Source organism: Rugamonas violacea, from assembly GCF_016461825.1.
Classification (GTDB): domain Bacteria; phylum Pseudomonadota; class Gammaproteobacteria; order Burkholderiales; family Burkholderiaceae_D; genus Rugamonas.
Genome location: NZ_JAEMNU010000113.1, coordinates 160,336 through 218,006, shown reverse-complemented (window position 1 = coordinate 218,006; position 57,671 = coordinate 160,336). Strand labels below are relative to the sequence as shown.

General features: G+C 67.7%; 20 protein-coding genes and 2 pseudogenes (1 of these 22 running past the window's edge). 19 read left to right on the top strand and 3 right to left on the bottom strand.

Features of this window, described 5'->3' with window-relative positions; genetic code table 11:
• Both H7U20_RS20485 and H7U20_RS20480 read left to right on the top strand, forming a co-directional pair.
• Window positions 1-2,164: the 3' portion of a M28 family peptidase gene (locus H7U20_RS20485; RefSeq protein WP_233410953.1), read on the top strand. Its footprint begins 44 nt before the window's first position; the window shows 2,164 of its 2,208 coding nt (coding positions 45-2,208); its start codon lies off the left edge, out of view; it ends in the stop codon at window positions 2,162-2,164.
• Window positions 2,165-2,280: 116 nt separating this feature from the next.
• Window positions 2,281-2,496 (top strand): MbtH family protein, encoded by a 216-nt coding sequence (locus H7U20_RS20480; protein WP_199760981.1) that lies wholly within the window; start codon window positions 2,281-2,283, stop codon window positions 2,494-2,496.
• A gap of 66 nt (window positions 2,497-2,562) precedes the next feature.
• Here H7U20_RS20480 and H7U20_RS20475 read toward each other — a convergent pair whose 3' ends face one another.
• Both H7U20_RS20475 and H7U20_RS20470 read right to left on the bottom strand, forming a co-directional pair.
• Window positions 2,563-4,668, bottom strand: coding sequence for a TonB-dependent receptor plug domain-containing protein (locus H7U20_RS20475; protein WP_199760980.1), 2,106 nt, complete (start codon window positions 4,666-4,668; stop codon window positions 2,563-2,565).
• Between the two features lie 240 nt (window positions 4,669-4,908).
• Window positions 4,909-5,049 carry a hypothetical protein gene (locus tag H7U20_RS20470; RefSeq protein ID WP_199760979.1) on the bottom strand — a complete coding sequence of 47 codons (141 nt, stop codon included), beginning with the start codon at window positions 5,047-5,049 and terminating at the stop codon, window positions 4,909-4,911.
• Between H7U20_RS20470 and H7U20_RS20465 the strand changes: the two genes are divergently transcribed.
• The 9 genes and pseudogenes from H7U20_RS20465 to H7U20_RS20435 all read left to right on the top strand — a co-directional run bounded on the left by H7U20_RS20465 (window position 5,048) and on the right by H7U20_RS20435 (window position 46,464).
• On the top strand, window positions 5,048-6,661 hold the full coding sequence (locus H7U20_RS20465; protein WP_199760978.1) for a cyclic peptide export ABC transporter: 1,614 nt from the start codon (window positions 5,048-5,050) through the stop codon (window positions 6,659-6,661). The genes H7U20_RS20470 and H7U20_RS20465 overlap by 2 nt on opposite strands.
• An 11-nt stretch (window positions 6,662-6,672) precedes the next feature.
• On the top strand, window positions 6,673-7,401 hold the full coding sequence (locus H7U20_RS20460) for a thiol:disulfide interchange protein DsbA/DsbL (RefSeq protein ID WP_199760977.1): 729 nt from the start codon (window positions 6,673-6,675) through the stop codon (window positions 7,399-7,401).
• 13 nt (window positions 7,402-7,414) lie between these two features.
• Window positions 7,415-8,179 (top strand): thioesterase II family protein, encoded by a 765-nt coding sequence (locus H7U20_RS20455; RefSeq protein ID WP_233410940.1) that lies wholly within the window; start codon window positions 7,415-7,417, stop codon window positions 8,177-8,179.
• A gap of 102 nt (window positions 8,180-8,281) precedes the next feature.
• Window positions 8,282-27,484, top strand: coding sequence for a non-ribosomal peptide synthase/polyketide synthase (locus H7U20_RS20450; protein ID WP_233410939.1), 19,203 nt, complete (start codon window positions 8,282-8,284; stop codon window positions 27,482-27,484).
• Window positions 27,481-36,549 (top strand): annotated as a pseudogene (locus tag H7U20_RS20445) (amino acid adenylation domain-containing protein); the annotation flags it as partial. The gene H7U20_RS20450 and the pseudogene H7U20_RS20445, both read left to right, overlap by 4 nt.
• Window positions 36,535-38,100 (top strand): annotated as a pseudogene (locus H7U20_RS31120) (non-ribosomal peptide synthetase); the annotation flags it as partial. The pseudogenes H7U20_RS20445 and H7U20_RS31120, both read left to right, overlap by 15 nt.
• Window positions 38,077-38,499 (top strand): phosphopantetheine-binding protein, encoded by a 423-nt coding sequence (locus H7U20_RS31115; RefSeq protein ID WP_458351875.1) that lies wholly within the window; start codon window positions 38,077-38,079, stop codon window positions 38,497-38,499. The pseudogene H7U20_RS31120 and the gene H7U20_RS31115, both read left to right, overlap by 24 nt.
• Window positions 38,492-45,259 (top strand): non-ribosomal peptide synthetase, encoded by a 6,768-nt coding sequence (locus tag H7U20_RS20440; protein ID WP_199760974.1) that lies wholly within the window; start codon window positions 38,492-38,494, stop codon window positions 45,257-45,259. The genes H7U20_RS31115 and H7U20_RS20440 overlap by 8 nt, the downstream gene beginning before the upstream one ends.
• 50 nt (window positions 45,260-45,309) lie before the next feature.
• Complete coding sequence (locus tag H7U20_RS20435) at window positions 45,310-46,464, top strand: class I SAM-dependent methyltransferase (protein WP_199760973.1); 1,155 nt, start codon at window positions 45,310-45,312, stop codon at window positions 46,462-46,464.
• A 10-nt stretch (window positions 46,465-46,474) separates the two neighbouring features.
• Here H7U20_RS20435 and H7U20_RS20430 read toward each other — a convergent pair whose 3' ends face one another.
• Window positions 46,475-47,692, bottom strand: coding sequence for an MFS transporter (locus tag H7U20_RS20430; protein WP_233410938.1), 1,218 nt, complete (start codon window positions 47,690-47,692; stop codon window positions 46,475-46,477).
• Window positions 47,693-47,816: 124 nt separating this feature from the next.
• Here H7U20_RS20430 and H7U20_RS20425 point away from each other — a divergent pair, with 124 nt between their 5' ends.
• From H7U20_RS20425 to acnB, 8 genes are all read left to right on the top strand, one after another.
• Window positions 47,817-48,728, top strand: coding sequence for a LysR family transcriptional regulator (locus H7U20_RS20425; RefSeq protein ID WP_199760972.1), 912 nt, complete (start codon window positions 47,817-47,819; stop codon window positions 48,726-48,728).
• A gap of 185 nt (window positions 48,729-48,913) precedes the next feature.
• Window positions 48,914-49,114, top strand: a complete 201-nt coding sequence (locus H7U20_RS20420; protein ID WP_199760971.1) for a hypothetical protein — start codon at window positions 48,914-48,916, stop codon at window positions 49,112-49,114.
• Window positions 49,115-49,673: 559 nt separating this feature from the next.
• Window positions 49,674-50,738 (top strand): SGNH/GDSL hydrolase family protein, encoded by a 1,065-nt coding sequence (locus tag H7U20_RS20415; RefSeq protein ID WP_233410937.1) that lies wholly within the window; start codon window positions 49,674-49,676, stop codon window positions 50,736-50,738.
• 21 nt (window positions 50,739-50,759) lie between these two features.
• Complete coding sequence (locus H7U20_RS20410) at window positions 50,760-51,437, top strand: hypothetical protein (protein ID WP_199760969.1); 678 nt, start codon at window positions 50,760-50,762, stop codon at window positions 51,435-51,437.
• Window positions 51,438-51,442: 5 nt separating this feature from the next.
• On the top strand, window positions 51,443-53,902 hold the full coding sequence (lnt, locus tag H7U20_RS20405; RefSeq protein ID WP_233410936.1) for an apolipoprotein N-acyltransferase: 2,460 nt from the start codon (window positions 51,443-51,445) through the stop codon (window positions 53,900-53,902).
• A gap of 213 nt (window positions 53,903-54,115) precedes the next feature.
• The gene (locus H7U20_RS20400; RefSeq protein WP_199760968.1) at window positions 54,116-54,391 is read left to right on the top strand and encodes an antitoxin of toxin-antitoxin stability system; all 276 of its coding nucleotides are present in this window, start codon (window positions 54,116-54,118) and stop codon (window positions 54,389-54,391) included.
• On the top strand, window positions 54,391-54,675 hold the full coding sequence (locus tag H7U20_RS20395) for a type II toxin-antitoxin system RelE/ParE family toxin (RefSeq protein WP_199760967.1): 285 nt from the start codon (window positions 54,391-54,393) through the stop codon (window positions 54,673-54,675). The genes H7U20_RS20400 and H7U20_RS20395 overlap by 1 nt, the downstream gene beginning before the upstream one ends.
• 230 nt (window positions 54,676-54,905) lie before the next feature.
• Window positions 54,906-57,491, top strand: a complete 2,586-nt coding sequence (gene acnB / locus H7U20_RS20390) for a bifunctional aconitate hydratase 2/2-methylisocitrate dehydratase (RefSeq protein ID WP_199760966.1) — start codon at window positions 54,906-54,908, stop codon at window positions 57,489-57,491.
• The last annotated feature ends 180 nt before the right edge of the window (window positions 57,492-57,671 follow it).

Genomic DNA, 57,671 nt, shown 5'->3' with positions numbered 1-57,671 from the left:
GCGCGCGGCGCCGGCCGGCGTGGACGCGCCGCCGGGCGTGTTTTCGGCCCAACGCGCCATGCGCACGTTGGCCGGCATAGCCCGCGTGCCGCACCCGTCCGGCAGCGGCGCCCATGCCGAGGTGCGCGCGCAACTGGTGCGCGAGTTGGCGGCGCAGGGCTGGTCGCCCCAGGTGCAAAGCAGTTTCAGTATCGGCACCGATCATTACACGGCCGGGATGGTGCACAACATCGTGGCGCGTCTGCCCGGCAGCAGGCCCGGCAAGGCGCTGCTGCTGGTGGCGCACTACGACACGGTGCCCGTGTCGCCCGGCGCGGCCGACGATGGCGCCGCCGTCGCCGCCATCATCGAAGGCTTGCGCGCACTGCGCGCCGGCGCCAGCGTGCGCAATGACATCATCGTGCTGTTCAGCGACGGCGAGGAAGTCAATTCCCTGGGCGCCGAAGCATTCGTGCAAGCCCACCCGTGGGCGCGCGACGTCGGCCTGGCGCTGAACTTCGAATACCGCGGCAATGGCGGTCCCATGCTGCTGTTCGAAACCAGCCCCGGCAATGCACAGCTGATCGGCGGCTTGCGCACGCTACAACGGGTCCATGCCAATTCCCTGATGTATGAGGTTTACCGCTTCCTCGGCAATCCCACCGACATGGGCGCCTTCCGCCGGGCCGGCATGGCCGGCCTGAATTTCGCGGCGATCGAAGGCGCCCACCGTTACCACAGCGAACAGGATACGCCGTCCGCGCTGGACCAGGCGGCCTTGCAGCAGCACGGCGACAGTCTGCTGGCGCTGGCGCGGCATTTCGGCGATGCCGACCTGAGCGCGCTGGCCGGCGGCGACAGCGTCTACTTCGATCTGGCCGGGCGCTGGCTGATGGCCTATCCGGCGGCGTGGGCCACGGCCATCACGGTACTGGTGCTGTGCGCGCTGGCCGGGGTGCTGGTGCTCGCCGTGCGCAAGGGCGAGGCGCGGCCGTGGCGCACGCTGCTGGCGGCGTTGGCCTGGCTGCCGCTGCTGGCCTTGTTGGCCGGCCTGGTGCATTTGGCCTGGTTGGCCGGCGGCCAGCTGCAAGCGGAGCGCGAACTGGCGCGATTTCTGAAGGACTCGTACTGGTATCTGGGCAGCGCCTGCCTGCTGGCGTGCGGCGGCGCCATGCTGATGCTGCGCTGGTTGGGACGTTGGCTGCGGGTGTTGGAACTGACACTGGGCGCCGCGTTGGTTTGGGGCGCGTTGCTGCTGGCGGCCACCGTGGCGGCGCCCGGCGCCACCTTTGTGCTGGCCTGGCCGCTGGCCGCGTTGCTGCTGTCGGTCGCGTGGTTGCTGTGCGGCGCGGTGCGGCCGGCGGCGCGCCCGGCGCTGCAATTTTTCGGACTGCTGCCGGCGCTTCTGCTGATGACGCCATTGATCGCCACGCTTCACGCGGCACTGCCGCCGGCCATGCTGGCGGTCTGCGTGCTGCCCATCGTGCTGACCATGGGCCTGTGCAGCGCGGCGTTGGCGGCTTGGCCACGCTGGTGCGGCGCGGCGCTGCTGGCGGCCGGCGTTCTGCTGTTGGGTGTGGCGGGCAGGGCCGGCGGCTTCGACGCCGCCAATCCGCGACCAGTGCACCTCGATTATGTGCAGCAGGACGGCGAGCCTGGTCCGGTCTGGACCTCGGAAGACGCGGAAATGCATCCTTGGGCCGCCGCCATCCTCGGTGCCGGCGCGCGCCAGCATGTGCTGCCCGACCTGTACCCCGGCTACGATGTGAAACAGTGGGCCGGCAAGGGCGAAGATTTGCGGCTGCCGCAGCCAGTCATCGAAATCGACAGCGTGAGCGCCGCCGGCGAGGGCCGGCGCATCGTGCTTCGAGTCCATTCGCAGCGCAATGCGCCGCACCTGGCGGTGGAGCTGGAGGGCGACGGGGTGCTGCAGGCCAGTGTCAATGGGCGCGTGTACAGCAGCGATGCGCGCGACAACTGGCGTCTGGACGCCTACGGCATGGGCGCGCAGCCGCTGCGGGTGGAACTGCTGACGCGGCGCGCGCATCCGGTCAGCGTCCATGTCACCGATACCACCTACGGCTTGCCGCCCGGCGTGGCCGCCACGCGGCCCGTTGGCGTCATGAGCCGCCCCGGCGGCTGGAGCGACCGCATGATGGCGGTGCGGGTGCGCAGCATCGATTGATGCTTACCGCCCTAGCCGGGCGGGCAGGCAGGTACTTTTTTCCGCCGCCCGCGATAGGCGTGGCGCCTCAGGTTTTTTCGCGTCGCTGGCTAGCAGCCAGAAATACAGGAGCAGATATGTCGCAAATTGAACATCAAACCGAGGTCGAAGCATTGTACGAAGTGCTGATCAATGACGAAGAGCAGTACTCGTTGTGGCCGGCGGAAAAGGCGGTGCCGGCAGGCTGGCGCCTGGCCGGCAAGCGCGGCCCGAAAGAGGCGTGCATGGCGTATGTGGACGAAGTCTGGACCGACATGCGGCCACTGTCGCTGCGCCAAGCCATGGGCGCTTGAACCCGGCGGCCGGATGGTTGGCCGGAGCGGATCCCGGTCAGCTCCGGTGGCCGGGACGCGCTTGCATCACAATTGCAGCTCCAGCGTCAGCCGCAATATGGCGCTGAATGGGTAGACGGCGGTATTGCGCAAGCTGCCGCCGGAGTCCGTGTAGCGTGTCACTTCGGTGGCCGGCTCGGCCAGCAGGTTGACCGCCGTCACCCGCAACTGGGCGCGCGGCGCCAGCTTCCACAGGGCATACATGTCCAGCTCGCGCTTGACGGAGGAATAGCTGCTGGTGCTGGCGGAAAGGCGCTGCGGGCCGCCGCTGCGGTAAGTGAAGTTGGCGCCGCCGCTGACGCTTGCATTGAAGCGGTAATCGAGACCGGCATTGGCGGTCAGCGGGGTCTGGCTGGCCAGGCGGTTGTCCGGCCCCGGCACATTGCTGACGCTGGACCAGTTGCGCGTCAGATTGAAGCGCATATCGACCTTGTCCACCGTCGGCAGCAGGCTGCGCAGCGGGAATTTGGCGTCGAATTCGATTCCCCGCGACTGCGCACGACCATCGTTGACGGGCAGGGCAAGCCAGCGTCCCTGCACCTGCTTGGTGTCGTCGTGGATGTAATTGCTGATCCGGCGCGCGTACACGGCAACACTCATCTGGGCGCCGTCGCTGCCGTAGCGTTCCAGCGCGGCGTCGATGCCCCATGCCAGCTCCGGTTGCAGCGCCGGATTGCCGGTGCGGTCGGGCGCCACTTGGCTATTGTTGAGCGAGCGCGTCACACGCGGCATCAGGCGTTCCAGGTCTTCGCCACGGTATGTTCGGCTCAGCGCCAGGCGGAGCTGATCCTGCTTGCTGTCGGGCAGTTTCCACAAGCTCTGGATGATCGGACTCAGCACATTGGTGGCGTTGCCGATGGCGCCGAAGTCGCTGCCGGCGCTGCGGCTGCGCCGCGATTCCCAGCGCAGGCCCAGGTAAGTCGACCAGCGCGGCGTGATGCTCCATTCGTCTTGCGCGTAGACGGCCAGCCGGCGCAGCGTGGCGTCGTAACGGCGCTGCTCCGGCGTCGGCGCGGCGCCCGGGTCCAGCGTTTCCAGGCTATCGCGCGCCACCTCGCTGGACTGCTGCGCCACGTCCCAGCCGGCGCTGAACTGGTGCCCGCTCTCATAGGTCTCGCTGTATTTGCCGGTCGACGTGGCGCCGCGCCCGTCGTTGGCATTGCGCACGTCGCGGTCCAGCCTCGGCTGCCGCGCCTGGCCATAGCCGGCATCGTGCTCGCGGCTGCGTTGGCGGCCGGCGTCCAGGCCGAACTTGGCTTCCAGCTTTTGGCCTTGCTCCAACGTGCGGTTCCAGGTCAAGTCGGTGCGCAGCTGGCTGCGCTGATCTTCCGGCCGGCTGCGGTCGAAGGGATAGGCGGGCAGGGCCTCGGCCGGGGTGGCGCTCCACGTGCCCTCGGACTGGCTATGCGAACGCTGCGAGCGGACGAACGATTGCCAGCTCAGCGTGTCGCCGTTGCGCAGCGTCCAGTTGATGCGCGGCGTCAGCGACAGTGAGCGGAAGCTGCCATTGTTTTGGCGCGCGACCTTGCGCTGCAACACCTGGCGGCCGGCGCCATCCCAGCCATCCTCAAGCTGTTCGTAAGCCTGTTCGAAGCGGCCATTGCGCACTTCCGCACCGACGGTGTACGACATGCGCTCGGCCTTGTCGGACATTTGCAGCGTCGCGCCGGGCGAAAAGAATACGTTGGAATGCTCGGCGCGGAGTTTCAGCTCGCGTTGCGCACTCTGCACTTTGCGCTTGAGGATGATGTTGATGCTGCCGGCGATCGCTTGCGCACTCAAGTCGGCCGTGGCGGCGCGCTGGATTTCAATTTTTTCCACCAGTTCGGGCGCCAGCGAGTCGAGCGTGAAGTTGCCCGGCGCCGGCGTGCCGTTCAGCAGGATCTGGGTATAGCCGGCGCCCAGGCCGCGCATGCGGATTTCACCGCCACGGCCGGCCGCGCCACCGCTGATCGAGATGCCCGGCTGGCGCTTCAGCACGTCGGCCAGGGTGCCGTCGCCGTATTTGCGGATTTCCTCTTGGGTGACCACGATGCGGGTCGAGGTGTCCTCGCGCCGCGCGTCGTACTGCGTGGCGGAACCGCGCACTTCGATCTGGATCGGCGTCTCGCTCTCGGCGGCATGGACATGCAAGGCGGACTGTAGGCAGAGAGCCAGCCCGGTCAGGGTGAAGCTTGAAAACGGCGGGTAGCGGTAGCGGGGCATGTGGGTAATAAGGCGAAAGTAAGTCGGAGCATATCAGCAAATCTTGTGATATTTGCAAATAATCCTATTGAAAATGTTCTTTTTTACAACAAAGAAATTTTTTCAATTTGTATATTTACTTTCCTTATATAGCAACGTTAAACTTTCGGCAATGCAAGATATATCACATTAGTCACATTCAATTTGCAAGCGGTAAGAGGCATCGGTGGCATCCAGGGGGGAGCGGCGCAGGCATTTGTTGAGTGCCTTGCAAGCTGCCGACAGCGGATCAATTTTTGATGATTGCGGAAGGTGGACGATGAAGGGCATGGCGTATCTGTTCGGCGGCGTCTGGCCTCGGCTGGCGCTGGCCGTCGCCACGGCGATCCTGGGCGGCTTGTGCAGCGCCGGCCTGATCACCGTGATCGGCGAAGGCATCAGCGGCATCAGCAGCGGCGCCGAGCTGGCCTGGATGTTCATCGGCCTGTGCGTGGCGACACTGATATTTCGCTCCGGCGCCACCGTGATGCTGATCCGCATCACGCAGACGGCCAGCCTGCGCCTGCGCATGGAACTGAGCGCCAAGCTGCTGGCCACGCCGCTGGCGCGCCAGCAGCAGATCGGCCGGGCGGAATTGCAGACCATCCTGACCGGCGACATCATGACGGTGACCCAGGCGCTGCACACGCTGCCGCTGATGATCAGCGACATCGTGCTGGTCTGCGCCTGTCTGGCCTACCTGGCCTGGCTGTCGAGCGAGCTGTTTACCATGCTGGTGGTGGCGCTGCTGGCAGGGCTGGTTTGCTATCTGCTGGCGCAGCGCATTCCCGTGCGCCATGCCGATGCGCTGCGCCAGCAGCTCGACGTGGTCAACCGCAATGTCTTTAACATGATTGCGGGGAGCAAGGAGCTGCAGCTCAACGCGCGCCGGCGCGCTTTTTTCCTCGGCGAGTTGGCGCGGCCCGCCGCCCAGCGCTTCCGCCAGCTGTTCGTGGCGGCGATGACGGGCTTCACGCTGGTCACCAATTTCGGCACGCTGCTGTTTTTCCTCATCGTCGGCGGCCTGCTGCTGATGCGCCCCATGCTGGCGGCGCCGGACGAGGCCATGCTGGGCCAGTATGCGCTGATCCTGCTGTATTTGTTGGGGCCGATCGGCTCGATGATGGCGGCGGTGCCGTCCATGCGCCAGGGCGCCATCGCGCTGCGCAAGATCGAACAGCTGGACGGGCGCTTGGCGCCGCCGGCCGCCGCCGCCGCCGCCGCCGGCGCCCAGCCTTTCGGCGATGGCGGGCCGTGTCACCTGGCGCTGCGCGGCCTGTACCATGAATACCAGGAAAGCGACGGCCGCAGCTTCAGCATCGGCCCGCTGAACTTCGAGGTGCGCGAAGGCGAGACCGTCTTTATCGTGGGCGGCAACGGCAGTGGCAAGACCACGCTGGCCATGCTGCTGTTGGGATTCTATGAACCGGGCGCGGGCGCGATCGAACTCAACGGACGGCGCGTCGATGGCGCCAACCGCGAAGCCTACCACCAGCATTTTTCCGCCGTGTTCGCCGACTTCCACCTGTTCGAGCATGTGCTGGACGGCGGCGCCGGCGATTGGTCGGAACGGGCCAATGCCTATCTCGGCAAGTTGGGCCTGGCGCACAAGGTAAGGGTCGAGCAAGGCCGTTTCAGCACCATCGACTTGTCCGCCGGCCAGCGCAAGCGGCTGGCCTTGGTGGCGGCCTACCTGGAAGACCGCCCGATCTATCTGTTCGATGAGTGGGCGGCCGACCAGGACCCCGAATTCAAGCGCGTGTTCTATACCGAGTTGCTGCCGGAACTGAAGCGGCGCGGCAAGATCGTGCTGGCCATCACCCATGACGATGCATATTTCCACTGCGCCGATCGGATCGTCAAATTGGACGAAGGCCGGTTGCATGAACTGACTGTCCATTGAAGGAGCTTGCCATGCGCCATATCCATTCTGTCTTGAGCGCCGCGCTGTTGTGCGGCGTGCTCGGGGTCGCCGGCGCCAGCCCGGAGGCGCCGGTGAGCACGGTCGATTTTTCCATGGTGCGCGTGCCGCACCAGACCGATATGGGCAGCCGGGTCGAAGTGCTGGAATTCTTTTCCTACCCTTGCCCGCATTGCAATATCTTCGATCCGATGCTGAACGCCTGGGCGGCGCCGCGTGCGAACGAGGTGGCGATCAAACGTGTGCATGTGGCGTTCGGTAAAAAAGGCGACGTCCATCAGCGGCTGTATTACACGCTGGAGGCGCTGGGCAAGGGCGAGGCCTTGCGCGGCGCGGTGTTCAAGGCGATTCACGCCGACGGCAACAAGCTGCGCAAGGAGCAGCAGGTGTTCGATTTCGCGGCGGCCCAAGGTCTCGACCGGCAGAAATTCATCGCCGCCTACCGCTCGGCCGACGTCGATGCGCGCGTCGCCGCCGCCGTGGCGATGGAGGAGCGCTACCGCATCGGCCAGATCCCCACCGTGTTCGTTGGCGGAAAATATATGACGGCGCCGTTCTACTTCCACAAGACGCCGAGCCTGTACGAGCGCGTCAGCAATTTTGTGCGCGGCACCGAGAAGCGCGATGCTTTCGAGCAGAAAAGCACGATCCAGGTGATCAACGCGCTGGTGGACAAAGAATTGCAGGAAGGCCGGGCTGAGCGCAGCGCGCGCGCCAATTGATGGAGTGGACAGCATGACCGTGTTGAATACCGCGCCTTGGATGGTGCGCCGCGCCACCCAGCCGGGCCGCATGCGCCTGTATTGCTTTGCCTATGCCGGCGGCAGCGCGGCGGTGTATGCGGGCTGGCAAAACCTGCTTGGTCCCGACATCGAAGTATGCGCCATCCAATTACCCGGCCGTGGCGGGCGCATCGCCGAGGCGCCACGGCGCGCGCTGCAGCCGCTGGTCGATGAGTTGGCGCTGGCCGTCGCCAACCAGCCGGCGCGGCCGTTCGCGCTGTTCGGCCATAGCCTGGGCGCCTTGATGGCGTTCGAGGTGGCGCAAGCGCTGCGCCTGCGCCGCTTGCCGCTGCCGTCGCACCTGTTCGTCTCGGGTTGTCGTGCGCCGTCGCTCGGCCGCGAAGCCAAGGGGCTGCACTTGTTGCCCAACCGTGAATTCATCGAGGCGCTGCGCGGCTATAACGGCACGCCGGCAGAAGTGCTCGGCAACGCCGAGCTGATGGCGCTGGTGATGCCGATGCTGCGCGCCGATTTCGCGCTGGTGGACGACTTCCGCTACCAGCGTCGGCCGGCGCTGCCGGTCGCGCTGACGGTGTTGGCTGGCCGTGACGACCAAGCGGCTACGCTCGACGGCATCGAAAACTGGGCGCTGGAAGCGGACGATTTCCGCGGCGTGCAGTGGTTCGACGGCGGCCACTTCTTCCTGCACAACGCCGGCGCCGCCATCGCCATCGCCGACAGCATCGCTCGGGCGCTGGCCGTCCAGCGGGCGGCGTAACGGCAATATCGGCAATATCGCTAACTCTGGCAGCGCCGGACCTTACTCATTCAACATCATCGGGGATATATGGATCAGCGCGGCGCATTCGAGTGTTCGACCTTGTTGCAGTTGCTCGCCTTCCGGGCGTCCGATGCGTCGCCCAGCGCGGCGGCGCCGGCGTTCACTTTCCTCAGCGATGGCCGGTCAGGCGGCGAAACGCTGACCTTCCGGGCGCTCGATGCGCGCGCCCGCATGGTGGCGGCGCAATTGCAGCGGCATGGCAAGGCGGGCGACCGGGTCTTGTTGGCGCTGCCGCCCGGCATGGATTACATCGTCGGCTTCTGGGGCTGCGTGTATGCGGGCATGGTGGCCGTGCCGGCGATGCCGCCGTCGAGCGCGCGCACCTTGCCGCGCCTGCGACTGATCGCGCGGGACGCCGGCGCCGCCATCGTGCTCAGTTCCGGTGCCACGCTGGCGCGCCTTCAGCAGTTCGATGCGGCCGTCCAGGCCAGCATGGGCGACGCCGTCTGGCTGCCGCTGGATAGCTTGCCTTGCCCCGCGCCGGCCTGGCGGCCGCCGACGCTGAGCGGCGCCGACTTGGCGTTCCTGCAATACACCTCCGGCTCGGTCGACGCGCCCAAGGGGGTCATGGTCAGCCACGCCAACGTGCTGGCGAACGCGGAATTGATCCGCGCCCGCCTGGAAGTGCGCGAGGCCGACGTGGTGGTGTCCTGGTTGCCACCGCACCATGACATGGGCCTGATCGGCACCATCCTTGCCAGCGTCTATTGCGGCTGCCATAGCGTCCAGCTGGCCCCCGCCACGTTTCTGCGCCGGCCGCATTTGTGGCTGCAGGCGATCAGCGATTACCGCGCCCGGATTACCGCCGCGCCCAATTTCGCCTACGACCTATGCGCCGCCAAAGTCAGCGACGCGCAATTGCAAGGGGTGCGGCTCGATACGCTTGAGCATGCGTTGAACGGCGCCGAACCGGTGCGCGCCGCCACGCTGGCGGCCTTCAACGGGCGCTTTGCCGGTTGCGGCCTGCGGCCGGGAGCGGTGCGGCCGGTCTACGGGCTGGCCGAAGCGACCTTGCTGGTGACGGCCAACACCGCCGGCGCGCACGGTCTGGCGCAGAGCGCGCAATTCAGCCGGACGGCGCTGGCCCAAGGGCGCGCCGCCGAAGCGGCCGACGAGGCCGATGGCGTCGAGCTGGTCTCGGTCGGCATTGCCGGCGACGGCCATCATCAGGTGCGGCTGGTGGACCCGCAAACGCAGTGTCCGGCCGCAGCGGACTGTATCGGCGAAATCTGGGTGCGCGGACCGTCGGTGGCGTCCGGCTACTGGGGCCGGCCGGAACAGAGCGCGCGCACCTTCGGCGCGCGCCTGCAAGCCGGCGGCGGCAGCTATCTGCGCACCGGCGACCTTGGCGTGTGGCGAAACGGCGAACTGTACATTGCCGGCCGCAGCAAGGACATGATGATTTTCAACGGCCGCAACGTCTATCCGCAGGATATCGAAGCATCGGTCGAGTCGTTGCACGCCGGCTTCCGCCGCAATGGCTGCGCCGCCTTCGCCGTCGAGCAGGACGCGGCGGCGCAGCTGGTCCTGGTGCAGGAAATCGAATCGCGCAGCCGGCCCGAGTTCGAACTGGCGCTGGGCCTGGTGCGCGCCGAACTGGCCGAACAGTACGAACTGACCGACCTGGCCGGCGTGCTGTTCGTGCCGGCCGGCGCCTTGCCGCGTACCTCGAGCGGCAAAATTCAGCGCGGCCGCTGCCGCGAGATTTACCTGGACGGCCAATTCGACGCCCTGTGGTCGTGGCGTGGCGATGGCGCCGCCGACGAGCATGCCGCGCCGCGCGGCCCCACCGAGGCGCGCCTGGCGGCGCTCTGGGCCAGGCTGCTGGATTTGCCGCAGGTATCGGCCGACGCGGACTTCTTCGCGCTGGGGGGCCATTCGCTGCTGGCGGGCCAGGTGCTGGGCCAGGTCGCCGAGCAGTTTGGCGTGACCCTCAGTATGCGCGAGCTGTTCGGCGCCACCACGGTGCGTGCGCTGGCGGCGCTGATCGACCGGCAGGGCGCGCCCGCCGCGAACGCCGCGTCGGTGGCGCCGGTGGCGCCGCCCGGCATGCCCGCAACCGGCGCCGACGGCGCGGCCATGCCGCTGACGCTGGCGCAGCAACGCCTGTGGTTCGTCGAGCAGTTGACGCCGGCCGCCGCTGGCGCGCATTTGTTGACGCTGGGGCTGCGCCTGGGCGGCCTGCTGGATGTGCCGGCGCTGCAGGCGGCGCTCGATGCCGTGCTGGCGCGCCACCAGGCGCTGCGGCTGCGCATGGCGGCCGCCGATGGCGTGCCATACCAGCTGGTCGATAGCGCGGCATGCCGATTTCCACTACGCGTCGATGATCTGGGCACAGCGCCTGAGCGGGCGCTGGAGCAGGTTCTGGCGGCCGATCTGGCGCAGCCGCTCGACCTGACGCAAGCGCCGCTGGCGCGGGCGCGCCTGTTGCGCGAGGAGCCGCAGCGCCATTTGCTGCTGCTGACGCTGCACCATATCGTGGCGGATGCTTGGTCCGTGGGAGTGTTGCTGAACGATCTGGCGGCGGCCTATGGCGCGCTGTGCCGGGGGGAAGCGGCGGCGCTGGCGCCGCTGACGCTGCAATATGCCGATGTCGTGGGCTGGCAGCGGCAGGCCCTGACAGCGGCGCAGCTGGAGCAAGGTTTGACATACTGGCAACGCAGCCTGTCCGGCGCGCCGGAATTGCTTGCGTTGCCCAGCGACCGTCCGCGTGCCGCCGTCGCCACGTTTGCCGGCGGCCGCCTGGCGCTGGCGCTGCCGGCCGAACTGACGGCGGCCTTGCGCGCGCTGGCGCGGCGCCGTGGCGCCACGCTGTATATGACATTGCTGGCCGGCTGGTCCATCGTGCTGGCCCGCTGGAGCGGCCAGGACGACATCGTCATCGGCACGCCGCTGGCCAACCGCGACCGGGCGGAATGGCGCGGCCTGGTGGGGCTGTTTGCCAATACCGTCGCCTTGCGACTGAGGCCGCAGGCCGATGCCAGTGCGGCCGCCGTGCTGGAGCAGGCGCGTAGTGCCTTGCTGGACGCGTTCGATCACCAACATGTGCCATTCGAACGGGTGGTCGAGGCGCTGCGGCCGGCACGCAGCATGTCCTACGCGCCGCTGTTCCAGGTGATGTTCTCGCTGACCGCCATGGCCGCGCCCACGCTGGCCGGCCTGGACGTGGAGGAGTTGCCCTTGCCCGGCGCCGGCAGCCAGTTCGACCTGTTCTTGACCCTCAACGAGACTGGCGGGGAAGTCGCCGGCAGCCTGGCCTATGCGGCGGATCTGTTCGACGGCGCCACGATGGAACGGCTGACGCGGCATTACCTGTCGGTGTTGGCCGGGATGGCCGCCGACGAAAGCCAAAGCGTGGCGGCCTTGCCGCTGTTGTCGGCGGCGGAGCGCGCACTGCTGATCGACGGCTGGAACGACACCGCCCACCCCTATGAAGAAGCTAGGCTGATCCACCAGTTGTTCGAACGCCAGGCGCAGGCGCAGCCGGACGCGCCTGCGCTGGAGGGAACGCAGCAAGTGAGCTATGGCGAACTGAATCGGCGGGCCAACCGGATCGCCCATGCGCTGCTGGCGGCCGGGGTGCGGCCCGGCACGCGGGTGGCCATTTGCGCCGGGCGCGGGGCCGGCATGATCGCCGGCCTGCTGGGGATTTTAAAGGCCGGCGCCGCCTATGTGCCGCTCGATCCGGCTTATCCGGCCGACCGGCTGGCTTACATGTTGAGCGACAGCGCGCCGGTGGCGCTGCTGTGCGAGGCGGCGCTGGCAGCCATCGCGCCGCTGCCGTTGCCCTGCGTGCTGCTGGATGGCGCGGAAGCCGGCGCCACGCTGGCGGGCATGGCGGACACCAATCCGTGCTTGCCGGCGGTGCCCGGCCAGGCGGCCTATATGATTTTCACCTCCGGCTCGACCGGTAAGCCCAAGGGCGTGCTGGTGGCGCATGGCGGCGTGCTCAATCTGCTGTCGGCGATGGGCCGGGCGCTGGCGCTCGACAGGCGCGAGCGGGTGCTGTCGCTGACCACGATCGGTTTTGACATCGCCGCGCTGGAGCTGTACCTGCCGTTGACGACGGGCGGCAGCGTGGTGCTGATCGGGCGCGACACGGCGGCCGACGGGGCGGCGCTGGCGCAAGCCTTGGCCGCGCATAGGCCGACCCTGGTGCAAGCCACGCCCAGCGTCTGGCGCATGCTGCTCGACGCCGGCTGGCATGGTGCGCCCGGACTGAAAGCGATCAGCGGCGGCGAAGCGCTGCCGGCCGCGCTGGCGCGGCAGCTGCACCCGCTGGTGGGGGCGCTGTGGAATGCGTATGGCCCAACCGAGACCACGATCTGGTCGATGTTGGCGCGCTATACGGCGGAGCTGGGCGAACATGGCGGCGTGGTGCCGCTCGGGCGGCCGCTGGACAACACCCAGGTGTACCTGCTGGACGCGGGCGGGCAACTGGTGCCGCCGGGCGCGGTGGGGGAAATCTGCATCGGCGGCGCCGGGGTGGCGCACGGTTACTGGGGGCGCGCGCAGCTGAACGCGGAACGCTTCGTCGCCGACGCCTACGGCCGCCGCGCGGGGGGGCGCCTGTACCGCACGGGCGACCTGGGCCGCTGGCGCGCCGATGGCGTGCTCGATTACCTGGGCCGCAATGACTTCCAGGTCAAATTGCGCGGCCACCGCATCGAATTGGGCGAAATCGAGCAGACCTTGCAGCAGCACGCGGCGGTGGCGCAAGCGGCGGTGCTGGCTTGGCCGGACGCCGCGGGCGAGCCGCGCCTGGTCGCCTACCTGACGCCGGCCGCGACGGCGGCGGCGCCAGCACCGGCGCCCTCGTTCAGCCTGTTTTATTTCGGCGCCGAACCGGCCGACGACGGCGATCAATACCGCTTGTACCTGGAGGCCGCCCGTTATGCGGACGAGCAGGGCTTCGAGGCGATCTGGACGCCCGAGCGCCATTTCCATGAGGTGGGCCAGTTATATCCGAATCCATCGCTGCTGAGCGCCGCACTGGCGACGATGACGCGCCGCGTGCATCTGCGCGCGGGCAGTGTCGTGCTGCCGCTGCACAATCCGTTGCGCGTGGCCGAGGAGTGGGCCGTGGTCGACAATCTGTCACGCGGCCGGGCCGGCATCGCCGTGGCCTCGGGCTGGCACCCGCGCGATTTCGCGCTGATGCCGCAGAACTATCAGCAACGCAAACAAGTCATGGCCGACGGTATCGGCATGCTGCGCGCGCTCTGGTCCGGCGCCCAGCTGACGGTGGCCGGCGGCGATGGCCAGCCGGTGGCGCTGCGCGTCTACCCGCGGCCGGTGCAGGCGCAATTGCCGCTGTGGGTGACTGCGGCCGGCAATCCCGATACCTTCGCGCAGGCCGGCCGCGAAGGTGCAAACGTGTTGACCCATTTGCTGGGCCAATCGATCGAACAACTGGCGGCGCAGATCGCCGTGTACCGCGAGGCGCGTCGCGCCCATGGCCACGATGCGGCCCAAGGTCGGGTGACCTTGATGATCCATACCTATGTGGGCGAGGACCTTGGCGCCACCCTTGAGCGGGCCCGCGCGCCTTTCCTGCGCTACCTGCGCGCCCATCTGGGCTTGCTGGAAGCGCTGGTGCGCAGCCTGGGCCTGACGCCGGAAGACAGTTCGCCCGACACCCTGGAAAGCATCGTCGGCCACGCCTTCGAGCGTTACAGCAAAACCGCCGCGCTGATCGGCACACCGCAGAGCTGCCTGGCCGTGGTGCGGCAGTTGCATGCGGTCGGTGTCGATGAAGTGGCGTGCCTGATCGACTGGATGGATGCGGACGCGGCGTTGCAAGGCTTGCCGTGGCTGAAGCGATTGCAGGAATCGGGCGGCACGGTGTCGGCGACGGCGACGCCGCGTCAGTTGCGCAGTCATTTGCAGCAGACGCTGCCGGACTACATGCTGCCGGCCGCCTATGTGTGGCTGGATCGCTTCCCGCTCACGCCGAATGGCAAGCTGGCGCGCGCGGCGCTGCCGGCGCCGCAGCCGGACTGGCAGTCGCCGGCGGCCGACCATGTCGAGCCGGAAGGCGCCGCCGAGCAGGGCTTGGCGCGCATCTGGCGCGAATTGCTGCAAGTGGCGAGCGTCGGACGGCATGACGATTTCTTCGAGTTGGGCGGCCATTCGCTGCTGGCGGCGCAGATGGTGGCGCGGGTGCGCAGCGAGCTGGGCGCCGAGCTGGCGCTGCGCATGGTGTTCGCCACGCCGACGCTGGCGGCGCTGGCGGCGCCGCTGGCGACACAGGCGGCGCAGCCGGACCAGCCGATCGCCATCGTGGCGCGCGATGGCGTGCTGCCGCTGTCGTGGGCGCAGCAGCGCATGTGGTTCCTCGACCGCTATGACGCGCAGGCCGGCGCCGCCTATAACATGGCTGCCGGCTTGCTGCTGGAAGGGCCGCTGTCGCGCGCGGCGCTGCTGGCCGCGCTGGAACGGGTGGTGGCGCGGCATGAAGGCTTGCGCACCACCTTTGTCGATACAGGGACCGGGCCGGCGCAGCAGATCATGCCGCCCGGCGCGCCGTTTGCGCTGCTGGAAGCGGATTTGAGCGCACTGGCCGGGCATGAACAAGACAGCGCGGTGGAGCGCCAGGCGCTCGACGAAATCGGCGCGCGCTTCGACCTGGCGGCCGGACCGCTGGTGCGCGGCCGCCTGCTGCGCCTGGGCGCGGCGCGTCACGTGCTGCTGATTACCCGTCACCACATCGTCTCCGACGGTTGGTCGACCGGGGTGCTGGTACGCGAACTAAGCGCCTTGTATGGCGCTTTCAGCCAGGGCCTGCCCGATCCATTGCCGCCGCTGGCCGTGCAGTATGCCGATTTCGCCAACTGGCAGCGCGGCTGGCTGGACGCCGAGCGGATACGCCTTTACGCCGCGTTCTGGAAGGATTACCTGGCCGGCTCGCCAGAGCTACTGAGCTTGCCGGCCGACCGGCCGCGTCCAGCCTTGCAAAGCTATGCCGGCGCCAAGGTTCAAATCACGCTGGCGCCGGCGCTGCTGGCGCGTTTGCGCGCGCTGTCGCAGCGCCATGGCGTGACGTTGTTCATGACGCTGCTGGCCGGCTGGGGCGCCTTGCTGGGCCGTCTGGCCGGCCAGGACACGGTGGTGGTGGGCACGCCGGTGGCGAACCGGCCGCGGCGCGAACTGGAGCCGCTGATTGGTTACTTCGCCAATACGCTGGCATTGCCGGTGGAGTTGGGCGGCGATCCGACTGTGGCGCTGTTGCTGGCGCAGAGCAAGCAGCGCTGCGCGGCGGCCTTTGCGCACCAGGAGTTGCCCTTCCAGCAGGTGGTGGAAGCGCTGCAACCAGTCCGCAACCAGAGCCACCATCCGCTGTTTCAAACCATGCTGACGCTGGAGAACGCCTGGGACGCCGGCGAACTGGCGCTGCGCGGGCTGGCGCTGCGGCCGATCGACCTGCCGCAGATGAACAGCCATTTCGACCTGGCGTTGACGCTCACTGAAATCGATGGCGCCATGCACGGCCGGCTCGACTACGCCACGGCGCTGTTCGACGCCGCCAGCGTCGAGCGCTTCGGCGCCTATCTGCTGGCGCTGCTGGACGGCATGGCCGACGGCGACCAGTTGCGCATCGGCGCGCTACCGCTGTTGAGCGCGGCCCAGCAACGCCAGGTGCTGGTGGAGTTCAATGGCGGCGCGCAGCCGGCCGCCGACACGGCGCTGATCCATCTGCGCTTTGAGCGCCAGGCGGCGCGCCAGCCGGATGCGCCGGCCGTCAGCGACGGCACCGTCACGCTCAGCTACGGCGAGTTGAACCGCCGTGCCAACGGTCTGGCCCAACGTTTGCTGGCGCTGGGCGTGCGGCCAGACCAGCGCGTCGCGCTGCTGGCGCCGCGCGGCGTCGGCCTGCTGTGCGGCCTGCTGGGCATATTGAAAGCCGGTTGCGCCTATGTGCCGCTGGATCCCGCTTCGCCGCCCGAACGGCTGGCGCATATGCTGGTCGACAGCGCCGCGGTGGCGCTGCTGGCGCCGGCCGCGCTGCACGCCGCGCTGCCGCCGTTGCCGCTGCCGTTGCCACTGGTGGACCTGGACGATGCGCTGCTGGCCAGCGACGACAATCCCGATCCGGCGGCGCTTGGCTTGCGCAGCACTCACCTGGCCTATGTGATTTACACGTCCGGCTCGACCGGCCTGTCGAAGGGGGTCATGGTGCAGCATCAGTCGGCCGTCAATTTCGCCGATGTGCTGGCGGCGACCATCCACGCGCCCTTGCCGCCCCGTTCGCGGATCGGTTTGAATGCGGCGTTCACCTTCGATATGTCGCTCAAAGGCATATTGCAGCTGCTGGCCGGGCATTGTGTGGTCGTGATTCCGCAGCAGATCCGCGCCGATGGCGCGGCCTTGCTGGAATTCTTGCGGCGCCAGCGCATCGTTTCGTTCGACAGCACGCCGTCGCAGCTGAACGTGTTGCTGGCGGCGGGCCTGGCCGAGGACGCCGTGCCGGAGCTGGCCAGCGTGTTGCTGGGTGGTGAAGCGATCGGCGCGGCGCTGTGGCGCACCCTGGCCGGCGCGCCGGGCCTTGTGTATTGGAATATGTATGGACCGACCGAATGCACGGTCGATGCCACCATCTGCCGCATAGAAGGGCAGGCGCCGCATATCGGTGCGCCGATCGCCAATCTGCAGGCTTATGTGCTGGATGCCCGCATGCGGCCCGTGCCGCCGGGCGTGGCGGGTGAACTGTACATCGGCGGGGCCGGTGTGGCGCGCGGCTACTTGGGCCGTCCGGCGTTGACTGCGGAGCGCTTCGTGGCCGACCCGTTCGGCGCGCCTGGCGCGCGGCTGTACCGCACCGGCGACATGGCGCGCTGGCGCATGGCCGGGCAATTGGAATACCTGGGGCGCAACGACTTCCAGGTCAAGGTGCGCGGCTTCCGTGTCGAACTCGGTGAAATCGAAGCGCACCTGAGCGCTTGCGAGGGCGTGCGCGAAGCGGTGGTGCTGGCGCGCAGCGAGGACGGCGAGATGTGCCTTGCCGCCTATGTGGTGGCGATGCCGGGTAGCGCGCCGACGCCATTGGCGCTGCGCACCGCACTGGCGGCCAGCCTGCCCGAATACATGCTGCCGGTCGCCTATCAGCTACTGGCGGCGCTGCCGCTGACGCGCAACGGCAAGCTGGACCGTGCCGCCTTGCCCGCGCCCGACCAGTCGGCATACGCGGTGCGCGCCTATGAGGCGCCGCAAGGGGCGGCCGAAGCGGCGGTGGCGACCATCCTGTGCGATCTGCTGGGAATCGAGCGGGTCGGCCGCCACGACAGCTTCTTTGAGCTGGGCGGCCACTCCATGCTGGCGGTGCGCTTGCAAATGCGCTTGCGCGAGGCGCTGCGGGCGGAGGTCGAATTGCGCGATCTGTTCGCCAATCCCAGCGTGGCGGAACTGGCGCGGCTGGCTGAGCGCGCGGCGCCGGCGCGGCCGTCGGCGATCCCTGCCATTCCGCGCGAAGGCAGGCTGGCGCTGTCGTTCGCGCAGCAGCGGCTCTGGTTGCTGGATCAAATGGACGCCGATGCCGGCGCCGCCTACCACATGCCGGCCGCCCTGCGCCTGTCTGGCCCGCTGCGGCGCGACGCCTTGCAAGCGGCGCTGGATGCGCTGCTGGCGCGCCATGAGAGCTTGCGCACGCGCTTTGTCCGCGACGGATACGAGCCGGTGCTGCGCATCGATCCACCCGGCAGTTTGATGCTGGCCGAAACCGACCTGTCGGCGCTGCCGGCCGGCGCCCGCAGCGCTGCCGTGCAACAGGCGGCGCAGGCGGAATTTGCGCGCCGTTTCGACCTGTCGGCCGGGCCGCTGGTGCGCGCCGGTTTGTTGCTCCTGGCGGAAGACGAGCATGTGCTGCTGGTGACCCAGCACCATATCGTCTCCGATGGCTGGTCGATCGGCGTGTTGGTCAGTGAACTCGGTGCGCTGTATGAGGCGCACTGCCTCGGCCTGCCGCAACCGCTGGCGCCGCTGGAGATCCAGTACGCGGACTACGCCCATTGGCAGCGCCAGTGGCTGCAGGGCGAACGTCTGCAGCAACAGCTGGGCTATTGGAGCAGCCATTTGCAGGGCGCACCGGCGCTGCTGGCGCTGCCGACCGACCGGCCGCGTCCGCCGCAGCAAGACTATCGCGGCGCGCGACTTGGCCTGGCCTTGCCGGCCGCGCTGACGGCGCAATTGAAGTCGCTGGCGCAGCGCCACCGCGCCAGTCTGTTCATCGTGCTGCTGGCCGGCTGGTCGGCGCTGATGGCTCGCCTGAGCGGGCAGCCTGACGTGGTCACCGGGGTGGCCTTCGCCAATCGCCAGCAGCGCGAAACCGAGCGGCTGATCGGCTTCTTTGTCAATACGCTGCCGGTGCGGGTGCCGGCCGGCGGCGGCGACGTGGCCGCGCTGGTGGACCAGGTGCGCGAGGCGATGTTGGCGGCGGACCGCCATCAGCAGGCGCCGTTCGAACAGATCGTCGAAGCGGTCCGGCCGCCGCGCAGCAGCAGTTACAGCCCGCTGTTCCAGACCCTGCTCACGATGAACCACGCGGCCGGACAGGATGCGCTGCGGCTGGCCGGGCTGGAGCTGGCGCCGCTCGACTCCGGCCATGTCATGGCCAAGGTCGATTTGTCGTTGTCGCTGCGTGAATGCGACGGCGGCGTCGCCGGCGAACTGGTGTTTGCCAGTGCCCTGTTCGAGCCTGCCAGCGCCGAGCGTATCGCCCAATGCTACGCCACCTTGCTGGCGGCGATGGCGCAGGACGAGCGCCGCGCGCTGTGCCAGCTGCCGCTGCTCGATGCTGCCCAGCGCCGCCATGTGTTGGAGCATTTCAACCCTGCGGCCAGCACTTATCCGCATGACGTGCCGCTGCACGCGCTGTTCGAACGGCATGCGGCGGCGCGGCCGGGCGCGCCCGCCGTGCGCAGTGGGGAGCAGGTGCTCACCTATGGAGAACTGAATGAACGCGCCAACCGCCTGGCGCATATGTTGGCCGGCTTGGGCGCTGCGGCCGAACGGCGCGTCGCTGTTTGCGCGCGGCGCGGCGTGGCCTTGCTGGTCGGGGTGCTGGCGGTCCTGAAATCCGGCGCGGCCTATGTGCCGCTCGATCCGGACGCCCCGGCCGAACGCTTGCGCGCCATGCTCGACGATGGCGCGTTTGCGGCGATGCTGCTTGAGGACGAGGTGCCGCTGCCGTGCGCCAGCGTCATGCCGGTGCTCCTGCTCGATGCGCAGGCGTCGGTGGCATTCGGCCAGGCGACCCACAATCCGCTCTTGCCGGCATGGGACGGGCGCGCGCTGGCCTACCTGATCTACACGTCGGGTTCGACGGGTACGCCAAAAGGCGTGATGCTTGAACACCGCAGCGTGGTGCGTCTGGTGTCCGGCAATCCCTATATCGCCATCGGCCCGGACGACTGCGTGGCCTGGTGCGCCAATCCGGCCTTCGACGCCGCAGCGTGGGAAATCTGGATTGCGCTGGCCAATGGCGCCTGCCTGGCACCGGTGGGGCAAACGCAGTTGTTCGACGCGGAGGCGTTGGGCGCGCTGCTGCGTGCCGAGCAAGTGACGGTACTGCACCTGACGGCGGGCCTGTTCCGCCAGCATGCGGCAGGTATGGCCGAGGTATTCCCGTCGTTGCGCTGCCTGCTGTTCGGCGGCGACCAGTCCGACGTGGCGACCGTCGCCGGCGTGCTGGAACGCGGCGCGCCGGCCAGCCTGGTGCATTGCTATGGGCCGACTGAAACCACCACCTTTGCCGCCACCTGGCAAGCCGCCAAGCTGGTGCCCGGACAGCAGGTACTGCCGATCGGGAAACCGATCGCCAATACCGCCATCTATGTTCTGGACCAGCAGCTGGAACCGATGCCGGTCGGCGTGGCTGGCGAGATTCATATCGGCGGCCCGGGCGTGGCACGCGGCTATGCCGACCAGCCCGGCCTGACGGCGCAAGCCTTCATTGCCGATCCGTTCAGCGCCGAGCCACAAGGACGCATGTACCGTACTGGCGACCTGGGGCGCTGGCGTGCCGACGGCACGCTGGAATACCTCGGCCGCAATGACTTCCAGATAAAGATCCGCGGCTTCCGCGTCGAACTGGGCGAAATCGAAGCGTGCCTGGCGCGTTGCGCCGGGGTGCGCCAGGCGCTGGTGGTGGCGCGGCCGGACGGCGCGGGCGGTCAACGGCTGGTGGCCTACTTACAAGGTGGGGAAGGCGGGGAGGGCGCTGATCCGGCGGCACTGCGCGCCGCATTGGCCGGGCAACTGCCCGATTACATGCTGCCGTCGGCCTTCGTCATGCTGGAGCAATGGCCACTGACGCCGAACGGCAAGGTGGACCGGGCGGCGCTGCCGGAACCGGACCAGCAGGCGGTGGCCAGCCGGGAGTACGTGGCGCCGCTGGGACCGACCGAACAGGCGCTGGCATTGCTCTGGCAGGAGCTGCTGGGCCTGGAGCGGGTCGGCCGCGACGACCATTTCTTCGAGCTGGGCGGCCATTCGCTGCTGGTGGTGCGGATGATGGAGCGCTTGCGCGAGCAGGGCTGGCAGGCCGAGGTGCGCACGGTGTTTGCGCAGCCGACGTTGCGCGCGTTGGCGCAAGCGCTGGCTACGGCGCGCCAGGATGGCGTGGAAGCAGACGGAATCGGGCAGGGCGGCGCGCTGATCCCGCCCGGCTGCAGCGTCATCACGCCGGACATGGTGCCGCTGGCCGATGTGGACGTCGCCGGCCTGGCGCGCATCGCCGCGCTGGTGCCGGGCGGCGCGGCCAATATCGCCGACATTTATCCGCTTGGACCGCTACAGGAAGGAATCCTGTTCCATCACTTGCTGCAAACGACAGGCGACGCCTATTTGCAGCGCCTGGTGCTGGGCTTTGAAGGCCGTGCCGCGCTCGACGGCTTTGTCGAGGCGTTGCAGGGGGTATTGCAGCGGCATGAAGTGCTGCGCACCTGCGTGCAGTGGGAAGGACTGGCGCGCCCGGTGCAGGTAGTGCAGCGCAGCGTGGCGCTGGAACTGCAACTGCTGACGGTCGATGCCAACGCCAACGCCAACGCCAACGCCAACGCCAACGCCGATGCGCTGGCGCAGCTGCTTGAACACAGCGACCCGGCGCGCATCCGCATCGATGTGCGGCAGGCGCCGCTGCTGGCGCTGCAATGCATGGCGGAACCCGGCACGGGTCGCTGGCTGCTGGCGCTGCTGTACCACCATATGGTCTGCGACCATGTCACGCTGGAGCTGCTGATGGGGGAAATCGGCGAGCTGCTGGCCGGACGCGAACTGGCGCCGGCATTGGCGCGGCACAGCTACCGCGCCTTCATCGCCCGCACGCTGGCGGCACCGCAAGAGCAGCACGAAGCCTACTTCCGCGCCATGCTGGGCGATGTGGCCGAGCCGACAGCGCCGTTCGGCGTGCTGGATGTGCGCGGCGGCGGCCAGCAGGTGCGCGAGGCGCGGCTGAGGCTCGACGATGAGGTGCAGGCGGCATTGCGCCTGCAAGCGCGCCGGCTTGGCATGGCGCCGGCGGTGTTGTTCCACGTCGCGTTTGGCCAAGTGCTGGCGCAGTGTGCCGGCCGCGATGACGTGGTGTTCGGCACGGTGCTGTCGGGTCGCCTGCAGGGCGGTAGCGCCAGCGCCGCATTGGGCATGTACATCAATACGCTGCCATTGCGGCTGCGGCTGGGCGGCGCCGGAGTATTGCAAGCGGTGCGCACTTGCCAGCAAGCGCTGGCCGGCTTGCTGGCCCACGAACAGGCGTCGTTGGGACTGGCGCAGCGTTGCAGCGCCATGCCGGCGGGGATGCCGCTGTTTACCGCGCTGCTCAACTACCGCCACAGCAGCCCGGGCGGCAAGGAAGGCGCGCTGCTGTGGGATGGCGCGCAGGTGCTGCACGCGCAGGAGCGCAGCAATTATCCGCTGACCGTCTCGGTCGATGACCTTGGCGATGGCTTTACCTTGACGGCGCTGTGCGTGCCGGGCATCGACCCGGATCAGGTGACGCGCTACCTGGCGGCGGCGCTGGCGGCGCTGTGCGACGCGCTGGCGCAGGCGCCGGAGACGCTGGTGTGCGCCTTGCCGCTGTTGTCGGCGACGGAGCGCGCGCTGCTGACCGAGGGCTGGAACGACACCGCCCACCCATATGAAGAAGCGGCGCTGATCCACCAGTTGTTCGAACGTCAGGCGCAGGCGAAGCCGGACGCGCCCGCGTTGGAGGGCACGCAGCAAGTGAGCTATGGCGAATTGAATCGGCAGGCCAACCGGATCGCCCATGCGTTGCTGGCGGCCGGGGTGCGGCCCGGTGCGCGGGTGGCCATTTGCGCCGGACGCGGGGCCGGCATGATCGCCGGCCTGCTGGGGATTTTAAAGGCGGGTGGGGCCTATGTGCCGCTCGATCCGGCCTATCCGGCCGACCGTTTGGCTTACATGTTGAGCGACAGCGCGCCGGTGGCGCTGCTGTGCGATGTGGCGCAGCGGGTCCAGCTGGAGGCGCTGGCGCCGGTGCGGGCTGGCTTGCCGCTGCTGGCGCTGGAGCCAGACGACAGCGCCGCAGCGTACGCCAATCCCGACCCCGCCGCGCTGGGCCTGCATGCCGGCCACCTGGCATACATCATTTATACCTCGGGCTCGACCGGGCTGCCCAAGGGCGTGATGGTGCAGCACCGCCCCGTCATCAATTTGATCGAATGGGTCAACCGCACGTTCGCGGTGGGGCCGCAGGACCGCGTGCTGTTTACCACTTCGTTCTGCTTCGATTTGTCGGTGTACGACATCTTCGGCTTGTTGGCGGCGGGCGGGGTGGTGCGCATCGCCAGCCGCGAGGAAATCGCCGATCCGCGCCGCCTGGTGGCGGTGCTGCGGGACGAAGCGGTAACGTTCTGGGATTCCGCCCCCGCCGTGTGCCAGCAGTTGCTGCCTTACCTGGGTGAGCGTGCGGCCGAGGACGCGGGCGAGGGCGAAGGAGCGGGCGGCGGTGCGTTGCGGCTGGCGTTCTTCAGTGGCGACTGGATTCCGCTGGAGTTACCCGATGCGCTGCGCCGCGCCTTCCCGCGTTGCGAGGTAGTTGGTTTGGGCGGCGCCACGGAGGCGACGGTGTGGTCGAACTATTACCGGGTCGGCGCGGTCGATCCGGCCTGGCGCAGTATCCCGTACGGCAAGCCGATCCAGAATGCGCGCTATTACGTGCTCAACGAGGCGCTACAACCATGTCCTGTGGGTGTGGCGGGTGACCTGTACATTGGCGGCGCCTGCCTGAGCGCGGGCTATTACGGCCGCGATGAACTCAACGCCGAGCGCTACCTGCCCGATCCGTTCACGGACGGGCTGGCGGACCGGATGTACCGCACCGGCGACCGGGCCCGCTATTGGACCGACGGCAATCTGGAATTCCTGGGGCGGTTGGACGGCCAGGTCAAAATTCGCGGCTTCCGTGTCGAACTGGGCGAGATCGAGGCGCGCCTGGCGCGCTGCGCCGGGGTGGGTGAGGCGCTGGTGATGGCGCGGCCGGACGGCGCGGGCGGTCAACGGCTGGTGGCCTACCTACAAGGTGGGGAAGGTGGGGAAGGCGCTGATCCGGCGGCACTGCGCGCCGCGCTGGCCGGGCAACTGCCCGATTACATGCTGCCGTCGGCCTTCGTCATGCTGGCGCAATGGCCGCTGACGCCGAACGGCAAGGTGGACCGGGCGGCGCTGCCGGAACCGGACCAGCATGCGGTGGCGAGCCGGGAGTATGTGGCGCCGCAGGGACCGGCCGAACAGGCGCTGGCATTGCTGTGGCAGGAGTTGCTGGGACTGGAGCGGGTCGGCCGCGACGACCATTTCTTCGAGTTGGGCGGCCATTCGCTGCTGGCCATGCAGCTCGTCGCGCGTGTGCGCCAAACGCTGGAAGTGGAACTGTCGCTGGCGCAGCTGTTCGCCCATGCCACCTTGGCCGAACTCGGTGAGCAGGTGGCTGCTGCGGTGCGCGCTCCGCTGCCGCCACCGCTGCTTCCCAGGGCGGCGGAGTGTGCCGCGCCGCTGTCGTGGCCGCAGCGGCGTCTGTGGTTCCTGGACCGCTACAACCACGCCGCGATGGCGGCCTACCATATTCCGGCGGCGCTGCGCTTGCGCGGCGCTCTCGATACGGCGGCACTGCGCGCCGCGCTCGACGCGCTGGTGGCGCGCCATGACAGCTTGCGCACCACCTTCACGCCGGGCGCCGATGGAACGGCGCTGCCATGCGTGGCGCCACCCGGCTGTGGTTTCGCGCTGATCGAAAAGGATTTGTCTTCCTTGCCCGGCAACGAGCGCGAATTCGTGCTGGCGCAGCATTGCGCCGACGAGGCGGCGCAGTTGTTCGACTTGACCGAAGGTCCGCTGCTGCGCGGTCAATTGCTGCGGATGGCAGCAGACGAATATGTGCTCTTGCTGACTCAGCATCACATCGTCTCTGACGGTTGGTCGGTCGCCGTCATGCTGCGCGATGTGCTGGCGCTGTATGCGGCGCAGCGCAGCGGCGGCGCCCATGAATTACCCGCGCTGACGGTGCAATATGGCGATTACGCGGCGTGGCAGCAAGATTGGCTGAGCGGCGCCGCACTGGAAGCGCAGCGCGTCTACTGGCGCCGGCAGTTGGCCGCTGCGCCAGCGCTGTTGCAATTGCCGCTAGACTTGCCGCGTCCGGCGCTGCAACGCTACGCGGGTGGCGCGATTCGGTTTGAACTGGCGGCAGCGCTGGTGCAGCGCCTGCGTGAACTGGGTCTGGCGCACGGCGCCACGCCGTTCATGACGTTATTGGCCGGCTGGTGGGCGCTGCTGGCGCGCCTGAGCGGCCAGGACGACATCGTCATCGGCACGGCCGTCGCCAATCGCCGCATGGCGGCGCTGGAACCGCTGATCGGCTTCTTTGTCAACACGCTGGCGTTGCGGCTACGGCTGAAAGGCGAACCGACGGTGGCGGATTTGCTGGCGCAAGCGCGCGACGTGACTCTGGCGGCATTTTCCCACCAAGACCTGCCATTCGAACAAGTGGTCGAGGTGGTCAATCCACCGCGCAGCGGCAGCCACAGTCCGTTGTTCCAATCCATGCTGAGCATGGATAACTCGCCGGATGCCGACGCGCTTGTGGTGCCGGGCCTGGCGGTGAGCCGTCTGCCGTTGGCGCAATCGAGCGCGCGCTTCGACCTGTCGCTCGCGGTGCGCGACGAAGGCGGCGTGTTCCACTGCACGCTGGAATATGCGAGCGACTTGTTTCTGCCTGAAACCGTGCAGCGCTATGCGCAACAATTCCAGCGGCTGTTGGAAGCGATGGTGCAAGACGCCACGCAGCCGGTCAGCCGCCTGGCGTGGCTGGCACCGCTGCAGCGCCGCGCGCTGCTGGAGGCCTGGAATCCCGCGCCACAGCCTTGCGACACGTCGCGCCTGGCGCACCAGCTATTCGAGCAGCAGGCGGCGGCCCGCCCCGGCTCGGCGGCGCTGCAATTTGGCGAATTGAATATTGATTACGGGGAGTTGAACCGGCGTGCCAACCGGCTGGCGCATCGCTTGATCGCGATGGGTGTCGGGCCGGAGTCGCGCGTGGCGGTTTGCCTGGAGCGCGGCGTCGCCCTGGTGGTGGCGCTGCTGTCGATCTTGAAGGCCGGCGGTGCCTATGTCCCGATCGATCCTGCTTACCCGGCCGAACGACAGGACCACCTGCTGGCCGACAGCGCGCCGCGCGTGCTGCTCGCGCAGCGCCCCGGCGCGGTCATGCCCGCCGGCGCCGAACTGCTGTTGCTTGACGCCGAAGGCGGCGCGGCGGGGCTCGATCCGGCCGCCGTGAACGATCCGCTGGTGGCGGGGCTGGACGCGGCCAGCCTGGCCTATGTCATCTACACCTCGGGTTCGACCGGGCAGCCGAAAGGCGTCATGAATGAACACGGCGCCTTGCTGAACCGCCTGCTGTGGGCGCGCGATTACCACGGCCTTGGGGCGGATGACAAGGTGCTGCAGAAGACCCCGTTCGGATTTGACGTCTCGGTATGGGAATTCTTCCTGCCGCTGCTGGCGGGCGGCACGCTGGTACTGGCGCGGCCCGGCGGTCACAAGGATCCCCATTACCTGGCGGCGCTGGTGGCGTCGGCCGGGGTGAGCACCATCCACTTCGTCCCTTCGATGCTGCTGCAATTCCTTGAACATGCGCGCCTGCCGGAGCAGCATCGCTTGCGCCGCATCGTATGCAGCGGCGAGGCGCTGCCGCATGCGACCATGCGACGCTGTCTGGACATGTATCCGCAAGTCGAGCTGCACAATCTGTACGGCCCAACCGAGGCGGCGATCGACGTAACGGCATGGCGTTGCCAGGCCGACCAATACGCCGCGCCGCTGGTGCCGATCGGCCGGCCGATCGCCAATGCGCGCATTTACGTATTGGACCGTCATGGCGAACCGCTGCCGGCCGGTGTGCCCGGCGAATTGTGCATCGGCGGCCAGCCGGTGGCGCGCGGCTATTGGAATCGTCCGCAGTTGACGTCCGAACGCTTCGTGCGCGACCCGCATGTGGCGGCGCCGGGCGCGCGCATGTACCGCACGGGCGACCTGGCCCGCTGGCTGCCCGACGGCACACTGGAGTACCTGGGGCGCAACGATTTCCAGGTCAAGATCCGCGGCTTCCGCATCGAACCGGGCGAGATCGAGGCGGCGCTGGCGAACTTGCCCGGCGTGGGCGAGTCGCTGGTGGTGGCGCGCACGGCGGCACACGGCGAAACCCAGCTGGTGGCTTACCTGCTGGCCGCCGAGGCGCTGCCGGAGCCGGCCGAGTTGCGCCAAATGCTGTCGGCCACGCTGCCGGAACACATGCTGCCGGCGGCGTTCGTGAGCTTGGCCGAGTGGCCGCTGTCGGCAAACGGCAAGCTGGACCGGTCGGCGCTGCCGCCGCCGGGCCAGCGCGCGCCGCTCACTGCCGATGCCGAGCCGCAGGGCGCCACCGAGCAGGAATTGGCCGCGCTGTGGTGCGAACTACTGGGGTTGGCGTCGGTTGGGCGGCGTCAATCGTTCTTCGAGCTGGGCGGCAGCTCGCTGCTGCTGCTGAAGGCGCACAGCCGGCTGGCCGAGCGGCATGGCCAGCGGGTCACGGTGCCGGACCTGTTCACCCATAACAGCATCGCGACGTTGGCGGCATTTCTTGACGGAGTGAGCGATGCCGCCGCCGTGCAGTTGCAGGCCTCCGCCGCCCGCGGCACGGCGCGGCGCCAGCGCGCGGTGGGCGCGCGCCGCGGCGGCGCCCGCGAAACGCAATGACATTCGCTATCAAGGACAAGAGCATGACACAAGACGTGCAAGACGAATATGCGATCGCCATCATCGGCATGGCCGGCCGATTCCCCGGCGCTGACGATGTGGCCCAGTTCTGGAAAAACCTCGACGCCGGGGTGGCGAGCATCCGCCATTTCGACGCCGACGAATTGCGCGAGGCTGGTGTGGCGGCCGAGCTGCTGGCCAACCGGGATTATGTCCGTGCCGCCGGAATGCTGGACGGCGTTGAGCATTTTGACGCGGCCTTTTTCGGCATGACACCGCGCGAAGCCGAGTTGACCGATCCGCAGCAACGCCTGTTCCTGGAAACGGCGTGGGCGGCCATTGAGCACGCCGGCTACGCGCCGGGCGCGCTGCCTGGCGTCACCGGCATCTTTGCCGGCATGTCGCAAAACGCCTACTTCCTGCAAAACGTCAGCGGCCATCCGGCCCTATTGCGCGCCGCCGGCCCGCTCGCGGTCGGCATCGCCAGCGACAAGGATTACCTGTGCAGCCGTGTCGCCTTTCAGCTGAACCTGACGGGGCCGGCGGTGGTGGTGCAGACCGGCTGTTCGACTTCGTTGGTGGCGGTGCACCTGGCCGGCCAAAGCATCCTGAATGGCGAATGCGACATGGCGCTGGCGGGCGGCGTGTCGATCGGCACGCTGGCCAAGAAAGGTTATCTGTACACGCCGAACGGCATTGCATCGCGCGACGGCCATTGCCGCCCGTTTGACGCCGGCGCCGCTGGCACGGTGAGTGGCGATGGCCTGGGCATTGTGGTGTTGAAGCGCCTGGCGCGTGCGCTGGAAGACGGCGACACCGTGCACGCGGTGATCCGCGGCTCGGCCATCAACAACGACGGCGCTGACAAGGCGGGCTACACCGCGCCCAGCGTAACAGGCCAGGCCGCCGTCATCGCCGAGGCGCTGGCGGTGGCTGGTGTGGATGCGGCGTCGGTCAGTTATATCGAGGCGCACGGCACCGCTACCGCGATGGGCGATCCGATCGAAGTCGCGGCGCTGAACCAGGTGTTCGGCCATACCGGCGGCGCCTGCGTACTGGGTTCGGTGAAGAGCAATATCGGCCATCTGGACGCCGCCGCCGGCGTCGCAGGCTTGATCAAAACGGTGCAGGCGCTACGCCATCGCCGCCTGCCGGCCACTCTGCATTTCAAGCAAGCCAATCCGCTGATCGATTTCGCCAGTGGCCCGTTCCGCGTCTCGGCGCAGGGCGCCGAGTGGCCGGCCGGCGCCACGCCGCGCCGCGCCGGGGTCAGTTCGTTTGGCATCGGCGGCAGCAACGCTCATGTGGTGCTGGAGGAGGCGCCGCACCTGCCTGCAACGCCGAGCACAGGCCCGCAACTGCTGCTGCTGTCGGCGCGTACCCGGCAGGCGCTGGAGGAAGCGCAGCGCCGCCTGGCGCACTGCTTGCGCGACGGCGAGGGCGCCCGGGCAAGCCTGGCCGACCTGGCTTACACCAGCCAGCTGGGCCGGCGCGCATTTCCGTGGCGGCGCGCGTTGGCCTGCGCCGACGTCGCTGCCGCCGTTGCCGCGCTGGAGCAGCCGGCGCCGGCCCCTGTCATGGCGCGGCAACAGCCTGCGGTGGCGTTTCTGTTCCCCGGCCAGGGCGCGCAATACGCCGGGATGGGAGCGGAACTGTATCGCGCCGGCGGCCGTTTCCGCGACGAGGTGGACAACTGCGCCCGGCTACTGCAAGCGGCGCTGGGGCTCGATCTGCGCACCTTGCTGTATCCGGCCTGCGGCGGCGAGCAACAGGCCGCGCGCATGTTGGAGCAGACCCGCTACACGCAGCCGGCGCTGTTCGTCACCGGCTATGCGCTGGCCTGTCAGTTCGAGGACTGGGGCGTGCGGCCGGCCGCCATGCTGGGGCACAGCGTCGGCGAATACGTCGCCGCCTGTCTGGCCGGCGTGTTGGGACTTGAGGATGCGCTATGGCTGGTGGCGCGGCGCGGTGCGCTGATCGATACCCTGCCGGGCGGCGCGATGCTGGCCGTGCAAGCCGATGAAGCAAGCTTGCGCCCGCTGCTGCAAGGCCAATTGTGGCTGGCGGCGGTCAACGGGCCGGCCGCCTGCAGCGTCGCCGGCAGCCACGAGGCGGTCGCGCAACTGGCCGAAACCTTGCACGCTCGGGCCATCCCGTGCCAGCCATTGCGCACTTCGCACGCTTTCCACAGCGGGCTGCTCGACCCGGTCCTGGCCGAATTCGAGCGCTGCGTGGCGGGCGTGACTTTGCGCGAACCGCAACTGCCCTATCTGTCCAATCTCACCGGCGACTGGATCACGCCGGCGCAAGCCACCGATCCGGCCTACTGGAGCGCGCACCTGCGCGGCGAAGTGCGCTTTGACCTGGCGCTCGAACGCCTGTTGGAGAGCGCGACCGATACGCTGCTGGAACTAGGGCCGGGCGTGCTATGTGCCCTGGTGCGCCAGCGGCCGGCCGCAACGGATGGACGGCCTTCGGCCACGGCGCTGGCGGCGCTGCCGCGTGACGGCGGCGGCTGTGCGCACGCCACGGCGCTGGCCGCGCTGGGGGGGCTGTGGCAACGCGGCGTGGCGGTCGACTGGAGCGCGCAGCACGCGGGTCAGGCGCGGCGCCGCGTTCCGCTGCCAAGCTACCCGTTCGAACGCACACCGCACTGGTTGCCCACGGTTGCCGCGAGCGCCCAGCCGGCGCCGCCAACACGCAGCGTCAACCCGGCCGACTGGCTGTATGCGCCGGTCTGGAAACGCGGTGCCGCGCTGGCCAATCTGGCCGCGCCGCGGCGGCGTCAGGAGCCGATGCGGCAACTGGTGCTGTGCGATGCGGCCGGCCTGGCGCTGCCGTATGTCGCCACACTGCGCGCCGCCGGCCACCAGGTGGTGCTGGCCAGCTTTGCTGCTGCCTATGCGCGCAAGGCGCAAGGCTATGAGTTCGATCCGCTGGATCCGGCGCACTATGCGCGCCTGCTGGCCGACCTGCAAGCCGATGGCGCGCTGCCGCGGCGTATTTGCCATTGCTGGGAACTGCCGGCCACGCCACAGCCGGACGACCTTGGATATCACAGCCTGGTATACCTGGCGCAGGCGCTTGAACGCGCCGCGCCGGGCGCGCCGGTGCTGCTCGATGTGGCCACCAGCGGCCTGTACGGCGTGCTGGGACAGGAAAATCTACTGCCACGCCGCGCCACGCTGTTGGGCGCCTTGCGCGCCATCACGGTCGAATATCCGAATATCGTGTGCCGCCATATCGACGTGGAGCGGCAAGACGGCATGGCCTTGGCCCAGCTTGAGCAAGCATGGGATGCCGCCGCGCCCGGCGCCAGCGTGGCGTGGCGCGGCCGCTATTTGTGGCACTGCGCGCTGGAGCGCCATGCTGTGGAGGAGCAGGAGCAGGAGCAGGAGCAGGAGCAGGAGCGCCTGCCGCTGCCGCTGCGCGACGGTGGCCGCTACCTGATCACGGGTGGCGCGGGCGGGATAGGCGCCGAGTTCGCCCGCTACCTGGCGGGCGCGGTGCGCGGCCCGCACTTATTGCTGCTCGGCCGTAGCGGGCTGCCGGAGCGGTGCGACTGGGAGCACGGCCTGCAGGAAGGCGGCGCGGTGGCAGAGCGGATCGCGCTGTGCCGCGAACTGGAAGCGGCCGGCGCCACCGTGCAATACGTGGCGGCCGATGTGGCCGATGCGGCGGCCTTGCAGGCGCTGGCCGACAGTCTCGATGGGCCGGTGCACGGCGTGTTCCATGCCGCCGGCGTGCCCGGCGGCGCGCTGCTGGGCGAGCAGCAGGCCTGGCGCGCCCGCCAGGTGATGGCAGCCAAGGTGGCAGGAACCCTGGCGCTGGCGCAGGTGTTCGATCCGCTGCGACTGGACTTCATGTTGCTGTGCTCCAGTTTGAACAGCCTCTATCCGGCCCCCGGCCAGGCTGACTACAGCGCCGCCAACGCCTTCCTGGACGCCTATGCGCAGCATTGTCAGCAGAGCGGCTGCGGCCGCGTGCTGGCGGTGAACTGGGCCGCCTGGCAGCAAGTCGGCATGGCTGCCGCTGCGCTGGCCGGCCTGCCCGAAGCGCGCCGCGCACGGCTGGCCGGGATGCTGGCGCAAGGCATTGCGCCGCAGGACGGCGCCGTGCTGTTCGCCCGCCTGCTGGCGGCGGGCGGCGGCCAGTTGGCGGTTTCGCCCATGCCGCCGTCTGGCCGGCAGCCGGCCCGGGCCGCGTCGGCCGGCCAAATTGCTGACGTCACCGGCGCAGCTGTTACGGCCGTCCATGCCGTGGCGGCGCCGCAGGCCGGCGAGGAAGCCATCGCCGCCATCTGGCAAGACTTGTTCGGCGCCGTGCCGGCGGGGCCGCAGGTGGATTTCTTCGAATTGGGCGGCCAGTCGCTATTGGCGGTGCAATTGCTGGCGCGCGTGCGCCAGAGCACCGGTGTTGAAGTGTCGATGCGCGAATTTTTCGCCGAGCCGACCATTGCCGCGTTGGCGCGCCGGGTGCGGGCGCGTGAGGTTGGCGAAGGTGAAGATGACGGCGTCGGCGCCATCGCCCGCCAGCCGCGCGGCGGGCGCCTGCCATTGTCGTGGGGCCAGCAGCGGCTGTGGTTCCTGGATCAGCTCGACCGCGAAGCCGGCAAGGCCTATCACATGCTGACCGGACTGCGGCTCGGCGGCGCCTTGAACGGGGACGCGTTGCAGGCGGCGCTGGATGGTGTGGTGGCGCGCCATGAAGCGCTGCGCACCACCATCGGAGAGGACACCGAGGGACCGCTGCAACGCATTGCACCGGCCAATTGCGGCTTCGTGCTGGCGCAATGCGATTTGAGTTCACTCGGCGGACATGAACAGGAATGTGCGCTGGAACGGGTCCGCGTCGAAGAGTATGGCCGGCCGTTCGACTTGGCGCAGGGGCCGCTGATTCGCGGCACCTTGTTGCGTATGGCCGAGCGCGAGCATGTGCTGCTGCTGGTGCAGCACCATATCGTGTCGGACGGTTGGTCGCTGGGCGTGCTGGTGCAGGAAGTGGCCGCGCTGTACCGCGCGCAAGTGACGGGCCAGGCCAGCCGCTTGGCGCCGCTGGCGATCCAGTATGCCGATTTCGCGTTGTGGCAGCGCGGCTGGTTGAGCGGCGACCGCCTGCACCCCCAGCTCGAATTCTGGCGACATCAATTGTGTGGTGCGCAAACCTTGCTGGCATTGCCGCTGGACCGCCCGCGCCAGGCGCAGCAGCAGTATGCCGGCGCGGTGCATAAATTTGCCTTGCCGCAGGCGCTGAGCGGCGCCCTGCGCGAACTCTCCCGCGCAATGGGCACCACCCTGTTCATGACGCTGACGGCCGCATGGGCGGCATTGCTGGCGCGCCTGGGTGGCCAGGACGACATCGTGATCGGCACGCCGGTGGCCAACCGTGCCCGTCCCGAACTGGAACCACTGATCGGATTTTTTGCCAACATGCTGGCGCTGCGTGTGCGGGTGGACGATACCGCCACCGTGGCGCAATTGCTGGCGCAGGTGCGCGCCACCGCGCTGGCCGCCTACGACCATCAGGATTTGCCGTTCGAGCAAGTGGTGGAAGCGGTAAAGCCGCCGCGCAGCACTGCTTACAGCCCCATATTCCAGACCGTGCTGGCCATCACCGACGTGGCGCAAGCGGCCTTGGATTTGCCTGAGCTGCGCGCCGCGCCGCTGGCAGGCAGCCAGCTGACCTCGAAATTCGACTTGTCGCTTCTGCTGAGCGAGGCGGGCGGCCAGATGATGGCAGAGCTGGAGTACGCCAGCGCCTTGTTCGACGCCGCCACTGTGGCGCGCCTGGCCGGACACCTGTGCGCGCTGTTGGAAGGCATGGTGGCCGACCCGCAGCAGCCGCTGTACCGACTGCCGCTGTTCGACCGGGCCGGCCGGGCGGCATGGACGGCGCAAGCGGCCACGCCGCTGTCGGCCCATCCAGTCCAGCTGCTACACCGCCGGTTCGAAGCGCATGCCGCCGCACACCCTGACGCGACGGCCCTGGTGTTCGAAGGCGTCCATGTCAGCTACGCCGCCCTGAACCGCCGGGCCAACCGGTTGGCGCACCGGCTGATCGGGCTTGGCGTGCGGCCCGATGCGCGAGTGGCGCTTTGCGCGGAGCGCGGCCCGGCGCTGCTGGCCGGCTTGCTGGCGATCCTGAAGGCGGGCGGCGCCTATGTGCCGCTGGACCCCGCCTATCCGGCGCAGCGTCTGGCCTATATGCTGGCCGACAGCATGCCGCTGGCGCTGCTGGCGGACAGCACGGCCGCCGTCGCCATGGGCGCGCATGGCTTGCCCGTGCTTGCGCTGGACGGCGCCGACGCTGACGCCGCCGATGGCGCGCGCGGCCACAATCCGGCGGTGGCGGACCTGGCGCCCCATCACCTGGCGTATGTCATGTATACCTCCGGCTCCACCGGCCAGCCGAAAGGAGTGATGGTGGAACATGCGCAGGTGGCGCGCCTGTTGTCGAGCTGCCAGCGCCATTTCGGTTTTGGCCGCGACGACATATGGACCCTGTTCCATTCATATGCATTCGATTTTTCGGTTTGGGAAATCTGGGGCGCGCTGGCGCACGGCGGGCGCTTGGTGGTGGTGCCGGCCGCGTGCGCCCGGTCGCCACACGATTTTTACCGATTACTGTGCGAGCAAGAGGTCACGGTGCTGAACCAGACCCCCAGCGCTTTCCACCAACTGGTGGCGGCGCAGGACGGCCGCGAGCATGCGCTGCGCGTGGTCGTGTTTGGTGGCGAGGCGCTGGAGATGCACACGCTGGCGCCCTGGATCGCGCGCAACAGTCTGCAGTCCACCCGTCTGGTGAATATGTACGGCATCACGGAAACCACCGTGCATGTGACCTACCATGAGGTGAGCGCGGCCGATGTGCTGGAGCGGCGCGCCAGTATCGTCGGCAAGCCGCTGGACGATCTGCAAGTCTGGATCCTTGACCAGCACCGGCAGATCCAGCCGCCGGGCGTGTTCGGCGAAATGTACATCGCTGGCGCGGGTCTGGCGCGCGGCTACCTGGGCCGTCCCGAATTGACGGCGCAGCGTTTCGTTGGCGATGTGCTAGCCGAAGCGCCCGGTGTGCGCCTGTACCGCAGCGGCGACCTGGCGCGCCGGCTGGCCGACGGCCGCATCGAATACGGCGGCCGCAACGACTTCCAGGTCAAGGTGCGCGGCTTCCGCATCGAATTGGGCGAGGTCGAGGCGGCGCTGGCCGCGCTGCCTGGCGTGCGCCAGGCGGTGGTTCTGGCGCAGGGCGAAGCGGAAGCCCGGCTGGTGGCGTATCTGATCGCGGCGGACGCGGCGCAGTGTGCGCCGCTGGCGTTGCGCGCGCAATTGTCCGCCGTGCTGCCCGAGCATCTGGTGCCGGCTGCCTTCGTGCTGCTGGATTCATATCCGTTGACGGCAAACGGCAAACTGGACCGCGCCGCACTGCCTGATCCGGACGCGCAGGCGGTCGGCCGCCAAGCTTACCGGGCGCCCCGGGCAGGCGCGGAGCAGGTGCTGGCCGCGATCTGGGCGGCGGTGCTGGATCTGCCACAGGTGGGCGTGGACGACAATTTCTTCGACCTGGGCGGCGACTCGATCCGCGGTATCGCGGTGGTGGCCAAGGCGCGCGCAGCGGGACTGCATTGCGCCGTGATCGACTTGTTCCGCCAGCCCACCGTGGCGGCGCTGGCACGTCATGTGGAACAAGTGGCCACGCCGGCGATCGCCGCCACCGCTTCCGTCGATGCGGACGGCGCGCCGCAGCAGTGCGCGGAAGGCGTGGAGAGCGCGTTCGGCATGACTCAGCTGCAGCTCGGGATGGTGTTCCACAACCAGTATGCGCAGCGGCAGGGGGTGTATCACGACGTCTTCAGCTACCAGTTGCGTTTGCCCGTCTGGAATGAAGCGGCGTTCGATGCGGCCTTGCAGGCCATGGCGCGCCGGCATCCGGTGCTGCGCACGGCCTTCGACTTCGGGCAGCATGGGCAGCCGATGCAACTGGTGTACCGCGCCGCGCCGCTGCCGCTGCGCGTCGATGATATGCGGGCATGGACGCCGCAGCGGCAGGACGAGATGGTGGTGGCGTTTGTCGAACGCGAGCGCGCCTCGGGCTTCGAGCTGACGCAAGCGCCGTTGCTGCGTGTGTTCGTGCATGTGCGCGGCGCTACGCTAATCCAGTACACCATGAGCTTCCACCACGCCATCCTCGATGGCTGGAGCGTGGCCATGTTCCAGAGCGAACTGTTCGCCCAGTATGCGCGTTTGCTGGCGGGGCAGCCGCCAATACTGGCGCCATTGGCGCTCAGTGAGCAAGCCGCCACAGTGCAGGAACGGGCGGCGCTGGCGTCGCTTGAGCAGCGCGCATTCTGGCGCCGCTACCTGGATGGTTGGGAATTGTCGGCGCTGCCCCAACACGGCGGCGCTGAAGCCTGGACGCCGGCGCGGGCCGAGCGTTCACTGACGCTGCCGCCTGCCGTGCAAGGCGCGCTGGAACAGCTGGCCCTGCGTCTGTCGCTGCCGTTGCGCTCAGTCTTGTTGTGCGCGCATATGTGGGTGGTCAGCGCACTGTGCGGCCGCGTCGACGTGCTATCCGGGCTGGTTTGCAATGTCCGCCCGGAGCAGGCCGACGGCGACAAGGTGCTGGGCCTGTTTCTCAATACGCTGCCGTTCCGTATCGATCGGTGGCAAGAGAGCTGGCGCGCGCAGGTGCAGGCGACGTTCGCGGCCGAATTGGAGGTGCTGGCACAGCGCCGCTATCCATATTTCCAGATCGTGCTGGAAAACGGTCGTAATCAGCTGTTCGAAATCGTCTTCAATTTCGTCAATTTCCATGCTTACGAGGCCCTTGGCGGGGACAGCGGCATCGCGCTGGTCGATGCCGTTTCCCATGAGGCTACAGGCTTCCCTCTGGCCGTGACGTTTTCCCATACGCTGGGTGAGTTACGCGTCAGTTTCGATGCCGATACCCAGCGTATTGGGCGCGAGCAGCTGGCGCTCATCCGCGGACTGTATGAGGCGGTGCTGGGCGCCATCGCCGCCGATCCCGAAGCGGCGCCGCGCGCATTGCCACCGGTGCCGCCCGCGCAGCTGCGGCAAATCGTACATGGCTGGAACGACACCGCGCGCGCGTATGAAGACGATGCGCTGATCCACCAGTTGTTCGAACGCCAGGCGCAAGCGCGGCCGGATGCGCTCGCGCTGGCGGGGGCGCAGCAAGTGAGCTACGGCGAGCTGAATCGGCAGGCCAACCGGATCGCCCATGCGCTGCTGGCGGTAGGGGTGCGGCCCGGTGCGCGGGTGGCCATTTGCGCCGGACGCGGGGTCGGCATGATCGCCGGCCTGCTGGGGATTTTAAAGGCGGGTGGGGCCTATGTGCCGCTCGATCCGGCCTATCCGGCCGACCGTTTGGCTTACATGTTGAGCGACAGCGCGCCGGTGGCGCTGCTGTGCGATGTGGCGCAGCGGGTCCAGCTGGAGGCGCTGGCGCCGGTGCGGGCTGGCTTGCCTCTACTGGCGCTGGAGCCAGGCGACAGCGCCGAAACGTACGCCAATCCCGACCCTGCCGCGCTGGGCCTGCATGCCGGACACCTGGCATACATCATCTATACCTCCGGCTCGACCGGGCTGCCCAAGGGCGTGATGGTGCAGCACCGCCCCGTCATCAATTTGATCGAATGGGTCAACCGCACGTTCGCGGTGGGGCCGCAGGACCGCGTGCTGTTTACCACTTCGTTCTGCTTCGATTTGTCGGTGTACGACATCTTCGGCTTGTTGGCGGCGGGCGGGGTGGTGCGCATCGCTAGCCGCGAGGAAATCGCCGATCCGCGCCGCCTGGTGGCGGTGCTGCGGGACGAAGCGGTAACGTTCTGGGATTCCGCCCCCGCCGTTTGCCAGCAGTTGCTGCCGTACCTGGGTGAGACTGCGGGCGAGGACGCGGGCGAGGGCGGCGGCGCGTTGCGGTTGGCGTTCTTCAGTGGCGACTGGATTCCGCTGGAGTTACCCGATGCGCTGCGCCGCGCCTTCCCGCGCTGCGAAGTGATCGGTTTGGGCGGCGCCACGGAGGCGACGGTGTGGTCGAACTATTACCGGGTCGGCGCGGTCGATCCGGCCTGGCGCAGTATCCCGTACGGCAAACCGATCCAGAATGCGCGCTATTACGTGCTCAACGAGGCGCTACAACCATGCCCGGTGGGTGTGGCGGGTGACCTGTACATCGGCGGCGCCTGCCTGAGCGCGGGCTATTACGGCCGCGATGAACTCAACGCCGAGCGCTACCTGCCCGATCCGTTCACGGACGGGCTGGCGGACCGGATCTACCGCACCGGCGACCGGGCCCGCTATTGGGCCGACGGCAATCTGGAATTCCTGGGCCGGCTGGACGGGCAGGTCAAGATTCGCGGCTTCCGCGTCGAATTGGGCGAGATCGAGGCGCGCCTGGCGCGCTGCGCCGGGGTGGGCGAGGCGCTGGTGATGGCGCGGCCGGACGGCGCGGGCGGTCAACGGCTGGTGGCCTACCTACAAGGTGGGGAAGGCGGGGAAGGCGCTGATCCGGCCGCGCTGCGCGCCGTGCTGGCCGGGCAACTGCCCGATTACATGCTGCCGTCGGCCTTTGTCATGCTGGCGCAATGGCCGCTGACGCCGAACGGCAAGGTGGACCGGGCGGCGCTGCCGGAACCGGACCAGCAGGCGGTGGCCAGCCGGGAGTACGTGGCGCCGCAGGGGGCGGCCGAACAGGCGCTGGCATTGCTGTGGCAGGAGCTGCTGGGACTGGAGCGGGTCGGCCGCGACGACCATTTCTTCGAGCTGGGCGGCCATTCGCTGCTGGCCATGCAGCTGGCGCTGCGCATCAAGCAGACTTGCCTGGTGGAGCTGCCGCTGGCGGTGCTGTTCGAACAGGCGACGCTGACGACGATGGCCGACCACATCGAAAAGCAGCAGTTTGCCACCTTGTTGGGCGACGACGCAAACGATCTGGACCAGTTCTCCGACGAAGAGATGCTGGCAATGTTGGAAGAAGGAGACAAGCAAAGTGAATGACAAGGAACGCTCCCGGGAGGAGCTCAAACAGGCGCTGTTACGCAAGCGCTTGCAGGAAAAACTGGCGACGGCGCACGGCCAGGAGGCGCCGGCGATACCGGTTGCGCCGCGCGGCGCGCCGCTGCCCTTGTCATGGGCGCAGCAGCGCTTGTGGTTCCTGGACCAGTACGACCATGCGGCCAGTGCCGCCTATCATATCGCCGTGGCGTTGAAGCTGTCCGGAACGCTGAACGTCGCTGCATTGCAAGCCAGCCTGGATGCGGTGGTGGCGCGCCACGAAATTCTGCGCACCACCTTCGTGTTCGACGGCGAGGCGCCAGTGCAAAAGGTGGCGCCGCCCGGCGCCGGTTGCCCGCTTCGACACTGTGAGCTGCGTCATTTGCATGGCCGCGAATTGGACAGCGCGGTCGAGCGACAGCGCGTCGACGACTGTGCCCTGCCGTTCGACCTGGCGGCCGGTCCGCTGATGCGCGGCCTGTTGCTGCGTACGGCTGATGAGGAACATGTGCTGCTGCTGACCCAGCACCATATCATTTCCGATGCCTGGTCGATAGGCGTGCTGCTACGGGAGGTGACGCAGTTGTACCGCGCCTTCAGCACTGGACCGGCCGACCCGCTGCCGCAACTGGCCGTCCAGTACGCCGATTATGCAGCCTGGCAGCGTGGCTGGCTGAGCGGCGAGCGTCTGAGCCAGCAGCAGGAATACTGGCGTAGACAGCTGGCGGATGCGCCGCTGGTGATGGCTTTCCCTGCCGACCGGCCGCGTCCGGCGGCACCCGCTCATGCGGGCCTCAAAGTGGCGCTGGCCTTGCCGCCCAACTTGCTGGTCGAACTGCGTGCGCTGGCGCAGCGGCGCCAGTGCACCCTGTTCATGCTATTGGTGAGTGCCTGGGGCTTGTTGCTGGCGCGCTATTGCGGCCAAGGCGACGTGGTGCTGGGTGTGGCGGTGGCAAACCGCCAGCGCAGCGAACTGGAGCCATTGATCGGATTCTTTGTCAATTCCTTGCCGCTGCGCTTGCGGATCGCCGAGGCGCACGACATTGATGCGCTGCTACAGCAGGCCAAGCAGGCGCTGTTGTCGGCATACCAGCACCAGGATTTACCATTCGAACAGATTGTCGAGGCGCTCAACCCGCCCCGTAGTATCAGCCACAGCCCGATCTTCCAGACCATGTTTACGATGAACAACACGCCGCGTTCGGCGGCGTTGGAATTGCCCGGATTGTGTGTGGAGGCATTGCCGGTGGATCAGGGCGTCAGCAAATTTGATTTGACGCTGTCACTGAACGAAACGCCGGACGCCGTGACGGGCGACTTGGAATATGCCTGCGACCTGTTCGATGCGGCGACTGCGCAGCGGCTGGCGGCATCGTTCATGACATTGCTGGGCGCGATGGCGCAGGATGGCACGGCGGCGCCGGCGGCCTTGCCGCTGTTGTCGGTGCCCGAGCGCGCACTGCTGATCGACGGCTGGAACGATACCGCGTGCCCCTATGACGAAGATGCGCTGATCCACCAGTTGTTCGAACGTCAGGCGCAGGCGCGGCCGGACGCGCTCGCGCTGGCGGGGGCGCAGCAAGTGAGCTATGGCGAATTGAATCGGCAGGCCAACCGGATCGCCCATGCGTTGCTGGCGGCCGGGGTGCGGCCCGGAGAGCGGGTGGCTATTTGCGCCGGACGCGGGGCCGGCATGGTCGCCGGCCTGCTGGGGATTTTAAAGGCGGGTGGGGCCTATGTGCCGCTCGATCCGGCCTATCCGGCCGACCGTTTGGCTTACATGTTGAGCGACAGCGCGCCGGTGGCGCTGCTGTGCGATGTGGCGCAGCGGGTCCAGCTGGAGGCGCTGGCGCCGGTGCGGGCTGGCTTGCCGCTGCTGGCGCTGGAGCCAGGCGACAGCGCCGCAGCGTACGCCAATCCCGACCCCGCCGCGCTGGACCTGCATGCCGGACACCTGGCATACATCATTTATACCTCCGGCTCGACCGGGCTGCCCAAGGGCGTGATGGTGCAGCACCGCCCCGTCATCAATTTGATCGAATGGGTCAACCGCACGTTCGCGGTGGGGCCGCAGGACCGCGTGCTGTTTACCACTTCGTTCTGCTTCGATTTGTCGGTGTATGACATCTTCGGCTTGTTGGCGGCGGGCGGGGTGGTGCGCATCGCCAGCCGCGAGGAAATCGCCGATCCGCGCCGCCTGGTGGCGGTGCTGCGGGACGAAGCGGTAACGTTCTGGGATTCCGCCCCCGCCGTTTGCCAGCAGTTGCTGCCTTACCTGGCTGAGAGTGCGGCCGAGGACGCGGGCGAGGGCGAAGGAGCGGGCAGCGGTGCGTTGCGGCTGGCGTTCTTCAGTGGCGACTGGATTCCGCTGGAGTTACCCGATGCGCTGCGCCGCGCCTTCCCGCGCTGCGAAGTGATCGGTTTGGGCGGCGCCACGGAGGCGACGGTGTGGTCGAACTATTACCGGGTCGGCGCGGTCGATCCGGCCTGGCGCAGTATCCCGTACGGCAAACCGATCCAGAATGCGCGCTATTACGTGCTCAACGAGGCGCTACAACCATGCCCGGTGGGTGTGGCGGGTGACCTGTACATCGGCGGCGCCTGCCTGAGCGCGGGCTATTACGGCCGCGATGAACTCAACGCCGAGCGCTACCTGCCCTATCCGTTCACGGACGGGCAGGCGGGACGGATGTACCGCACCGGCGACCGGGCCCGCTATTGGGCCGACGGCAATCTGGAGTTCCTGGGCCGGCTGGACGGCCAGGTCAAGATTCGCGGCTTCCGCGTCGAATTGGGCGAGATCGAGGCGCGCCTGGCGCGCTGCGCCGGGGTGGGGGAGGCGCTGGTGATGGCGCGGCCGGACGGCGCGGGCGGTCAACGGCTGGTGGCCTATTTACAAGGTGCGGAAGGCGGGGAAGGCGCTGATCCGGCCGCACTGCGCGCCGCGCTGGCCGGGCAACTGCCCGATTACATGCTGCCGTCGGCCTTTGTCATGCTGGCGCAATGGCCGCTGACGCCGAACGGCAAGGTGGACCGGGCGGCGCTGCCGGAACCGGACCAGCAGGCGGTGGCGAGCCGGGAGTACGTGGCGCCGCTGGGACCGGCCGAACAGGCGCTGGCATTGCTGTGGCAGGAGCTGCTGGGCCTGGAGCGGGTCGGCCGCGACGACCATTTCTTTGAGCTGGGCGGCCATTCGCTGCTGGTGGTGCGGATGATGGAGCGCTTGCGCGAGCAGGGCTGGCAGGCCGAGGTGCGCACGGTGTTTGCGCAGCCGACGTTGCGCGCGTTGGCGCAAGCGCTGGCTACGGCGCGCCAGGATGGCGTGGAAGCAGACGGAATCGGGCAGGGCGGCGCGCTGATCCCGCCGGGCTGCAGCGTCATCACACCGGACATGGTGCCGCTGGCCGATGTGGACGCCGCCGGCCTGTCGCGCATCGCCGCGCGGGTGCCGGGCGGTGCGGCCAATATCGCCGACATTTATCCGCTTGGACCGCTACAGGAGGGAATCCTGTTCCATCACTTGCTGCAAACGACAGGCGACGCCTATTTGCAGCGCCTGGTGCTGGGCTTTGAAGGCCGTGCCGCGCTCGACGGCTTTGTCGAGGCGTTGCAGGGGGTATTGCAGCGGCATGAAGTGCTGCGCACCTCGGTGCAGTGGGAAGGACTGGAGCGCCCGGTGCAGGTAGTGCAGCGCAGTGTGGCGCTGGAACTGCTGGTGGTCGATGCCGACGCCAACGCGGATGCCGATGCCGATGTCAACGCCAACGCCAGCGCCAACGCCAACGCCAACGCCAACGCCAACGCCAACGCCAACGCCAACGCCAACGCCAGCGCCGATGCGCTGGCGCAGCTGCTTGAACACAGCGACCCGGCGCGCATCCGCATCGATGTGCGGCAGGCGCCGCTGCTGGCGCTGCAATGCATGGCGGAACCCGGCACGGGCCGCTGGCTGCTGGCGCTGCTATACCACCATATGGTCTGCGACCATGTCACGCTGGAGCTGCTGATGGGGGAAATCGGCGAGCTGCTGGCCGGACGCGAACTGGCGCCGCCATTGGCGCGGCACAGCTACCGCGCCTTCATCGCCCGCACGCTGGCGGCGCCGCAAGAGCGGCACGAAGCCTACTTCCGCGCCATGCTGGGCGATGTGGCCGAGCCGACAGCGCCGTTCGGCGTGCTGGATGTGCGCGGCGGCGGCCAGCAGGTGCGCGAAGCGCGGCTGAGGCTCGACGATGAAGCACAGGCGGCGTTGCGCCTGCAAGCGCGCCGGCTTGGCATGGCGCCGGCGGTGTTGTTCCACGTCGCGTTTGGCCAAGTGCTGGCGCAGTGTGCCGGCCGCGATGACGTGGTGTTCGGCACGGTGCTGTCGGGCCGCCTGCAGGGCGGTAGCGCTAGCGCCGCACTGGGCATGTACATCAATACGCTGCCATTGCGGCTGCGGCTGGGCGGCGCCGGGGTGTTACAGGCGGTGCGGGCATGCCAGCAAGCGCTGGCCGGCTTGCTGGCCCACGAACAGGCGTCGTTGGGACTGGCGCAGCGTTGCAGCGCCATGCCGGCGGGGATGCCGCTGTTTACCGCGCTGCTCAACTACCGCCACAGCAGCCCGGGCGGCAAGGAAGGCGCGCTGCTGTGGGATGGCGCGCAGGTGCTGCACGCGCAGGAGCGCAGCAATTATCCGCTGACCGTCTCGGTCGACGACCTTGGCAATGGATTTACCTTGACCGCGCTGTGCGTGCCGGGCATCGACCCGGATCAGGTGGCGCGCTATCTGGCGGCGGCGCTGGCGGCGCTGTGCGACGCGTTGGCGCAGGCGCCGGAGACGCTGGTGTGCGCCTTGCCGCTGTTGTCGGCGACGGAGTGCGCGCTGCTGACCGAGGGCTGGAACGACACCGCCCACCCATACGAAGAAGCGGCGCTGATCCACCAGTTGTTCGAACGTCAGGCGCAGGCGAAGCCGGACGCGCCCGCGTTGGAGGGCACGCAGCAAGTGAGCTATGGCGAATTGAATCGGCAGGCCAACCGGATCGCCCATGCGTTGCTGGCGGCCGGGGTGCGGCCCGGTGCGCGGGTGGCCATTTGCGCCGGACGCGGGGCCGGCATGATCGCCGGCCTGCTGGGGATTTTAAAGGCGGGTGGGGCCTATGTGCCGCTCGATCCAGCCTATCCTGCCGACCGTCTGGCGTACATGTTGAGCGACAGCGCGCCGGTGGCGCTGCTGTGCGAGGAGGCGCTGGCAGCCATCGCGCCACTGCCATTGACGCGCGTGCTTCTGGATGGCGCAGAAGGTGGCGCCACGCTGGCGGGCATGGCGGACACCAATCCGTGCTTGCCGCCGGTGCCCGGGCAAGCGGCCTATATGATTTACACCTCCGGCTCGACCGGCAAACCGAAGGGCGTGCTGGTGGCGCATGGCGGCGTGCTCAATCTGCTGTCGGCGATGGGGCGCGCGCTGGAGCTCGGCCGGGGCGAGCGGGTGCTGTCGCTGACCACGATCGGTTTCGACATCGCCGCGCTGGAGCTGTATCTGCCGCTGACGACGGGCGGCAGCGTGGTGCTGATCGGGCGTGACACGGCGGCCGACGGGGCGGCGTTGGCGCAAGCCTTGGCCGCGCATGGGCCGACCCTGGTGCAGGCCACGCCCAGCGTCTGGCGCATGCTGCTCGACGCCGGCTGGCATGGCGCGCCCGGACTGAAAGCGATCAGCGGCGGCGAAGCGCTGCCAGCCGCGCTGGCGCGCCAGCTGCACACGCTGGTGGGGGCGCTGTGGAATGCGTATGGTCCAACCGAGACCACCATCTGGTCGATGTTGGCGCGCTATACGGCGCAATTGGGCGAGCATGGCGGCGTGGTGCCGCTCGGGCGGCCGCTGGACAACACCCAGGTGTACCTGCTGGACGCGGGCGGGCAACTGGTGCCGCCGGGCGCGGTGGGGGAAATCTGCATCGGCGGCGCCGGGGTGGCGCACGGTTACTGGGGGCGCGCGCAGCTGAACGCGGAACGCTTCATCGCCGACGCCCACGGCCGCCGCGCGGGCGGCCGCCTGTACCGCACGGGCGACCTGGGCCGCTGGCGCGCCGATGGCGTGCTCGATTACCTGGGCCGCAACGACTTCCAGGTCAAATTGCGCGGCCACCGCATCGAACTGGGTGAAATCGAGCAGACCTTGCAGCAGCACGCGGCGGTGGCGCAAGCGGCCGTGCTGGCCTGGCCGGACGCCACGGGCCAGCCATGCCTGGTCGCCTACTTGACGCCGCACGCAGGCGCAACCTTGGACGCGGCGGCTTTGCGCGCCTGGTTGGCAGCGTCGATACCGGAATACATGCTGCCTCGTGCGTTTGTCGCGCTGGAGCGCTTCCCGCTGACCGAAAATGGCAAGCTGCATCGATTGGCGCTGCCTCCGCCGGATCACGCCAGCTTTGCCGCGCGCCCCTATCAGGCGCCGCAGGGAGAGACGGAAACCATGCTCGCGGTCCTGTGGCAGCAGCTGCTGGGCGTGCCGCGCGTCGGCCGCGACGACGACTTTTTCGAATTGGGCGGGCATTCCTTGCTGGTGTTGCAGCTGGCTGCGCGCTCGCGCATCGACTATGGCATCGACTTGCCGGTGCCGGACGTGCTGCAGCATCCGACCCTGAAGCGGTTGGCGGCCCGGCTGGTCGAGCTGCGTCTGGCACAGTTCGCGGCGGAAGACGTGGCGCTGCATGGTGAGGATCTGACAGGACTGACGGCGCAACAGCTGAAGCAATTGCTGGAGCAGGAAGACTGATCCGGCGTCAGCTCCCGACACAACGACAACACTTACGAGACGTAGCAACCATGCAGAATAGCGAACTGAATGACGGCGATGCTTTAACGCCCGAACCGCTGCGGCGACGCCGGAACCAGGCGGCCGCGCCGGCCGGTCCCGCCGCGACCGCACAGCCGATCGCGCACTTGAATCAGCCGCAGCTGACGCAGCAGCGTTTCGGCGCCAAGCCTTGCGCCGACGGCACGCTGGAACACGGCTGGCTGCGCATCGCCAGCGCCCGCCAGGAGATCGACTCCTTCGTGGCCGAACGGGAGACCGCGCAGCAGCCGGTGAGCGCCAGCGTAGTCAAAACAGTCCTTGCGGCGGCGGCGCAGGACACGGAAGTGCTCCTGGCGCAACTCGCCGGACTCGACGCGGACTTGATGGCGGCCTCGCGCCGCTTCCTGGCAAGCCACGCGCCGGGCAGCTTGGGCCGGGACGGCTTCTGCCGCTATGCGCTCGAAGGTGCGCGCGATTGCTATGCGTCGCGCGGTATCAATGCCGATGTGATGGCCTGCGTGCTGGGACTGCAAGACTTGCGAGGCTTGGCCGGCGTCGACCTGGGCTTTGGCAATGGCGAAGTGCTGCAGGCGCTACGGCAGGCGGGCGCCCGCATGACAGGGCTGGAATTGAGCCCCTGGTTCGTGCAGCACGCGCGCCAGCGTGGCTTGACGGCGCGCATGGCGCAAGTCGATATCGACCGGGCCAACATGGAGCGCGAATTCGGCTTGTCGGCGCAGTCCCAGGATTTTGTCATTTCCACCATGGTGCTGGACCGGGTGGCGTCACCGCGCAATTACTTGAAAAACATGCTGGCTTTGCTCAAGGTCGGTGGACGCTTCGCGTTGCAAACGATTTTGCCGGTGTCGCCGGTCGATGACGGCGATACCGCTCAGCCCATCATTTACACGGCGGTCGCCAACCGCATTGTGCCGGGTCAGGATGAGCAGCAAGACAAGGTCGCGCTGGTGCGGGGCTTGCGCGAACTTGGCGCCGGCGCCATCGATGTGCGCACATTGCCCTATGCGATTGCCAGCCGCGACGGCCTACAGCACTACACGGTCTGGAGTTTTTCCGGCGCCAAGCGGGCGGCCGATGCGTCCGATAGCGCGCCGTGCCAGCGCATCTACCACACCAACGAGATTGGCGGCGGCAACCGTTTCATTCAAACAAACGAAAGCTAGTGTCCTACGCTCACGCCGTCTGGCGCCCGGCGGCGGCATGCTCGACATACTCGCCGACCCAGTACAGCAGCGCCAGGCCCGGGAAGGCCATGCCGGTCAACAGCGCGGCATGCCAGCCGTACTGTGCGAAGACCCAGCCGCCCAAGGCCGAACCCAGGGCGCCGCCGGCAAAGAACAAGGCAAAGTAGATGCCGTTGAGGCGGCTGCGCACTTCGGCGCCAAGGCTGAAGATGGCCCGCTGGCCGAGCACCAGATTGGCCGCCACGCCCATATCCAGAACAATCGATGCGGCCACCAGCAGCGCCAAGGCGACCGGGCGCGTGCCGGCCGCGAACATGGGCAGGGCGAAAGCGACGACACCGAGCAGCAGCGCGGCGGCGGTCGCCGGCAGCGTGTGGCCGGAGTCGGCCAGCCGGCCGGCAAGCGGCGAGGCCACGGCGCCGGCCATGCCGACCAGGGCGAAGATGGCGATGCCGGTTTGCGACAGGTGGAACGCCGGACTGGCCAGCACCATCGGCGTCACGGTCCAGAACAGGCTGAACGAGCCAAACAAACCGGCGTGGTAGGCGGCGCGGCGGCGCAGCACCGGGGTCGTCGTGAACAAGGCCCACAGCGATGCCATCAGCGCTGGATAGGACATCGGCGCCGACGGGATGCGCTGCGGCAGTTTGGCGCGCAGGACGACGGCCAGCATGACGATCAGCACGGCGGCGCCGGCGAACACGACGTGCCAGTTGGTCTGGTCGGCCACCAGCGAGGCGAGGGGACGGGCCAGCATGATGCCGAGCAGCAGGCCGCTGACCACCTTGCCGACGGTTTGGCCGCGCGTCGCTTCGCGCGACAGGTGGGCGGCAAACGGCACGAGGATTTGCGCGGCGACCGAGCCGAGGCCGATCGCCAGCGCGGCGGCCAGAAAGACCCATGCGCTGCTGCTCAGGGCGGCGGTCAGCAAGGCGAACGCGGTGAAGATCAGTGCGCCGACAATCAGGCGGCGGTTTTCCAGCAGGTCGCCCAGCGGGACGATGAACAGCAGGCCGAGGGTGTAGCCGATCTGGGTCAGCGTGACGATCAGGCCGGCGGCTTGTGCCGACAGGCCCGTGGCGGCGCTGATGGGGCCGACCAGGGTTTGCGCGTAGTACAGGTTGGCGACGATCAGGCCCGATGCGGCGGCAAGCAGCAAGACCATGCCCGGCGAGATGTCGGATTCCAGCGTGGTGGTGTGGTTCATGTGTTTTTCCTCAGTGGTGGGGAGATGTTGGACTGAGGTGATTGTAGGTAAAACTGAGCAATAGATAATTAGGGCACAATGCGCCTATACAATTCAGATTTCATGAACAATCGAAGGGCGGCACGTGGACAAGATCAAAGCCATGCAAACGTTTGTGCGCATCGTCGAGGCAAACAGCTTCTCGAAGGCGGCGGAAACGCTGGACCTGCCGCGCGCCTCGCTCACCGCGACCTTAAAAAGTCTGGAAGCCTTCCTCGGCACGCAACTGTTGCTTCGCACCACGCGCAGATTGTCCTTGACCCCGGACGGCGCCGAGTACTTCAAGAGCTGCATCGAGATATTGAGTGCGATCGATGCATCGGAGCTGTCGTTTCGCGGCCCCGGTTCCAAGATACCCAAGGGCAAACTGAGGATAGACTTGCCCGGCACGGTGGGGCGCACGCTGGTGCTGCCCCACTTGGCGCAGTTCCACGCGCTCTACCCGCAAGTCGAATTGACCATCAGCCTGAGCGACCGGCTGGTCGACATCACCCAGGAGGGCATCGATTGCGCCTTGCGGGTGGGGCAATTGCAGGACTCGGCCTTGATCGGCCGACAGGTCGGCAGCATGCGTTTCATCACCTGCGCCGCACCGGCGTATTTGGAAAAATACGGCCGGCCCGCCAGTATCGATGAGCTCGGATCGCACCGAGGCATCGTTCACTTTTCGGGCCGCACCGGCCGCGCCTTCGACTGGGATTTCATCGTCGACAATGAGGTGGTGAAGGTTGACGTGACGGGGCCGATCGCGGTCAACGATGCCGACGCCAACGTTTGCTGCGCCCTGCAGGGCCTGGGCTTGGCGCAGGTCGCCGCCTATCAGGTCAGGCGGCATCTGGACAGCGGCGCCTTGGTCGAAGTGCTGGGCGCTTGGCCGCCCACGCCCATGCCGATCTCACTGCTTTATCCGCAGGGGCGCATGGCCTCGCCCAAGGTGAATGTGTTTGCGGGCTGGGTCGGTTCCCTGTTCGCAGGCAATGTTGACGTGTGTAATTAGACCCGGCGCGCCGGGGCGCAGGCCGCCCACCTTTGCCTGAGCGGATGCCCGCCGCAGCCAAGGCCGAGGCCGAGGTAATTCTGCTCGGTAATGAAGATATTAAATAGGAAAACATAGCCAATTGGAAATATTTATTGTAGGATATTAATTCCCTGGCCATGAGGCCATTTCTATGAGGAAACGCGATGAAATTGAAACTCACTATTGCAGCTCTGCTGGCTGCGGCCTGCGCCGCTAGCGCTTTCGCCGGCCCGGCACCGTACATTTGGTATACCAGCAAGGTGACCGGAGAGCGCGCTTGTTCCAATTTCCAGATTGGCAGCGGTTGGACGGCGCAACCGACTTGGGGTAAATACAAAGATGCCAATTGCAGCGTCCCATACTAAGCGTGAATAGCGCTTTTTGGTAAGCACATCGCCTGGCATGATCCCCTCATGCCAGGCGTTTTTTTTACCGAGACTTCTGCTTTCTTCCTTCCTGAACGCCGCGCGATCCCTCACTTGAGCTGTCTGCTCAGCCATTGTGCCGGCCCTATCAACGTCGGTAGCGACCTTGAATTCCCCAAAAAAATAGTTGATGCCCGAAGCGGCAAAGTGCGTCAGTTGCTCGCCTTGTGACCATGAACGGTCGGGCGCCGGCCGGCGTGTGCGTCCGTCGCCGGACGGTTGTGGTTGCGGCGCGACAGAGGACCGCCGTTTGGCGATTTTTTGTTGTCCTGGCGAGCCAATGCGCCGGCAAAGGAATACAAAAACTGGACATGATGCTAATGTGAACTGTTTGTCAACTTCGTGATTTTTTTAGCGCTGGCAACTTGGCTGTCGCGATGTGATGGCGCGTGCGGCCAAAGTTCCTGTATGTCGTAGCGTGGGATGAAAATCACTAAAAATGCCATCTTGAAAACCCAATGACCGGAGACACTACATGCACACCCGCTTGCAGCATTCTTTGCGTACCTTATTGCCAGCTCTTGCCCTACTTACCCTTGGGGCACAGGCTGCGGCCAGCACCCTGAATCAAAACGTTTCGTGGACCATCGACCGGCCCGGCACCACCAGCAAGTACCGCGTGGTGGCCTACGGCGATTCGATCTATGCCGGCTACAACGGCTCGACCGTCAACGCGGCCAAATACTCGGCGCCGACGGTGGATGCGGAATACCTCTCGGCGCACTGGAACGCCGCCATCGAGAGCGTGCGCCGCACCAAATCCGGCGCCATCGCCTCCGATGTGTACAACAACAAGATCGTCGCCGAGCGCTCGTACATGCAAGCCAGTAACACCCGCGTGGTCACTTTCGAAATGTGCGGCAACGACGGCCTGCAGGCCCGCACCAGCTTCAAGGGCCAAACCGGCACCTGCGACGACAGCGTGCTGACGACGGCGGAGGCCAACTGCAAGACCTATGTGACGGCCGCGATGGACTACATCAACGCCAACGCCTATGCTGGAGTGAAGGCCAAGATCATCTCCAATCTCCACTACCCGGGTTATACGGCGGACAATACGCAGAGTTCCTGCAAGGACCCATCGAGCGGCGCCACCGTGAAAATGCAGGACAAGTTCCTGCTCTCCATGGCCAGAATCAACCACATGATGTGCGACGTCGCGCGTCAAAAGGGTTTCATGTGTGCGGATAACTTTGCCCAGTACATGGGCGCCGACTACGATAGCAACGGCGACGGCAAGATCGACTCCGACGCGTTGCGCTATGTCGCCGGCGAAAGCCAGTCCAGCTATGTCACCCGGATCAACTCGACCCTGCGCTCGACCATCCGCGACGCCAATACCCACTTCGTCTCGGCCAGCAGCAGCTACGACTATATCCAATCGGACGACACCCACCCGACTTACAACGGCAGCACCGTCAGCGCCGGCCTGTTGGGCGGCAGCACCGGCAACGGGGTGGCGCGCTACAGTTCGTTCTCGAACGGCAAGAGCCCGATCTGGAACCAGTACGGCCACGAGCGCATGGGCTGGGCGGTATCGGTCTTCAACGTAGCGGCGCCTTGACGCCGGGGCATCGACTATCCCTTGGACAAGCCACCCCGTCCCGAGCAGCCACCGAGCCGTAGCGATACGCCCGGTGGCGCTCACGCCTGGCGTTCACGGCCGGGCTATCTGGCCATCGCGCTGCTGCTTGCCGTCGGCGGCGTCGGCTTGCTGTGGTTTCTGGCGATGCCGTCCGACTCTGGCGCGGCGGCGGCCAGCGCCGCAGCGCCAGCCGCCGCGAGCACAACGGCGGCCGTCGCGCCGGTGCCGGCGCCGGCCGTGCCAGCGGCCATGGTAAGGCCGCCGCCAGCCGCGCCGGAGGGCGACGCCGACCCGACGCGCGACCTGAAAAGCTACGTGTCCCGTGGCGAGACGCCGAGCATGGGCGAAGTCATCGAGCGCCTGCACGAACGCGGCGTGCACACCGGCCTCGGTGCCTTTTCGCCACCCGGCACCCGTCCGCCCCTGGTCGGACTGGCGGTGCCCGAGGACTTTGCGCTGCCGCAAGGCTACGTCCGCCACCACCAGGCGACCGACGACGGCCAACGCATCGAAGCCATCCTGATGTTTGCCCCCGACTTCCAACTGTACGACGCCGCCAAGCAGCCGATCGCCATGCCGGCCGACCGCGTCGTGCCGCCGGAGCTGGCCCCGCCCGGACTGCCGATCCGCCGCATCGTCCTCCCCACACCGACGGAACCGGCCAAACCGGGCCGCTGAACACCATGAAGCTATTGAGCTCTTCCAAAGTGGGCATCCTCGCCGGCATCCTGGCCAGCGCGGTCATGTCGGCCCTGTATGCCCGTGGCGGCCTCGGCTGGCTGCTCGGCTTCGTGCTGCTGGTGCCGTGGTTGCGCGTACTGGACGCCCGCCGCACGTTGGCCGGTACGCTGGGCTGCGCCTATGCGATGTCGCTGGCTTTCACGGCGGCCGTCTTCGCCTGGCTCGGCACCGCGCTGGGCCGTTACACCCAGGTCGGCGAGGCCAGCGGCCTGGCGCTGCTGTTGCTGGCGGCGCCGCTGTTCCAGCCGCAATTTATCGCCTTCGCGCTGGCGCGCCATGTGGCCGGACGCCGGCATGGCCCGCTGCTGCGCGCGCTGGCGGGGGCGGCGGCCTGGGTGGCGGCGGAATGGCTGCTGCCCCGGCTGCTCGGCGACACGCTCGGCTATGGCCTGTATCCCTCGCGGCTGCTGCGCCAGGCCGCCGATGTGGGCGGCGGCGCCGGCCTGACGCTGCTGCTGTTGCTGGCCAACGAGGCGGTCGCGGCGGCGCACGCGCGCCGCGCCGACGGCTGGCGCGCGCTCGCCCAACCACTCGCGCTGGCGGCGCTGGCGCCGCTGTTGTTGGCGGGCTACGGCTTGGCGGTGCTGTCCGCCGAGCCGGCACCGAGCGGCAAGCCGCTGCGCATGGGATTAATACAAACCAACATCGTCGACTACGAAGGCCAGCGCCGGCAGAAGGGCGGCTACGCGGTGGTGCGCGAGGTGCTCGACACCCATTTCGCGATGAGCTACGACGCCGTGGTGCGGCAGCACGCCGACGCGGTGCTGTGGTCGGAGACGGCCTATCCCACCACCTTCGGCCAGCCCAAGAGCGACGCCGGGGCCGAGTTCGATCGCGAGATCCTCGCCAACGTGACTGCCGCCGGCGTGCCCTTCGTGTTCGGCACCTACGACCGCGACGGCGCCGGCGAATACAACGCGGCCGCCTTCGTGCTGCCCGGCACCGGCCTGTTGGGTTTCTATCGCAAGACGCGGCTGTTCCCGTTCACCGAATACGTGCCGGCCTGGCTGGACGGGGCGGCATTGCGGCGTCAACTGCCGTGGACCGGCAATTGGCGCGCCGGCAACGGCGCGCGGGTCTTCCCCCTGCGCCTTGCCGATGGCCGCGAGATCCCGGTGCTGCCCTTGATTTGCCTCGACGATGTCGATGCCGGCCTGGCCATCGACGGCGCCCGTCTGGGCGCGCAGGCGATCCTGACCATGTCGAACGATTCCTGGTTCAGCGCCGACCGGCAGGGCGCGCGACTGCACCAGGCGGTGGCGGCGTTCCGCAGCATCGAAACGCGGCTGCCGCAATTTCGCGTCACCAGCAACGGCTACAGCGCGGTGATCGACGCCAGCGGCAGCATTCTCGCAGGCACGCGCATGGGCGAACCGGCGCTGCTGATCGCCGACGTGGCGCTGCGCCGGCCGGCAGCCACGCTGATGGTGCGCTGGGGCGACTGGGTCGGCGCCGCCGCCGGCGCATTCCTGCTGTTGCTGGCGGCGGCGCCGCTCCTCGCCCTGGGGCGCGGCCAAGCCGACCACCTTGCGCCGGGGGCGCAGCTGGCCATGGTCTTCCCGCTCAGGGTCGCGGTGTTGCCGCCCGCCGCCCGCCTTGCCGCCGGCCTGTTGCGGGCCATTGCGCGCCTCAGTCTGCTCGCCATGTGCGTGGCGCTGCTGCTCAACGATTCCTTGCGGACCAACACGCTGGCGCAGATCCGCATGTTTGCCGGGCTTTTCCTGGCCCCCGAGGCCGCTTCCTGGTGCGTGCTGCTGGCCTTTGCCGCGCAAGCCACGATCAACAATGGCAGCCTGGTGCTGAGCCGTGGCGCGCAGCGCATCGAACTGGGCTTGAACGAGATTCTCGCCGTCGAATTGTGGCGTCTGCCGATCCCCGGCCCCGGCGCGGCCTTGCGCCTGGCCTCGGGCCAGCGCTGGCGCTACGGGCTGGCGCTGGCCAACCCCATCGCCTTCGCCGAGGCAATCGCCGGCGCCGGCGGCCCGCCGCTTGCGCAGCGTAGCGGCGCGATGATGTGCGTATATGCGCAAGCGCGCTTGGCGCTGCGCCGCTGGAAGCTCGACCATCCGCTCAGCAAGTTCGTCCTGCTGCCGCTGGCGCTGGCCATTCCGGCCTTCCACCTGCATCAGCACATCGCCTACGGCAGCGCGTTCGGCGAGTACCTCAGCTACGGCCTGAAGGCTTATCTCAGCGCCTTCGCGCTGTGGTGGGCGGCCTGGGCCATCGGCGTGGTGCTCAGCGCCACGCTGCTGCGGGCGGTGATCGAAGTCGCGACGCTGCTGGTGGCGCTGTTGCGCCCCAGGCGGACGCTCGACACCCGGCGCTGGCTGGAGCGCGGCGGCCGCGCGGCGTTGTATCTCGGCTTGCCGACGTGGTTGCTGCTGAACCTCTTCCGTGCCTAAAAGCACCTCTAAAAACCCGTCGTTCCGCCGATGCNNNNCCCCCCCACGATTCAGCTTACTCGATGCGCCTCTAAATCGCTGCCGGTAGACAAGCCGGGAAGTCCTGTCACATTGGCTGGACGGTCGGCGTCTTGGCTGAGCTGCGACCACGGTTATAGTCGAAAGTACTGAGGACGTATATACTTGGTGTACACATTTTAAGAGGGCTACATCATGTCCAAGGAAGCCGTTTTCACGATGAAGCTGGAGCCGGAGTTACGCGCTGATTTCATGGCCGAAGCGGAGGCCGCTCATCGGCCAGCGTCACAGATCCTGCGTGAGTTGATGCGCGAATTCGTCAAGCGTCAGCGCGAAGCGCGGGAATATGACGAATTTCTGGGCCGCAAGGTCGAGGCTGGCCGTGTCTCGATGCAAGCCGGCGTCGGACAATCCAATGAAGAAGTTGAAGCCACGTTCGCCGCCCGTCGTGCGGCCGTGGCGGGCCAGTAGTGAGAGTCATTTGGACACCTGAAGCGCTACAGGACCGTACTGATATTTGGGACTACATTGCGGCCGACAGCCCGCGTGCGGCCGCCCGCATGGATGAACTTTTCAGCGATGCTGCGGCCAAGCTGGCCGACCACCCTAAATTAGGCAGGCCGGGAAAAATTTTAGGAACCCGCGAGCTGGTTTTACATGAGAGCTATCGCCTAGTGTACGAAATCCGCGCCGACACCGTGTGGATGTTGACCCTGGTCCACACTGCGCGCCAGTGGCCAGCGGTTCCTGAATGAGCGAGGGCTAAGTAAGGTCCGCCCGCCGTCGTATTTTGCTGAGTTACTCTTATGTCATATAGAAGACTTGCCCGGATCGGTGGTATGATTCGCGCTGTCGCATTGACCTCTGAAGGTGTCGTTTGTTGCTTGTTGCAAAAACGACAGGATCAGGAGGGCGGGGTGGCGTAGACAAACACCCCGGCAGAAATGCGTGCCGAACCTTCAACCACCTACCTGTGAGAGTAGCCATGCTCCAAGAATATCGCCAACACGTCGCCGAACGCGCAGCCCTCGGCATCCCCGCGCTGCCTTTGTCCGCCCAACAAACCGAACAGCTGGTCGCCCTGCTGAAGAACCCGCCGGAAGGCGAGGGCGCTTTCCTGGTCGAACTGCTGACCTTCCGCGTTTCCGCCGGCGTCGACGATGCCGCCAAGGTCAAGGCCGAGTTCCTGGACCTGGTCGCCAAGGGCAAGATCGCCTGCGCGCTGGTCTCGCGCGCCAGCGCCACCCACTTGCTGGGCACCATGCTGGGCGGCTTCAACGTCAAGCCGATGATCGATTTGCTGGCCGATGCCGAAGTCGGCGCCGTCGCCGCCGAAGGCTTGAAGAAGACGCTGCTGGTGTTCGACTTCTTCCACGACGTCAAGGAACTGGCCGACCAGGGCAATGCCAACGCCAAGGGCGTGTTGCAATCGTGGGCCGACGCCGAGTGGTTCACCTCGCGTCCGGAAGTGCCGCAAAGCCAGACCCTGACCGTCTTCAAGGTCACCGGCGAAACCAACACCGACGATTTGTCGCCGGCGCCAGACGCCACCACCCGTCCGGACATTCCCCTGCACGCCTTGGCGATGCTGAAAAACCCGCGCCCAGGCATCGAAGCCGACGAGCCGGGCAAGGTCGGTCCGATCAAGCAATTGGACGCGCTGAAGGCCAAGGGCCACCTGATCGCCTACGTCGGCGACGTGGTCGGCACCGGTTCCTCGCGCAAGTCGGCCACCAACTCCGTGTTGTGGTTCACCGGCGAAGACATTCCCTTCATCCCGAACAAGCGTTTCGGCGGCTTCTGCCTGGGCACCAAGATCGCTCCGATCTTCTACAACACGATGGAAGACGCCGGCGCGCTGCCGATCGAACTCGACGTGACCCAGATGAACATGGGCGACGTGATCGAGCTGCGTCCGTATGAAGGCAAGGCGCTCAAGGATGGCGTGGTGATCTCCGAATTCACCGTCAAGTCCGAGGTGATCTTCGACGAAGTGCGCGCCGGCGGCCGCATTCCGCTGATCATCGGCCGTGGCCTGACCAGCAAGGCGCGCGAAGCGCTGGGTCTGCCGGCCTCGACCCTGTTCCGCCTGCCGACCAACGTCGCCGCCTCGACCAAGGGCTTCACCCTGGCGCAGAAAATGGTCGGCCGCGCCTGCGGTCTGCCCGAAGGCCAGGGCGTTCGTCCGGGCACCTACTGCGAACCGAAGATGACCACCGTCGGCTCGCAGGACACCACCGGCCCGATGACCCGCGACGAGCTGAAGGATCTGGCTTGCCTGGGCTTCTCGGCCGACATGGTGATGCAGTCGTTCTGCCACACCGCCGCCTACCCGAAAAAGGTCGACGTGGTCACCCACCAGACCCTGCCGCGCTTCATCTCGACCCGTGGCGGCGTGTCGCTGCGTCCGGGCGACGGCGTGATCCACTCCTGGCTGAACCGTCTGCTGTTGCCTGACACCGTGGGCACCGGCGGCGATTCGCACACCCGCTTCCCGATCGGCATCTCGTTCCCGGCCGGTTCCGGCCTGGTCGCCTTCGCCGCCGCCACCGGCGTCATGCCGCTGGACATGCCGGAATCGATCCTGGTGCGCTTCAAGGGCACCATGCAGCCCGGCGTCACGCTGCGCGACCTGGTCAACGCGATTCCGCTGTACGCCATCCGCCAGGGTCTGCTGACGGTCGAGAAACAGGGCAAGAAGAACGTCTTCTCCGGCCGCATCCTGGAAATCGAAGGCTTGCCGGACCTGAAGGTCGAACAAGCTTTCGAGCTGTCCGACGCCTCGGCCGAGCGTTCCGCCGCCGGTTGCACCGTGCATCTGGACAAGGCGCCGATCATCGAGTACATGACCTCGAACATCACCCTGATGAAGTGGATGATCGCCAACGGCTACGAAGACAAACGCACGCTGGCCCGCCGCATCGCCGCGATGGAAGCCTGGTTGGCCGATCCTCAGCTGCTGGCGCCGGACGCCGACGCCGAATACGCCACCGTCATCGAAATCGACCTGGCCGACATCCACGAGCCTATCGTCGCTTGCCCGAACGATCCGGACGACGTCAAGATGCTGTCCGAAGTTGCCGGCGCCAAGATCGACGAAGTCTTCGTCGGTTCGTGCATGACCAACATCGGCCACTTCCGCGCCGCCTCGACCCTGCTCGAAGGCAAAACCGACATTCCGGTGCGCCTGTGGATCGCGCCGCCGACCAAGATGGACCAGCAACAGCTGATGTCGGAAGGCCACTACGGCACGCTGGGTCGCACCGGCGCGCGTATGGAGTTGCCGGGCTGCTCGCTGTGCATGGGCAACCAGGCGCAGGTGCGCAAGGGTTCGACCGCGATGTCGACCTCGACCCGCAACTTCCCCAACCGTCTGGGTCTGGACACCCAGGTCTACCTCGGCTCGGCCGAGCTGGCCTCGGTCTGCGCGATGCTGGGCAGAATTCCGACCAAGGAAGAGTACATGGCCAACATCGGCGTGCTCGACAAGAACGCCGTCGACATCTACCGTTACATGAATTTCGACAAGATCAAGGAATTCAGCGACGTCGCCGACCAGGTCACGATCTGATGGAGGGCGGCGGCACGCGAGTGCCGCCCGGCCGCCCCTGAATCCCCGCCGCGTGCACCACGCGGCGGGGATTTTTTTTGGTGGGCGGTGTTTCGTGGGCGCCCGGAGCGCCAGCAAACCCCACCGGCGAAAATCTGGGGTCGGACCCGGCGGGTCCGACCCCGGCTCTTTGCCTTTGGG

Bases quoted from the DNA above. Each gene is read 5' to 3' on its own strand.
- H7U20_RS20455 (WP_233410940.1), top strand. From the start codon at position 7,415: ATGACCGTGTTGAATACCGCGCCTTGGATGGTGCGCCGCGCCACCCAG.
- H7U20_RS20400 (WP_199760968.1), top strand. From the start codon at position 54,116: ATGTCCAAGGAAGCCGTTTTCACGATGAAGCTGGAGCCGGAGTTACGC.
- lnt (WP_233410936.1), top strand. From the start codon at position 51,443: ATGAAGCTATTGAGCTCTTCCAAAGTGGGCATCCTCGCCGGCATCCTG.
- H7U20_RS20460 (WP_199760977.1), top strand. From the start codon at position 6,673: ATGCGCCATATCCATTCTGTCTTGAGCGCCGCGCTGTTGTGCGGCGTG.
- H7U20_RS20470 (WP_199760979.1), bottom strand. From the start codon at position 5,049: ATGCCCTTCATCGTCCACCTTCCGCAATCATCAAAAATTGATCCGCTG.
- H7U20_RS31115 (WP_458351875.1), top strand. From the start codon at position 38,077: ATGCTGGCGCAATGGCCGCTGACGCCGAACGGCAAGGTGGACCGGGCG.
- acnB (WP_199760966.1), top strand. From the start codon at position 54,906: ATGCTCCAAGAATATCGCCAACACGTCGCCGAACGCGCAGCCCTCGGC.
- H7U20_RS20465 (WP_199760978.1), top strand. From the start codon at position 5,048: ATGGCGTATCTGTTCGGCGGCGTCTGGCCTCGGCTGGCGCTGGCCGTC.
- H7U20_RS20480 (WP_199760981.1), top strand. From the start codon at position 2,281: ATGTCGCAAATTGAACATCAAACCGAGGTCGAAGCATTGTACGAAGTG.
- H7U20_RS20420 (WP_199760971.1), top strand. From the start codon at position 48,914: ATGAAATTGAAACTCACTATTGCAGCTCTGCTGGCTGCGGCCTGCGCC.
- H7U20_RS20435 (WP_199760973.1), top strand. From the start codon at position 45,310: ATGCAGAATAGCGAACTGAATGACGGCGATGCTTTAACGCCCGAACCG.
- H7U20_RS20430 (WP_233410938.1), bottom strand. From the start codon at position 47,692: ATGAACCACACCACCACGCTGGAATCCGACATCTCGCCGGGCATGGTC.